General features: G+C 70.5%; 49 protein-coding genes and 1 pseudogene (2 of these 50 only partly in view). 24 read left to right on the top strand and 26 right to left on the bottom strand.

Going from position 1 to position 56,051, the window contains the following annotated elements; translation table 11 throughout:
- On the top strand, window positions 1-870 hold the 3' portion of the coding sequence (locus ACIBJB_RS23205) for a helix-turn-helix transcriptional regulator (protein WP_398932999.1). Its footprint begins 171 nt before the window's first position; only the last 870 of its 1,041 coding nucleotides appear in the window; the start codon falls outside the window, past its left edge; its stop codon occupies window positions 868-870.
- Window positions 871-913: 43 nt separating this feature from the next.
- Here ACIBJB_RS23205 and ctaD read toward each other — a convergent pair.
- Window positions 914-2,440 (bottom strand): annotated as a pseudogene (ctaD, locus tag ACIBJB_RS23200) (cytochrome c oxidase subunit I); the annotation flags it as partial.
- A 366-nt stretch (window positions 2,441-2,806) separates the two neighbouring features.
- Here ctaD and ACIBJB_RS23195 point away from each other — a divergent pair.
- Window positions 2,807-3,022: an I78 family peptidase inhibitor gene (locus tag ACIBJB_RS23195; RefSeq protein WP_311718522.1), complete on the top strand. Its 216-nt coding sequence runs from the start codon at window positions 2,807-2,809 to the stop codon at window positions 3,020-3,022.
- Between the two features lie 98 nt (window positions 3,023-3,120).
- Here ACIBJB_RS23195 and ACIBJB_RS23190 read toward each other — a convergent pair whose 3' ends face one another.
- Both ACIBJB_RS23190 and ACIBJB_RS23185 read right to left on the bottom strand, forming a co-directional pair.
- A complete protein-coding gene (locus ACIBJB_RS23190; protein WP_398932998.1) occupies window positions 3,121-4,155 on the bottom strand; it encodes a phosphatase PAP2 family protein in 1,035 nt (344 codons plus the stop codon).
- Window positions 4,156-4,392: 237 nt separating this feature from the next.
- On the bottom strand, window positions 4,393-5,697 hold the full coding sequence (locus tag ACIBJB_RS23185; RefSeq protein ID WP_398932997.1) for a mannosyltransferase family protein: 1,305 nt from the start codon (window positions 5,695-5,697) through the stop codon (window positions 4,393-4,395).
- Window positions 5,698-5,958: 261 nt separating this feature from the next.
- Here ACIBJB_RS23185 and ACIBJB_RS23180 point away from each other — a divergent pair, with 261 nt between their 5' ends.
- Together ACIBJB_RS23180 and ACIBJB_RS23175 are read left to right on the top strand one after the other, a co-directional pair.
- Window positions 5,959-7,560 (top strand): MFS transporter, encoded by a 1,602-nt coding sequence (locus tag ACIBJB_RS23180; RefSeq protein WP_398932996.1) that lies wholly within the window; start codon window positions 5,959-5,961, stop codon window positions 7,558-7,560.
- 99 nt (window positions 7,561-7,659) lie between these two features.
- Window positions 7,660-8,832 (top strand): acyl-CoA dehydrogenase family protein, encoded by a 1,173-nt coding sequence (locus ACIBJB_RS23175; protein WP_398932995.1) that lies wholly within the window; start codon window positions 7,660-7,662, stop codon window positions 8,830-8,832.
- A gap of 52 nt (window positions 8,833-8,884) precedes the next feature.
- Here ACIBJB_RS23175 and ACIBJB_RS23170 read toward each other — a convergent pair whose 3' ends face one another.
- Together ACIBJB_RS23170 and ACIBJB_RS23165 are read right to left on the bottom strand one after the other, a co-directional pair.
- Window positions 8,885-9,325 (bottom strand): cell division protein SepF, encoded by a 441-nt coding sequence (locus ACIBJB_RS23170; protein ID WP_057614474.1) that lies wholly within the window; start codon window positions 9,323-9,325, stop codon window positions 8,885-8,887.
- Window positions 9,326-9,603: 278 nt separating this feature from the next.
- Window positions 9,604-10,530 carry an ABC transporter substrate-binding protein gene (locus ACIBJB_RS23165; protein WP_398932994.1) on the bottom strand — a complete coding sequence of 309 codons (927 nt, stop codon included), beginning with the start codon at window positions 10,528-10,530 and terminating at the stop codon, window positions 9,604-9,606.
- Between the two features lie 395 nt (window positions 10,531-10,925).
- Between ACIBJB_RS23165 and ACIBJB_RS23160 the strand changes: the two genes are divergently transcribed.
- The 9 genes from ACIBJB_RS23160 (at window position 10,926) to ACIBJB_RS23120 (ending at window position 21,161) form a co-directional block, all read left to right on the top strand.
- Complete coding sequence (locus ACIBJB_RS23160) at window positions 10,926-11,783, top strand: amino acid ABC transporter permease (RefSeq protein WP_398932993.1); 858 nt, start codon at window positions 10,926-10,928, stop codon at window positions 11,781-11,783.
- Window positions 11,780-13,534: an FAD/NAD(P)-binding protein gene (locus ACIBJB_RS23155; RefSeq protein WP_398932992.1), complete on the top strand. Its 1,755-nt coding sequence runs from the start codon at window positions 11,780-11,782 to the stop codon at window positions 13,532-13,534. The genes ACIBJB_RS23160 and ACIBJB_RS23155 overlap by 4 nt, the downstream gene beginning before the upstream one ends.
- Window positions 13,535-13,562: 28 nt before the next feature.
- Window positions 13,563-14,324, top strand: coding sequence for an amino acid ABC transporter ATP-binding protein (locus tag ACIBJB_RS23150; RefSeq protein ID WP_398932991.1), 762 nt, complete (start codon window positions 13,563-13,565; stop codon window positions 14,322-14,324).
- Window positions 14,324-15,385, top strand: a complete 1,062-nt coding sequence (locus tag ACIBJB_RS23145; RefSeq protein WP_398932990.1) for an LLM class flavin-dependent oxidoreductase — start codon at window positions 14,324-14,326, stop codon at window positions 15,383-15,385. Before ACIBJB_RS23150 ends, ACIBJB_RS23145 begins: the two co-directional genes overlap by 1 nt.
- Window positions 15,375-16,670 carry an NtaA/DmoA family FMN-dependent monooxygenase gene (locus tag ACIBJB_RS23140; RefSeq protein ID WP_398932989.1) on the top strand — a complete coding sequence of 432 codons (1,296 nt, stop codon included), beginning with the start codon at window positions 15,375-15,377 and terminating at the stop codon, window positions 16,668-16,670. The genes ACIBJB_RS23145 and ACIBJB_RS23140 overlap by 11 nt, the downstream gene beginning before the upstream one ends.
- Window positions 16,671-16,674: 4 nt before the next feature.
- Window positions 16,675-17,460, top strand: a complete 786-nt coding sequence (locus tag ACIBJB_RS23135) for a DUF1684 domain-containing protein (RefSeq protein WP_398932988.1) — start codon at window positions 16,675-16,677, stop codon at window positions 17,458-17,460.
- 207 nt (window positions 17,461-17,667) lie between these two features.
- A complete protein-coding gene (locus tag ACIBJB_RS23130) occupies window positions 17,668-18,576 on the top strand; it encodes a S1 family peptidase (protein ID WP_398932987.1) in 909 nt (302 codons plus the stop codon).
- A 420-nt stretch (window positions 18,577-18,996) separates the two neighbouring features.
- Window positions 18,997-19,845: a slipin family protein gene (locus ACIBJB_RS23125; protein WP_398932985.1), complete on the top strand. Its 849-nt coding sequence runs from the start codon at window positions 18,997-18,999 to the stop codon at window positions 19,843-19,845.
- A gap of 233 nt (window positions 19,846-20,078) precedes the next feature.
- Window positions 20,079-21,161 carry a S1 family peptidase gene (locus ACIBJB_RS23120; RefSeq protein WP_398932984.1) on the top strand — a complete coding sequence of 361 codons (1,083 nt, stop codon included), beginning with the start codon at window positions 20,079-20,081 and terminating at the stop codon, window positions 21,159-21,161.
- Between the two features lie 187 nt (window positions 21,162-21,348).
- Here the strand turns inward: ACIBJB_RS23120 and ACIBJB_RS23115 are convergent, their stop codons facing one another.
- Together ACIBJB_RS23115 and ACIBJB_RS23110 are read right to left on the bottom strand one after the other, a co-directional pair.
- The gene (locus tag ACIBJB_RS23115) at window positions 21,349-22,152 is read right to left on the bottom strand and encodes a maleylpyruvate isomerase family mycothiol-dependent enzyme (RefSeq protein ID WP_398932983.1); all 804 of its coding nucleotides are present in this window, start codon (window positions 22,150-22,152) and stop codon (window positions 21,349-21,351) included.
- Complete coding sequence (locus ACIBJB_RS23110; RefSeq protein WP_398932982.1) at window positions 22,149-22,763, bottom strand: TetR/AcrR family transcriptional regulator; 615 nt, start codon at window positions 22,761-22,763, stop codon at window positions 22,149-22,151. Before ACIBJB_RS23110 ends, ACIBJB_RS23115 begins: the two co-directional genes overlap by 4 nt.
- 81 nt (window positions 22,764-22,844) lie before the next feature.
- Here ACIBJB_RS23110 and ACIBJB_RS23105 point away from each other — a divergent pair, with 81 nt between their 5' ends.
- On the top strand, window positions 22,845-23,624 hold the full coding sequence (locus tag ACIBJB_RS23105) for an SDR family NAD(P)-dependent oxidoreductase (protein WP_398933046.1): 780 nt from the start codon (window positions 22,845-22,847) through the stop codon (window positions 23,622-23,624).
- A gap of 85 nt (window positions 23,625-23,709) precedes the next feature.
- Here ACIBJB_RS23105 and ACIBJB_RS23100 read toward each other — a convergent pair whose 3' ends face one another.
- Both ACIBJB_RS23100 and ACIBJB_RS23095 read right to left on the bottom strand, forming a co-directional pair.
- Window positions 23,710-24,690 carry a DNA polymerase thumb domain-containing protein gene (locus ACIBJB_RS23100; protein ID WP_398932981.1) on the bottom strand — a complete coding sequence of 327 codons (981 nt, stop codon included), beginning with the start codon at window positions 24,688-24,690 and terminating at the stop codon, window positions 23,710-23,712.
- Window positions 24,687-28,142, bottom strand: a complete 3,456-nt coding sequence (locus tag ACIBJB_RS23095) for a DNA polymerase III subunit alpha (RefSeq protein ID WP_398932980.1) — start codon at window positions 28,140-28,142, stop codon at window positions 24,687-24,689. The genes ACIBJB_RS23100 and ACIBJB_RS23095 overlap by 4 nt, the downstream gene beginning before the upstream one ends.
- 324 nt (window positions 28,143-28,466) lie before the next feature.
- Between ACIBJB_RS23095 and ACIBJB_RS23090 the strand changes: the two genes are divergently transcribed.
- Entirely contained in the window at window positions 28,467-29,471 is a 1,005-nt protein-coding gene (locus ACIBJB_RS23090) for a DNA polymerase thumb domain-containing protein (protein ID WP_398932979.1), read from the top strand.
- Between the two features lie 3 nt (window positions 29,472-29,474).
- On the opposite strand, the gene ACIBJB_RS23085 is transcribed toward ACIBJB_RS23090, so the two are convergent.
- Window positions 29,475-29,849 carry a cupin domain-containing protein gene (locus ACIBJB_RS23085; RefSeq protein WP_398932978.1) on the bottom strand — a complete coding sequence of 125 codons (375 nt, stop codon included), beginning with the start codon at window positions 29,847-29,849 and terminating at the stop codon, window positions 29,475-29,477.
- 97 nt (window positions 29,850-29,946) lie between these two features.
- On the opposite strand from ACIBJB_RS23085, the gene ACIBJB_RS23080 reads away from it, so the two are divergent.
- Entirely contained in the window at window positions 29,947-30,390 is a 444-nt protein-coding gene (locus ACIBJB_RS23080; RefSeq protein WP_398932977.1) for a MarR family winged helix-turn-helix transcriptional regulator, read from the top strand.
- A 172-nt stretch (window positions 30,391-30,562) separates the two neighbouring features.
- The gene (locus ACIBJB_RS23075; RefSeq protein ID WP_398932976.1) at window positions 30,563-31,426 is read left to right on the top strand and encodes an esterase/lipase family protein; all 864 of its coding nucleotides are present in this window, start codon (window positions 30,563-30,565) and stop codon (window positions 31,424-31,426) included.
- Window positions 31,427-31,482: 56 nt separating this feature from the next.
- Here ACIBJB_RS23075 and ACIBJB_RS23070 read toward each other — a convergent pair whose 3' ends face one another.
- Window positions 31,483-32,460, bottom strand: a complete 978-nt coding sequence (locus ACIBJB_RS23070; RefSeq protein WP_398932975.1) for a lytic polysaccharide monooxygenase — start codon at window positions 32,458-32,460, stop codon at window positions 31,483-31,485.
- Between the two features lie 141 nt (window positions 32,461-32,601).
- On the opposite strand from ACIBJB_RS23070, the gene ACIBJB_RS23065 reads away from it, so the two are divergent.
- On the top strand, window positions 32,602-33,051 hold the full coding sequence (locus ACIBJB_RS23065; RefSeq protein WP_398932974.1) for a GNAT family N-acetyltransferase: 450 nt from the start codon (window positions 32,602-32,604) through the stop codon (window positions 33,049-33,051).
- Window positions 33,052-33,072: 21 nt separating this feature from the next.
- Here ACIBJB_RS23065 and ACIBJB_RS23060 read toward each other — a convergent pair whose 3' ends face one another.
- Window positions 33,073-33,207 carry a hypothetical protein gene (locus ACIBJB_RS23060; RefSeq protein WP_020117828.1) on the bottom strand — a complete coding sequence of 45 codons (135 nt, stop codon included), beginning with the start codon at window positions 33,205-33,207 and terminating at the stop codon, window positions 33,073-33,075.
- 140 nt (window positions 33,208-33,347) lie between these two features.
- Here ACIBJB_RS23060 and ACIBJB_RS23055 point away from each other — a divergent pair, with 140 nt between their 5' ends.
- Window positions 33,348-33,959, top strand: coding sequence for a class I SAM-dependent methyltransferase (locus ACIBJB_RS23055; RefSeq protein WP_398932972.1), 612 nt, complete (start codon window positions 33,348-33,350; stop codon window positions 33,957-33,959).
- Here ACIBJB_RS23055 and ACIBJB_RS23050 read toward each other — a convergent pair.
- Together ACIBJB_RS23050 and ACIBJB_RS23045 are read right to left on the bottom strand one after the other, a co-directional pair.
- Window positions 33,956-34,456: a DUF402 domain-containing protein gene (locus ACIBJB_RS23050; RefSeq protein ID WP_398932971.1), complete on the bottom strand. Its 501-nt coding sequence runs from the start codon at window positions 34,454-34,456 to the stop codon at window positions 33,956-33,958. The two genes, ACIBJB_RS23055 and ACIBJB_RS23050, sit on opposite strands and share 4 nt — an antisense overlap.
- Window positions 34,437-35,366, bottom strand: a complete 930-nt coding sequence (locus ACIBJB_RS23045) for a GNAT family N-acetyltransferase (RefSeq protein WP_398932970.1) — start codon at window positions 35,364-35,366, stop codon at window positions 34,437-34,439. Before ACIBJB_RS23045 ends, ACIBJB_RS23050 begins: the two co-directional genes overlap by 20 nt.
- Before the next feature lie 71 nt (window positions 35,367-35,437).
- On the opposite strand from ACIBJB_RS23045, the gene ACIBJB_RS23040 reads away from it, so the two are divergent.
- Window positions 35,438-35,809: a GntR family transcriptional regulator gene (locus tag ACIBJB_RS23040; protein WP_398932969.1), complete on the top strand. Its 372-nt coding sequence runs from the start codon at window positions 35,438-35,440 to the stop codon at window positions 35,807-35,809.
- Between the two features lie 2 nt (window positions 35,810-35,811).
- On the opposite strand, the gene ACIBJB_RS23035 is transcribed toward ACIBJB_RS23040, so the two are convergent.
- The gene (locus ACIBJB_RS23035) at window positions 35,812-36,585 is read right to left on the bottom strand and encodes a DUF72 domain-containing protein (protein ID WP_398932968.1); all 774 of its coding nucleotides are present in this window, start codon (window positions 36,583-36,585) and stop codon (window positions 35,812-35,814) included.
- 15 nt (window positions 36,586-36,600) lie between these two features.
- A complete protein-coding gene (locus tag ACIBJB_RS23030) occupies window positions 36,601-37,695 on the bottom strand; it encodes a DUF5925 domain-containing protein (protein ID WP_398932967.1) in 1,095 nt (364 codons plus the stop codon).
- 167 nt (window positions 37,696-37,862) lie between these two features.
- Between ACIBJB_RS23030 and ACIBJB_RS23025 the strand changes: the two genes are divergently transcribed.
- Entirely contained in the window at window positions 37,863-39,284 is a 1,422-nt protein-coding gene (locus ACIBJB_RS23025; protein ID WP_398932966.1) for a xylan 1,4-beta-xylosidase, read from the top strand.
- A 33-nt stretch (window positions 39,285-39,317) separates the two neighbouring features.
- Here the strand turns inward: ACIBJB_RS23025 and ACIBJB_RS23020 are convergent, their stop codons facing one another.
- The 6 genes from ACIBJB_RS23020 to ACIBJB_RS22995 all read right to left on the bottom strand — a co-directional run bounded on the left by ACIBJB_RS23020 (window position 39,318) and on the right by ACIBJB_RS22995 (window position 47,623).
- Window positions 39,318-43,130, bottom strand: a complete 3,813-nt coding sequence (locus ACIBJB_RS23020; RefSeq protein ID WP_398932965.1) for a lipopolysaccharide biosynthesis protein — start codon at window positions 43,128-43,130, stop codon at window positions 39,318-39,320.
- Window positions 43,123-43,923 carry a polysaccharide deacetylase family protein gene (locus tag ACIBJB_RS23015; RefSeq protein WP_398932964.1) on the bottom strand — a complete coding sequence of 267 codons (801 nt, stop codon included), beginning with the start codon at window positions 43,921-43,923 and terminating at the stop codon, window positions 43,123-43,125. The genes ACIBJB_RS23020 and ACIBJB_RS23015 overlap by 8 nt, the downstream gene beginning before the upstream one ends.
- Window positions 43,916-44,917, bottom strand: a complete 1,002-nt coding sequence (locus ACIBJB_RS23010) for a glycosyltransferase (RefSeq protein ID WP_398932963.1) — start codon at window positions 44,915-44,917, stop codon at window positions 43,916-43,918. The genes ACIBJB_RS23015 and ACIBJB_RS23010 overlap by 8 nt, the downstream gene beginning before the upstream one ends.
- Complete coding sequence (locus ACIBJB_RS23005) at window positions 44,914-45,735, bottom strand: glycosyltransferase family 2 protein (RefSeq protein WP_398932962.1); 822 nt, start codon at window positions 45,733-45,735, stop codon at window positions 44,914-44,916. The genes ACIBJB_RS23010 and ACIBJB_RS23005 overlap by 4 nt, the downstream gene beginning before the upstream one ends.
- 369 nt (window positions 45,736-46,104) lie before the next feature.
- Complete coding sequence (locus ACIBJB_RS23000) at window positions 46,105-47,226, bottom strand: GNAT family N-acetyltransferase (protein WP_398932961.1); 1,122 nt, start codon at window positions 47,224-47,226, stop codon at window positions 46,105-46,107.
- Between the two features lies 1 nt (window position 47,227).
- Window positions 47,228-47,623 carry a hypothetical protein gene (locus ACIBJB_RS22995; protein ID WP_398932960.1) on the bottom strand — a complete coding sequence of 132 codons (396 nt, stop codon included), beginning with the start codon at window positions 47,621-47,623 and terminating at the stop codon, window positions 47,228-47,230.
- A 243-nt stretch (window positions 47,624-47,866) separates the two neighbouring features.
- Between ACIBJB_RS22995 and ACIBJB_RS22990 the strand changes: the two genes are divergently transcribed.
- A complete protein-coding gene (locus ACIBJB_RS22990) occupies window positions 47,867-48,661 on the top strand; it encodes an SGNH/GDSL hydrolase family protein (protein WP_398932959.1) in 795 nt (264 codons plus the stop codon).
- Between the two features lie 7 nt (window positions 48,662-48,668).
- Here the strand turns inward: ACIBJB_RS22990 and ACIBJB_RS22985 are convergent, their stop codons facing one another.
- From ACIBJB_RS22985 to ACIBJB_RS22970, 4 genes are all read right to left on the bottom strand, one after another.
- A complete protein-coding gene (locus ACIBJB_RS22985) occupies window positions 48,669-50,246 on the bottom strand; it encodes a protein kinase (protein WP_398932958.1) in 1,578 nt (525 codons plus the stop codon).
- Window positions 50,247-50,336: 90 nt separating this feature from the next.
- Window positions 50,337-51,992: a sulfite exporter TauE/SafE family protein gene (locus ACIBJB_RS22980; RefSeq protein ID WP_398932957.1), complete on the bottom strand. Its 1,656-nt coding sequence runs from the start codon at window positions 51,990-51,992 to the stop codon at window positions 50,337-50,339.
- Window positions 51,989-53,443, bottom strand: coding sequence for a tetratricopeptide repeat protein (locus tag ACIBJB_RS22975; RefSeq protein WP_398932956.1), 1,455 nt, complete (start codon window positions 53,441-53,443; stop codon window positions 51,989-51,991). Before ACIBJB_RS22975 ends, ACIBJB_RS22980 begins: the two co-directional genes overlap by 4 nt.
- A 99-nt stretch (window positions 53,444-53,542) precedes the next feature.
- Window positions 53,543-55,078, bottom strand: a complete 1,536-nt coding sequence (locus ACIBJB_RS22970) for a DUF4331 domain-containing protein (protein WP_398932955.1) — start codon at window positions 55,076-55,078, stop codon at window positions 53,543-53,545.
- A 207-nt stretch (window positions 55,079-55,285) separates the two neighbouring features.
- On the opposite strand from ACIBJB_RS22970, the gene ACIBJB_RS22965 reads away from it, so the two are divergent.
- On the top strand, window positions 55,286-55,828 hold the full coding sequence (locus tag ACIBJB_RS22965) for a sigma-70 family RNA polymerase sigma factor (protein WP_365647275.1): 543 nt from the start codon (window positions 55,286-55,288) through the stop codon (window positions 55,826-55,828).
- Window positions 55,825-56,051 carry the 5' end (the start) of an anti-sigma factor domain-containing protein gene (locus ACIBJB_RS22960; protein WP_398932954.1) on the top strand. It continues 619 nt past the right edge of the window, so only the first 227 of its 846 coding nucleotides appear in the window; its start codon is at window positions 55,825-55,827; its stop codon lies beyond the right edge, outside the window. The genes ACIBJB_RS22965 and ACIBJB_RS22960 overlap by 4 nt, the downstream gene beginning before the upstream one ends.

Below are 56,051 nucleotides of genomic sequence, written 5' to 3'. Positions count from 1 at the left end.
GGCGGCGGCTACCAGCTGGGCGCGGGCGCCGAGCTGCCGCCGCTGCTCCTGGACGACGACGAGGCGGTCGCGGTCGCCGTCGGCCTGCGCACGGCCGCGGGGCAGGGCATCGAGGGGATCGGCGAGACCTCGGTACGGGCCCTCGCCAAGCTGGAGCAGGTCCTGCCGAGCCGGCTGCGCCGCCGGGTGGGCGCCCTGAACGCCTTCACCGTGCCGATGCTGCGCGGTCCCCAGCCCTCCGCCGTCGACCCGGGCGTCCTCACCGAGCTCGCCAACCTCTGCCGCGACGCCGAGCGGCTGCGCTTCGAGTACAGCGCCCACGGCGGCGCCTCCAGCCGCCGTACCGTCGAACCGCACCGCCTGGTGTGCAGCGAGCGGCGCTGGTACCTGGTCGCCTGGGACGTGGACCGTGACGACTGGCGGACCTTCCGGGTCGACAAAATCACCCCCAGGCCGCCGCACGGTCCCCGGTTCGCTCCGCGCACCCCGCCCGCCGAGGATCTCGCCGCGTACGTCTCGCGAGGCGTCTCCACGCGCGTGTACGCCTCACAGGCGGTCGTGCGGCTGCTGGTGCCCAAGGAACGGGCCGCCGAGCGGATCTCGCCGAGTGCCGGGGTGCTGGAGGCCGAGGGCCCCGACAGCTGCCTCCTGCACACCGGGGCCTCGAGCCTCGACGTGATGGTGATCCACGTGATGATGACCGGCTTCGAGTTCGAGGTGCTGGAGCCGGCCGAGCTGACCGAGGCGATCAGGACGGCTCACGACCGGCTTGCTCGCTCTTTGGCTCGGGCTGCGAAGCCTGGGCCGCGTACTGCGGATGGTGCAGGTCGAACGCCGGGGACTCGGAGCGGATCCGGGGCAGTGCCGTGAAGTTGTGCCGCGGCGGCGGGCAGGAGGTGGCCCACTCCAGGGAGCGGCCGTAGCCCCAGGGGTCGTCGGTGTCCACCTTGACGCCGTACTTGGCGGTCTTCCAGACGTTGTAGAGGAACGGCAGCGTCGAGGCGCCCAGCAGGAACGCCCCGATCGTCGAGATGGTGTTGAGCGCGGTGAAGCCGTCCGCGGCGAGATAGTCCGCGTACCGGCGGGGCATGCCTTCCGCGCCCAGCCAGTGCTGCACCAGGAACGTGGTGTGGAAGCCGACGAACAGCGTCCAGAACTGGATCTTGCCGAGTCGCTCGTCGAGCATCTTCCCGGTGAACTTCGGCCACCAGAAGTACAGCCCGCCGAAGATCGCGAAGACGACCGTGCCGAACACGACGTAGTGGAAGTGCGCCACGACGAAGTAGGTGTCCGAGACATGGAAGTCCAGCGGTGGCGAGGCCAGCAGCACCCCGGTCAGGCCGCCGAACAGGAACGTCATCAGGAAGCCCGTCGCCCACAGCATCGGTGTCTCGAAGGACAGCGAGCCCTTGATCATCGTCCCGGTCCAGTTGAAGAACTTCACGCCCGTCGGGACGGCGATCAGAAAGCTCATGAAGGAGAAGAACGGCAGCAGTACCGCGCCGGTGACGAACATGTGGTGCGCCCACACCACGATCGACAGACCGGTGATCGACATCGTGGCCGCGACCAGCGTCAGATAGCCGAACATCGGCTTGCGGCTGAAGACCGGGATGATCTCCGTGATGATGCCGAAGAACGGCAGCGCGATGATGTACACCTCGGGATGCCCGAAGAACCAGAACAGGTGCTGCCACAGCAGTGCTCCGCCGTTGTCCGCCTCGAAGACCTGCGAGCCGAAGCGCCGGTCCGCCTCCAGGACCAGCAGCGCGGCCGCCAGCACCGGGAACGCGAGCAGGATCAGGATCGACGTGAACAGCGTGTTCCAGGTGAAGATCGGCATCCGGAACATGGTCATGCCGGGCGCGCGCATCCCGATGATCGTGGTGATGAAGTTGACCGCGCCGAGGATCGTGCCGAAGCCGGCCAGCGCGAGGCCCATGATCCACAGGTCGGGGCCGACGCCGGGGGAGTGCGCGGAGTTGTTCAGCGGCGCGTAGGCGAACCAGCCGAAGGCGGCCGGACCCGACGGCACGAGCAGCGAACCCAGCACGATCAGGCCACCGAACAGGAAGAACCAGTAGGACAGCATGTTCAGCCGAGGGAAGGCCACGTCCGGGGCGCCGATCTGCAGCGGCATCAGCTCGTTGGCGAAGCCCGCGAAGCTCGGGGTGGCGAACAGCAGCAGCATGATCGTGCCGTGCATAGTGAACAACTGGTTGTACTGCTGGTTGTCCATGATCTGCAGACCCGGCCGGGCGAGCTCGGCCCGCATCAGCAGGGCCATGACGCCGCCGACCAGGAAGAACACGAACGACGTGATCAGATAGAGGTGACCGATCTTCTTGTGGTCGGTGGTGGTCAACCAGTCGACGACCACCCGCCCGTGCCCCTTGGTCCGCCCGGGTCGTGCCGTCGCGTGCACGGTCTGCGTCCCCATCGCTCGCCCCTTCGCTCGGCTCACGCCATGATGCTCGCGCGGTCGTGCGCGGCGACAGAGGGCGTAAGGGGGTTCTGTGCCGGAACCGTGTATTTCCTATGCGGAGTCAGCTTCCGTGGCCCTGTCCGGAAAGAGTGGGCAAAGGGGCCCGGGCCGGTTCTCGGACAAGCCTTCTCACGGCTCATTCGGTGAAGTCGTACGACACGCGGGAATTGCGTTCGAATACCTGCGGAAGGGTGAGGGAAACGCCCGTCCGTGTGACGCAGCGCGAGGGAAACGCATGTCGTGATCCTGTGACAGAAGCGTGACAGGAGGCGTGCGGGATCCGGACTTCCGCGGCCGCCGGGCAGGGCCTAGCGTGGCGGTATGGCACCCATTCCGACACCGCCCGCCGAACCCCAGGACAGCCCGGACACCTACGTCGGCCTCGACTCCGCCTCCGCCGAGCGCACCGCGCGTGAGCGGGGCTGGTCGACGGTCAGGTCACTGCCGCCGGGGGCGATCATCACGATGGAGTACCGCGCGGGCCGGCTGAACTTCGAGGTGAAGGACGGCCGCGTGGCGCGGGCCTGGAAGGGCTGAACCGCAGGACGCAGGCCCCGGTTCCGTTGGGTGGAACCGGGGCCTGCGTCCTGCGCGGGGTGGTGGTGCGTACCGGCCCCGCCGGGTCCGGGGCGGGATCAGCCGCCGGTCACCGGCCGGGTGGCCGGCGCGTGGGGCGTGCCGCGCACGATCCGGTCCGACTGCGGCGGGCGGCGGCTGCCGACCGGGGTGACCGGGGTGCGCTCCGAGCGGGTGGTGTGCGGGCCCGGGGCCAGGTAGACGGGTGCCCTGGGGCCACGCGCCGGGGTGGTGGCCTCGCGGGCCGCCGTCTCGTTCTGTGGGGCCGTGAGCGGCTTGAGGCGGGCGGGCGCGGGCGCGGTGACGGGGGTGACCGGGGCCGGGGTCCTCGCGCCGCCGCGGGCCCGCCAGCGGTCGCGCAGGTCGAAGGCGTAGGTCTCGGCGCGGGCGATCAGCGGCTCGAACCAGGGCAGCGCGAGCAGGATCAGCAGACCGGCGACCCAGCCCAGTACGACATCGCTCAGCCAGTGCGTACCGAGGTAGACGGTGGCCATGCCGACGCCCAGCGAGGTCACCGCGGAGATGGCCGAAAGCCAGCGGCGGGCCCTCGGGGTGGAGGCCAGATACGCCAGGATCCCCCAGGTCACCACGGCGTTGGCGGTGTGGCCACTGGGAAATATATCGCCGCCCAGGCCCATCTCGTTCGAGCCGATGACGGTCGCGTAGTGCGGTCCGAGTCGTCCCATGCCGTACTTGGCGGCGCCGACCGTGATGTTCAGCAGCAGCAGCGAGGCACCCAGGGTCAGCAGCGGGCGCAGGGTGTGCTGCCGCCAGGAACGCCAGCCCAGCCAGGCCGCGACCATCACCGCGGTCGGGCCGCGCTGGCCCAGCACCACGTAGTAGTCGACGAACCAGTGGATGGACGCCCACTGCTGGTACGGCCGGAAGAACATGACCTGCCAGTCGAGGCGGACCAGCCACGAGGTGGTCACCACGAGCCACACGATCGCCAGGTAGAAGGCCAGGGCGGCGATCACCAGGACGGTCCGGTGCCGGCTCGCCCTGGGCACGCTGAGGTGAGCCGGTCGTTCCGGCTCACGGTCCAGCCTGGCGAACACCCGGTCCAGACGGGTGAGGTTTCGTTCGGTACGCACCCAATCGACGTTACAGCGAGTGAGCTCTGTTCCCTGTCGAATCAGCTGCTTTGTGATGACGATGTGATGTGGGATTCCTCTCAGCCGGGGGTTTATTTCCAGCGATTCCGCAAAAGCGGGTGACCGCGTCCTTCAATTCCTTTGATCATTCCGGGGTCGGGTTTATTGGCCCTTATGAATTCGTTCACCGAATCATGGGGCGGAATTCTCCGGGTGCTCATCGACACCCGGAGTCGATCATGGCGGACCGGAGCCGTTCAGCCAGAAGGCGCCGTACAGGGCGGACGCGGTGGCGATCACGGCGATGACCCAGGCTGACCTGCGGGTCCTTGAGCGCGCGAGGGCCAGGGCGAGGGGGAGCAACAGGGGGAAGGCGGGCATCAGCAGGCGCGGTTTCGAGCCGAAGTAGCTCGACGCGCACAGGGCGAGCGCCGTGACGACCCCGGCGTACACCAGCAGGGGCAGCGGCTGGCCCTGCCGCACGCAGGTGACGTACAGCCACCCGACCAGTCCGACCCCGACGACCAGCCCCACGCCGGCGAGGGCCGACGGGAACGACGTGAACTTGTCGGCAACGAAGCGGGCGAAGGCGTATCCGCCGTCGAATCCGTTGCGCCACCCCGCCTGCACGTCGAGATAGCCGAGCGGCCCTTTGCCGGTGCGGTGACCGACCCACAGGACGTAGGCGGCCGCACCGAGGGGGGCGAGGGCCATGCCCGCGGCCTGCGCGGCGGTCGACCCGGTCGGTGTGACCCGCTGCGATCCGGACCGGGCCCGGTGGCGTCGGTCGCGCACGGAGGCGGCGATCCCGGCTGCCCGCACCGTCGGGGTGAGGATCACGCCTGCGGCCCGTGGGGGTGTCGTCGACCCGGTCGGTGTGACCCGCTCCGACCCGGACGTGGCGCGGTCCCGTCGGTCCCGCAGGAAGGCGGCGATCCCCGCCGCCCACACCGCCGCGACCACGGCGAGGCCCACCGGACGGGTGAGGCCGGCCAGCGAGGCCAGCAGGCCCGCGGTCAGCCAGCGGCCGGTCAGGAGGGCGTAGAGCGACCAGGCGGCGAGCGCGGTGAACAGGGATTCGCTGTACGCCATCGACTGGACGATCCCGACGGGCAGGACCGCCCACAGCAGGACCGCGCAGACGCCGGCCCGGCGGCCGTACACGTGATCCGTCACCGCGAAGACGCCCCAGGCCGCGAACAAGGAGGCGAGCAAGGAGACCGCGAAGCCCGCGTCGGCGTACGAGAGCGGCGTCACCGCGGACAGCAGCCGCTCCAGCCAGGGCAGGAGCGGGAAGAACGCCAGGTTCGAGTGCACGTCGCCGTTGGGCAGCCGCACCTCGTAGCCGTAACCGAGGTCGGCGACCCTCGTGTACCAGAGGGCGTCCCAGCGGGCCGTCAGCAGCGTGTACGCGCTCTTGTCGCGCGCCGCGCTCCACAGGGCCAGGGTGATGAGGCCCAGGGCGCGTACCGCCGCATAGCCGAGCAGCGCCGGGGCGGCTCGGCGCAGGGCCGGTTCGGTGCGCGTTCCAAGATCGGTCACGGGCCCGATTATCGACCGCGCGCCGGACCGGCCCGCCCGCCGGGGCGGGGGACCGGGCGAGAACGTGGTGTACACCACACGTGTTCCGCGTGAAGTCTGAGAGGTCCGCCACTGGGCCGACGCGCGAACTCGCGTACTCTGACGAGTCACCCGCCGTTCGCTGCGCGGGCCGGAGACACCGCTCCTCTCCGGCCGAGATCATGGGGAGTCCCCACCCCGTGTGCCCGCCGAACGCACAGGGAACATCTGGGAGGTACGTACATGTCCGGGACGACCACGGCCGCCGCAGCGCTGCGCCGTCGGGCGGCCGGGGCCGGTGCAAACCGCTGGGTCGTCCTCGTGGTCCTCTGCACGAGCCTGCTTCTGGTCGCCCTCGACGCGACCGTGCTGCACGTGGCGGTACCCGCCGTCACCGAGGACCTCAAGCCCGGCGCGATACAACTGCTCTGGATCGTCGACGTCTATCCCCTCGTCTGCGCCTCGCTGCTGATCCTCTTCGGCACGCTCGGCGACCGCGTGGGCCGCAGGAGAGTCCTCCTCCTCGGCTACGCCCTCTTCGGCGTCGCCTCCGGTGTCGCCGCCCTCGCGGACACCGCCCAGGTGCTGATCCTCGCGCGGGCGCTGCTCGGCGTCGGCGGCGCGATGATCATGCCCGCCACCCTCTCGATCCTTCGCCAGGTCTTCCCCGACCGGCGTGAGCGGGCGCTCGCGATCGGCATCTGGAGCGCGGTCGCCGCCGTCGGCGCGGCTGTCGGCCCCCTGCTCGGCGGCTTCCTCCTCGAGCACTTCTGGTGGGGGTCGGTCTTCCTCGTCAACATTCCGCTGATGCTGGTCAGCCTGCCGGTGGGCCGCCTGCTGCTGCCCGAGTCGAAGGGCAGCGCACACGGTCCCTGGGATGTCGTCGGCGCGCTGATGGCCGCCGCCGGTCTGTTCGGCCTCGTCCTCGGCGTGAAGCAGCTCGGCGCCGGCGAGCTCGACGCGTTCACCGCGGTACCGCTGGTCGTGGGCGCGGTCCTGCTCGTCGCGTTCGTACGGCGGCAGAAGCGGCTCACCCATCCCCTGGTGGACCTGCGGATGTTCGCGCGTCCGGCGTTCAGCACCTCGGTCGGCTGCATCGTCCTGGCGATGCTCGCCCTCGTCGGGCTCGAACTGATCGCGGCGCAGTATCTCCAACTGGTCCTGGACCTGTCCCCGCTGGAGACCGGTCTGCGGCTGCTGCCGCTGACGATCGCCGCGATGGCGGCGGGGCTGGCCGGAGCGCGTCTGCTGCGGAGATTCGGGCCGCGCCGGATGGTCAGTGCCGGGTTCTGCCTCACGGCCGTGGCCGTGCTGCTGCTGACCGCGATGGGCGACGCGGACAACACGGGCCTGCTGCTGTCCGGGTTCGTCCTGCTCGGGTTCGGTCTGGAGACGACGCTTTTCGGGGCGTACGAGTCGATGCTCAGCGAGGCGCCCCCGGAGCAGGCGGGCGGGGCGGCGGCGATCGGCGAGACCTCGTACCAACTCGGTGCGGGCATCGGCATAGCGCTGCTCGGCAGTGTGATGAACGCGGCGTACACGCCCGGCCTCTCCGGCGTGCCGGGTGTCCCGGAGGCGGCGTCCAAGTCGGCCGGGCACTCCCTGGGCGAGGCCTACGAGGTCGCCGGACACCTCGGTGGACCCGCGGGCGTGGCCCTGCGCCGGGCCGCCCAGGACTCCTTCGTGCACGGGCTGCACGTGACCTTGCTGGTGAGTGCGGGGTTGTTGGTCCTGGGCGCGGTGATGGCCCTGCGGTTGCCGCGTGCGATGCAGTGCGGCGAGACCCCGACGGCGGTGGAGCTTCCGTCGCCGCGGGAGGTCGCGGAGTCGCGCGTCTCGGCCTGACCGCCGGTCTGGATGTGCGGGACACCGCGCTGTACCGTCGGCCACGAGGTTTAATTAGCGCTGCTAGTTTCGAGTCGTCCGTCTGCCGGAGGATGTGCCATGCCCCCGTTCGACCCCGCCGACCCTCTTGGTATCGACGACCTGCTGGAGCCGGAGGACCTGGCGATCCGCGCGACCGTGCGGACCTGGGCCGCCGACCGCGTCCTGCCGTATGTCGCGGACTGGTACGAGCGGGGCGAGTTGCCGGAGATCAGGGAACTCGCCCGTGAGCTCGGGGAGATCGGTGCCCTCGGGATGTCCCTGAGCGGCTACGGATGCGCGGGCGCCTCCGCCGTGCAGTACGGGCTCGCCTGTCTGGAGCTGGAGGCCGCCGACTCCGGGATCCGGTCCCTCGTCTCGGTGCAGGGCTCTCTCGCCATGTACGCCATCCACCGCTTCGGCAGCGAGGAGCAGAAGCAGACCTGGCTGCCGCGCATGGCCGCCGGTGAGGTCATCGGCTGCTTCGGGCTCACCGAACCCGATCACGGGTCCGACCCCGGAGCCATGCGGACGTCCGCCAAGCGCGACGGTACGGACTGGGTGCTCAGCGGTCGGAAGATGTGGATCACCAACGGGTCCGTCGCCGGGGTCGCCGTGGTGTGGGCGCAGACCGAGGAGGGGATCCGCGGCTTTGTGGTGCCCACCGACAGCGCCGGATTCTCCGCGCCCGAGATCAAGCACAAGTGGTCACTGCGGGCGAGCGTGACGAGCGAGCTCGTGCTCGACGACGTGCGGCTGCCCGGCGATGCCGTCCTGCCGGAGGTCGCCGGGCTCAAGGGGCCGCTCAGCTGTCTGTCGCACGCCCGGTACGGGATCGTGTGGGGGGCCATGGGGGCGGCGCGGTCGTGTTTCGAGACCGCCGTCGACTACGCGAAGACACGGGAGCAGTTCGGGCGGCCGATCGGGGGCTTCCAGCTCACTCAGGCCAAACTCGCCGACATGGCGGTCGAACTGCACAAGGGGATTCTGCTCGCCCACCATCTGGGGCGGCGCATGGACGCCGGCCGCCTGCGTCCCGAGCAGGTCAGCTTCGGCAAGCTCAACAACGTCCGCGAGGCGATCGAGATCTGCCGTACGGCGCGGACGATCCTCGGTGCCAACGGGATCTCCCTCGAGTACCCCGTCATGCGGCACGCGACGAACCTCGAGTCGGTGCTGACGTACGAGGGCACCGTGGAGATGCATCAGCTGGTGCTGGGCAAGGCGCTCACCGGACTGGACGCCTTCCGGTAGAGCCTCCGGTCGACCCCGCCGCGCGGGGGCAGGGCCGGCGAGCGACCCTGCCTCAGCTCTGGTTGAAGAAGCCGTCCGTGCGGTGCGCGGCCGGGTCGCCGTTCACGATCTCCGTGTTGGCGGGGGACAGCAGGAACACCCGGGTGGACACGCGCTCGATGGAACCGCGCAGTCCGAAGATCAGCCCGGCCGCGAAGTCCACGACGCGCTTGGCGTCGGAGGCCTCCATCGCGGTGAGGTTCATGATGACGGGCACGCCTTCCCGGAACAGTTCGCCGATGGCGCGGGCGTCCCGGAAGCTGTCCGGGGTCACCGTGCCGATCCGGCGGCCTTTCTCCTCGGCGACGTCCGAAGCCACCTTGACCCGCGGGTCGGTGACCCAGGCATCCCCGGGCTCGGTCCCTTCGGAGTATCCGTCGTCGTCGTAGTAACGCTCGTCATCGTTGTCGTCAACGAGGCCCAGCCAGGCACTCGCTTTGCGCACCGATCCCATGGACGCCTCCTCTCACAGCGGTCTCTCTTGCTTCTGTATCCCTATGGTCATCCATGATGCGGATCGCGCGCCAAGTGGATAGCCGCCGCGCGGGGGGTTTGTGACGGTACTGGTGCACAGCGAATACGTCGAGAGGCCAGGTACCCCAAGGGTCGTGTCCCATACGGCTGCTGACTGTGAGTGAAATATGATTCTTCACGGCGTACGGGTGAGAGGTGGGGCGTACGGGTGAACCGGTTCAGCAGCCCTTGGCTTTGACGAAGCCTCAGGTCAGAGCGTTACTTCAGTTCGGGTGGGGAGATGCGGGAGACGGTCGTCGCCGAGCCTGTGGTGCCCCATTTCTTGAGGATCCTGGCGTAGGTGCCGTTTTTGATGAGCTCATTCACCGCCGCCTGGAACGCCTTGGCGAGGGGCGTGCCCTTCTTGAAGGCGAAACCGACGTCCAGGCGGTGGTACTCGTTGAGGAACTTGACGCCCTGCTGGTGGGCCACCGCGTAACGCAGGCCGTTGATCGTGGACATCACGACGTCGCTGCGGCCCTGTTGGAGTGAGGACCAGATCGCGCCCTGCTCGTTGTAGGTCTGCACCTTGTAGGGCTTTGTGCAGAGGTGCTTGTTGTCCTCCAGCGTGGCTTCGAACGTCGTGCCCGCGCCGGTCGCCACGTTCAGACCGCACAGCTGTGTCAGGTCGGTGACCTTGGTGAGCTTGCTGTCGCTGCGGGTGGCGAAGCCCTGGCCGTCGTTGATGTAGGTGACGAAGTCGATCGTCCTGCGGCGCTCGTCGGTCACGCCGAAGTTGCCGACGCCGAGGTCGTACTTGCCGCTGTCGAGGGCCGGCAGGATCGCCTCGAAGCTCGCCTGCTCGGTCTTCAGCCTGATGCCGAGGACCTTGGCGACCGCGTGGGCGAAGTCGACGTCCTGGCCGGCCAGGGTCTTGCCGTCGTCGAGGATCGAGGTGCCCGGCGGCTGGCCGGAGACGCTGACGGCGAGGGTCAGGCTCGTGGTGCCGGACGGCAGCAGCCTGGCCGCCGCGTCGTCCTTCTTGACCGCGGAGACGACGTCGGTGGTGGGGATCGCGTCGGCCCGGGCCGAGGCCGTGGCGGTGTCGTCCGCGCCCGAGCCGCATGCGGTCAGGAGCAGGGTGCCCGCGGTGATGAGGGCGAAGGGGACGATCAGTCCATTTCGGGCATGGGTGAGTGAGCGCACAGTGGGGCGGTCTCCTGGAAGCGAGGAACGCTGAGTGAGGGGAGGGCGCGTGTGAAGGCGGGAAGGATGCGCGAAGGCGAGGAAGGAGAACGCGAAAGGCGCCCTGAACAATCAGGGCGCGCAGTGGGTCAGCTCAACAGGAAGAGGACCACACGCGACCGAAGTCGATGTGGGAGCGCTTGACCAGCCACTGCTGTGGATGCATGGGCCAAGTGGAACAGGCATCCGGTTTGCCGTCAACCGACTTGAGACGTACGGCTCACAGTGTGGACAGCCTTGACAACGAGGGGAAACGCACCCGTAGTCTCGAAGGGCGGCCCTGCTGAGGGGCTCGGCCGCACCCGTGTGAAGGCACCCGTCCGAGTTCTCCCAACTCGATGCCACGGAGCCCTCGCATGTCCTCCGACACCCTCGCCAAAGCCTCCTCCGCGCCCGGCATACCGGAGTACGCGGATTCCCTGCGGATCGTCCCGCGTCGCCGACTCGGCCAGTGGGCGGCCGCCGTCGCCGTTCTCGTACTGCTCGGGCTCGCCGTCAACTCCGTTCTGCGCAACGACGCCTTCCAGTGGGGCGTCGTCGTGGACTACTTCACCACCGACGCGGTGCTGCGCGGGCTGTGGCTCACGCTCTGGCTGACCGCGGTGGTGATGACGCTCGGCTTCGTGCTGGGAGCGCTGCTGGCGGCGGCCCGGCTGTCCGCCAACCCGGTGCTCAGAAGCGTGAGTTGGGGATACGTCTGGCTGTTCCGGTCGATCCCGATCCTGGTGCAGCTGCTGCTGTGGTTCAACATCGGGGCGCTATATCCGCAGATCCTCGGCGTGAAGACGGTCGACCTGCTCGGCCCGGTCACCGTCGCGGTCATCGGCCTGACCCTGCACGAGGCCGCCTACGCCGCCGAGGTCGTGCGCGGCGGGATCCTCTCCGTCGACCGCGGACAGATCGAGGCCGCGCAGGCGCTCGGGCTCAGTCGATGGCGGCGCTGGTGGCGGATCGTGCTGCCGCAGGCGATGCGCTCCATCGTGCCCCCGGCCGGGAACATGCTGATCGGCACGCTCAAGGGCACCTCCATCGTCAGCGTGATCGCCGTGCAGGACCTGCTCTACTCCGTGCAGCTCGTCTACCACCGCACCTACCAGGTCATCCCCCTGCTGATGGTCGCCACCGTCTGGTACACCGTCGTCACCTCGGTGCTCGGCGTCGGCCAGCACCACCTGGAGAAGCACTACGCCCGAGGCTCGGAGCGCACCCGATGAGGCGCTCGCTGGTGATCGTCGGAGCCGGGCCGCGGGGCACCGGTCTGATCGAGCGGATCGCCGCCAACGCCCCCGAGCTGTACGACGGTCAGGGCCTCGACCTGCACCTCGTGGATCCGCACCCGCCCGGCGCCGGACGCATCTGGCGCGATGCGCAGTCGCCGCTGCTGTGGATGAACTCGCACGCCGAGGACGTCACCATGTTCACCGACGAGACCGTGGACATGGCCGGACCCGTGCGCCCCGGCCCCACGCTGCACGAGTGGGCCGGCATCGACGGCCGCGTCTTCGCCGACCGGCCGCTCCAGGGCGCCTATCTGCGCTGGGTGCACGAGCAGGCGGTGGCCGCGCTGCCGGAGGGCGTCGTCGTCCACCACCACCCGTGGCGTGCCGTGCGGGTCAGTGGCCCGCGCGAGGGCCGGCAGGAGGTGTGGCTGGAGGGCCGGCCGCGTCCGCTCCTCGCCGACCTCGTCGTCCTGGCCCTCGGTCACCTGGACGCCGAACTGGACGACGAACAGAGCGCGTTGGCCGCGTATGCCGGGGAGCACGGCCTCGTCCACCTTCCGCCCGACTTCACCGCCGACAGCGACCTGTCCGCGCTCGCGCCCGGCGAACCGGTCCTGGTCCGCGGATTCGGGCTCGCCTTCGTCGACCTGATGGTGCTGCTCACCGAGGGCCGGGGCGGACGGTACGACGGGGACACCTACGTCCCGTCCGGGCGCGAGCCGGTCCTCTACGTCGGATCGCGGCGCGGAGTGCCGTACCACTCGAAGATCGGCTACGACTGGACCGGTGAGCGGCCGCCGCTGCCCCGCTTCCTGGGGCCCGCCGAGATCGACGGGCTGCTGGCCCGGCCGGAGGGCTTCGACTTCAGAGGGGACGTGTGGCCGCTGGTGGTGAAGGAGCTCGGATTCGCGCACTATCACCGGCTGTTCACCGTGCATCCGGAGCGGACCGCGATGTCCTGGACCGACTTCGAGGAGAAGTACGCGGCCGGGAGCGAGACGGACATCCGGGCTCTGGTCGCCTCCGCCGTGCCCGACCCCCGTGACCGGCTCGACCTCGCCGCGCTCGACCGGCCGCTGGAGGGGGTGCGGTACGCGACGCACGAGGAGTTCCAGGAGGGGCTGCGGGAGTATGTCGAGGCCGACCTGGGCCGACGTCATGACCCTTCGTGCAGCCCTGACCTGGCCGTGTTCCTCGGGCTGCTCTCCGTCTACGGGCAGCTGGTCCGGCTCGGGGACATCGGCGGATGGTGGCACGGGTTCTTCAGCTATCTGGCCTCCGGGCCGCCCGGGCCCCGGCTGCGTCAGCTGCTCGCGCTGTCCCGGGCCGGAGTGCTCAGGTTCGTCGGGGCGGACATGGAAGTCCGCGCCGAGGACGGGGTGTTCCGGGCGTCGAGCCCCACCGTGCCGGACTTCTCGGTCGTGGCGCGGGCGCTGGTCGAGGCGCGGCTGCCCGAGCCGACGGTCCGGCGGGCCCTCGATCCGCTGCTGCGCGAGCTGCACGCCGAGGGGGCCGCCGAGACCCCGGACGGGCTGCTGCGCGTGGACCGTGCCGACGGACGGGTCCTTGACCGGTCCGGACGGCCCCACCCGCGGCTCTTCGCGCTCGGGCCGCACACCGACGGCCGTACCCCTGGCGCCTTCACCCGGCCGCGCACCGGCGGACCCGCGTTCCGGCAGAACGACGCGACCGCGCGGGCCGCGCTGCTGTTCCTCGGCGAGCTCGCCGGTCGTGCGGCCGCCTAAGTCACCTGGAAAGCAGGGAAGTTCAGCGATGAGTGTCATGGTCGACATCAGGTCCGTCCACAAGAGCTTCGGGTCACTGGAGGTGCTCAAGGGCATCGACCTCTCCGTGCACACCGGCGAGGTCACCGTGATCCTCGGCCCGTCCGGCTCCGGCAAGTCGACGCTGCTGCGCACCGTCAACCACCTGGAGAAGGTGGACCGGGGCACGATCAGCGTGGACGGGGCCCTGGTCGGATACCGGCGCTCCGGCGACAGGCTGTACGAGCTGCCCGAGCGCGAGGTGCTCAGACAGCGCACGCGGATCGGGTTCGTCTTCCAGAACTTCAACCTGTTCCCGCATCTGACCGTGCTGGACAACGTCGTCGAGGCCCCGGTCTCCGCGCTGAAGCGGCCGCGCAAGGAGGCCGTGGAGGCGGCACGGCGGCTGCTCGACCGGGTGGGGCTCGCCGACAAGGCCGACGCACATCCCCGGCAGCTCTCCGGGGGACAGCAGCAACGGGTCGCGATCGCACGGGCGTTGGCGCTGGAACCACGGCTGCTGCTGTTCGACGAACCGACCTCCGCGCTCGACCCCGAACTGGTCGGGGAAGTCCTCGACGTGATCAAGGACCTGGCCCGCCAGGGCACCACGATGATCGTCGTCACCCACGAGATCGGCTTCGCCCGCGAGGTCGCCGACACCGTGGTGTTCATGGACGACGGACGCATCGTCGAACAGGGCCCGCCGGCCGACGTGTTGGACACGCCGCAGCACGACCGCACGCGGTCCTTTCTCTCGAAGGTGCTGTGATGCTGCATCTGTCCGCCGCCGTCGACCAGCCGTCCGCCTACGACGCCGCCTCCTACCTCACCCTCGCCCGGCTCGCCGAGCGCGGCGGGCTCGACTTCGTGACGCTCGGGGACAGCTTCGCCCGGCCGGGTCCCGACGCGCTCGCCGTGCTGGCCCGCCTCGCGCCCGCCACAAGCCGGATCGGCCTGGTGCCCACCGTCACGACCACGCACACCGAGCCCTTTCACATCCAGGCCGCCGTCGCCACCCTCGACTGGGTCAGCCGGGGCCGGGCGGGCTGGCGGATCGACGTGTCGACCACCGAGGGCGAGGCCCGCCTCTTCGGCCGCCGACAGGCGGCGTCCGCCGACGAGGTGTGGCAGGAGGCGGGTGAAGTCGCCGACGTGGCGGCGAGGTTGTGGGACAGCTGGGAGGACGACGCCGAGATACGGGACGTGGCGACCGGCCGTTTCGTCGACCGGGACAAGCTGCACCACGTCGACTTCCACGGCACGTCCTTCTCCGTCAAGGGCCCCTCGATCGTGCCGCGGCCCCCGCAGGGCCACCCGGTCCGCGTGGTCGACACCACCGACGGTCCCGCCCGCAGGACCGCCGCCCGGTACGCCGACGTGGCCCTCGTCCGCGCCGCGAGTGCCCCGCAGGCCGCCGCCGTACGGGAGCAACTGCGTTCCATGGCCGCGGCTTTCGGGCGTCACCCCGACCAGCTGCGGGTCCTCGCCGGTCTCCTCGTCGACCTCGGCGACGGCGAGCACGCGGCCGATCCGGGGCACGGCGGGGGCGGCCCCCGGCAGACCCCGCAGGGGCCGCTCTACCGCGGCGGCCCCGTGGACCTCGCGGAACTGATCGCCACCTGGCACGGCGAGGGCATCGTCGACGGCTTCCACCTCACGCCCGTCGAACCCCTGCGCGACCTGGAACGGCTCGTCAACGGCACGGTGGCACTGCTCCAGCACCGCGGACTGTTCCGCACCTTCTACCCGGGCAGCTCCCTCAGGGAGCATCTGGGCCTCGCCAGACCCGCCAACCAGTACGCCACCACGGGAGCGCGTCATGAGCCGTAGGCGGATGCATCTGGCCGCGCACTTCCCGGGCGTCAACAACACCACCGTCTGGGCCGATCCGGAGTCGAGGTCCCAGATCGCGTTCTCCTCCTTCGAGCACCTGGCGCGCACCGCCGAACGCGGACTGTTCGACTTCTTCTTCCTCGCCGAGGGTCTGCGGCTGCGCGAACACAAGGGCCGTATCCATGACCTGGACGTCGTCGGACGCCCCGAGTCGATCACCGTGCTCAGCGCGCTCGCCGGTGTCACCGAACACCTGGGGCTCGCCGCCACGGTCAACACGACCTTCAACGAGCCGTTCGAACTCGCCCGCAGGTTCGCGACCTTGGACCACCTGAGCGGAGGCCGGGCCGCCTGGAACGTGGTGACCTCCTCCGACGCCTTCACCGGGGAGAACTTCCGGCGCGGCGGCTTCCTCGACCGCTCCGACCGCTATGCGCGCGCCGCCGAATTCCTGGAGACGGCCAGGGAGTTGTGGGACTCCTGGACACCGGACGGGGTCCCGCGGCCGTTCGCGCACCGCGGGCGGCAGTTCGACATCGCGGGCGAGTTCACCGTGCCGCGCTCGCCGCAGGGGAACCCGGTCGTCATCCAGGCCGGGGACTCCGACGAGGGACGCGAGTTCGCCGCCTCCGCCGCCGACGTGGTCTTCGCACGGCACGGTTCGCTGGAGGAGGGCCGGGTCTTCTACGCCGATGTGAAGCGCCGCCTCGCCAAGTACGGCCGTACGCCAGATGACCTGAAGATCATGCCCGGGATCGGCGTCGTGCTCGGCGACACCGCCGCCGAGGCCCAGGAGAAGGCCGCCGAGATCCGACGGCAGCAGACCTCCCCGCAGACCGCGCTCCGCACGCTGGAGCAGCTCTGGGGCGTCGACCTGTCCTCCTACGACCCGGACGGCCCGCTGCCCGACATCGATCCGGTGGCCGATCCGGCCCTCACCCAGGGGCGCACCCGGCGCGGTGACACGGTCGCGATCGCCGAGAAGTGGGCGGCCCTGTCCCGCGAGAAGGGCCTGTCGATCCGGCAGACCGTGATCGAGGCGGGCGGCCGGCAGCTCCTCATCGGCACCCCGGACGCGGTGGCCACCGAGCTCGACGAGTTCGTGCAGCGCGAGGCCGCCGACGGCTTCGTCCTCGTCCCCCATCTCACCCCGGGCGGCCTCGACGACTTCGTCGACGACGTGGTCCCGCTGCTCCAGGAGCGCGGCGCGTTCCGCACGGAATACCGGGGCACCACCCTGCGCTCCCACCTCGGGCTCCCCGCGCCCGTACGGAAAGGCTGATCACATGACCACCGACGCGTCCGATGCCTGGAAGCTGTGGCACGAGCACCGCGTCGAAGCGGTGTCCGCGCCCTACGGGCCGCTCGCGCTCACCGGCACCCACTGGTTGGACGACCATCCGGGCGGCCGACTCCCGGGCCTCCCCGGCACCTGGGCGCTCGCGGACGACGCCGTGGTGCTGACCGCGACCGGGGCGGACGGCCTGACCGTCGACGGGCGACCCTTCGACGGCGAGATACGGCTGAGCGCCGACGTCGGTCCGGCCGAGGCCGCCCGGGTGGCGTACGGCGAGCGCAGGCTGGTCGTGCTGGTGCGCGAAGGCGTGTGGGGCGTACGGGACTTCGACCCCGCCGCCCCGTCCCGGCGGGCGTTCCGCGGCATCGAGGCCACACCGTACGATCCGCGCTGGGCGGTGCCGGGGCGCTTCACGCCGTACGACGCGCGGCGGACCGTGCGCGTGCCGAACGCGGACGGCGTCGAGCGCGGGCTCGGCCTCGGCGGCGAAGTGACGTTCGTGCTCGACGGACAGGAACTGACGCTGAAGGCCGAGGTCCGGGACGACGGCTCGCTGTGGGCGGTTTTCGGCGATACGACGAGCGGGGACGGCAGCTACCGGTTCCGGTTCCTGTACCCCTCCGCGCCGGACGCCGAAGGCCGTACGACGGTCGACTTCAACCGGGCGCTGCTGCCGCCCTGCGCCTTCGCCGACCACTTCATCTGCCCGTTCCCGCCGCCGGGGAACACCCTGGCCGTCGCCGTCGCCGCGGGGGAGCGCAACTCGGTCCGATGAGCGGCCGGTTCACCCGGACGGCAAAGGTGTTTCAAAGCTTGACGGCCGAAAGGCGCCCTTGCGCCTACCGGCCGTTCGGCCGAATACTCCCCCTCAGCGCTTGTCAGGGGCACGGCGTGTTCGAAATCCGGACGCCGGACCGCTGACTGCGCCTCACGGGCCCCGACCCCACGCGGGCCCCCGACTTCCCCTGGGAGGGAACGAAACGTGAGGATCAAGCGCACCACCCCCCGCAGTGGCATTGCGAGACGGACCCGGCTGATCGCCGGTACCACCGGCCTCGTGGCCGCGGCCGCCATCGCGGTCCCCAGCGCGAACGCGACCGCTGCGACCCCGTTCAGCACCGCCGAACTCAAGAGCGCCAGCAGCTCGGTGCTCAAGGCCGACATCCCCGGTACCGCCTGGGCCGTCGACAGCAAGACCAACCGTGTGGTCGTCACCGTGGACAGCACGGTCTCGCAGGCCGAGATCTCCAAGATCAAGGAGCAGGCGGGCAGCAACGCCGACGCGCTCACGATCAAGCGGACCCCGGGCAAGTTCAACAAGCTGATCTCCGGCGGCGACGCCATCTATGCGAGTAGCTGGCGCTGCTCCCTCGGCTTCAACGTCCGCAGCGGCAGCACCTACTACTTCCTGACCGCCGGTCACTGCACCGACGGTGCGGGCACCTGGTGGTCGAACTCCGGGCACACCACCACGCTCGGTTCGACGGCCGGGTCCAGCTTCCCGACCAACGACTACGGCATCGTCAAGTACTCCAGCAGCTACCCGACCTCGTCGATCTCCGGCACGGTCGGCAGCGTCGACATCACCAGCGCCGCCACCCCGAGCGTGGGCACCACGGTCAACCGCCGCGGCTCCACCACCGGCATCCACAGCGGGCGGGTCACCGCGCTCAACGCGACCGTCAACTACGGCGGCGGTGACGTCGTCTACGGCATGATCCAGACCACGGTCTGCGCCGAGCCCGGCGACTCCGGCGGCCCGCTGTACGGCAGCAACGGCGTCGCCTACGGTCTGACCTCCGGCGGCAGCGGCAACTGCTCCTCCGGCGGCACGACCTTCTTCCAGCCGGTCACCGAGGCCCTGAGCGCTTACGGCGTCAGCGTCTTCTAGGCCCGTAACGGCCCGCATCGCAGCCGGCAGCTGGTGGACCCCCGTATGCATCTGGCGTACGGGGGTTCGCTGTGAGCACGGCGTGGTCTGCTTCGACGTGGTCTGCTTCGGTGGTGCGCAGAGCCGGTCCAGTCGCTGAGCGGGGCGAGGTCGTCGTCGAGCCGGCCGTACGGCGAAGTGCGCAGTGCCTCCCGGGTCCCGCGCGGACGGCAGCAGCGCGGCGCAGGCCAGGGGGTGCGGGGCACCGCGGGGGTGACGCCTTGCCGTCCGGGTCGCCGTACTCCTCGGCCGTCAGCCGGCGGCCGTCCCGTGTCCTGATGCCGTGGACCGCCTGCGTCCTCCGTCTCCCCTTCGTGTACACGGCGGAGTTACCGTCGAAGTGCATACCTTGAGCGCCTGGTTCGGACCCTGGGGGTCGCGATGGTCGAGGAGCTGGTGGCGGCGGGCGTGACGCTCGTGTCCGCCGGAGCGGTGTACGTGATGGCGGCCGCGCGGGTCGTCAAGCAGTACGAACGGGGCGTGGTCTTCCGCCTCGGAAAGCTCCGGCCGGATGTGCGCGGGCCGGGGTTCACGATGATCGTTCCGGGCGTGGACAAGCTCCGGAAGGTCAACATGCAGATCGTGACCATGCCGGTGCCCGGGCAGGAGGGCATCACCCGGGACAACGTCACGGTGCGGGTGGACGCCGTCGTCTACTTCAAGGTGACCTCGCCGGCCGAGGCGGTCGTCCGGGTCGAGGACTACCGGTTCGCGGTCGCGCAGATGGCGCAGACCTCGCTGCGGTCGATCATCGGCAAGAGCGAGCTGGACGATCTGCTGTCCAACCGCGAAAAGCTCAACCAGGGGCTGGAGTTGATGATCGACAGCCCCGCGGTGGAGTGGGGCGTCACGATCGACCGGGTCGAGATCAAGGACGTCTCGCTGCCCGAGACCATGAAGCGGTCCATGGCCCGGCAGGCGGAGGCGGACCGGGAGCGGCGGGCACGGGTCATCAACGCGGACGCGGAGCTCCAGGCGTCGAAGAAGCTGGCCGAGGCGGCCAAGGAGATGTCCGAGCAGCCTGCCGCGCTGCAACTGCGGTTGCTGCAGACGGTGGTGGCGGTGGCGGCGGAGAAGAACTCGACGCTGGTGCTGCCGTTTCCCGTCGAGCTGCTGCGGTTCCTTGAGCGGGCGGCGCCGACGCCGCAGCAACCGGTGCAGGAGCAACGTCCGTCCCTGGAACCCCGGCCGGATCCGGATGCTGAAGGGGCGAATTCAGGACAGGACTAGACCTCACGGGCTGATGGGGTGTTACTCGCTCGTAGTGTTTGCAGCGTGAATGGCCTGGGGTGACCGTGGACTGTCAAAAATGGCGGGGGCGCGCAACCGCGTTCTACGCGCGTCCGGAAGTCACCCTTGTGCGCTCCCTGCGGGGTTCGGAAGAGTAAGGGCTCGTCAACCAGCCTTCCGGCCCATGAGGTCCCCACCATCTCCCGGGCCGACCCCCCACAGGAGGACGCGAGTTGAAGCATCGACGCATACCCAGGCGCCGGATCGTCGTGGCAGGTGCGGGCATCACCGCGCTGGTCGCTGCGGGTGTCACCTTGCAGACTGCGAACGCCAGCGAGACGCCGGCCGCGCCGGACGTCAAGACCCTCTCGGCCCTCGCGGCCGGAAAGCTCGCCTCGACGCTCGGGGCGGATCTCGGCGCGGACGCGGCCGGGACGTTCTACGACGCGAAGACCAAGAGTCTCGTGGTGAACGTGCTCGACGAGGACGCGGCACGGACCGTGTCGGCGGCCGGGGCCTCGGCGAGAATCGTCTCGAACTCCCTCGCCGAGCTGAAGAGCGCGCGCACGACGCTGTCGAGCGACGCGACCATCCCCGGGACGTCCTGGGTGACCGACCCCACCACCAACAAGGTCGTCGTCACCGCCGACCGCACGGTCTCCGCCGCCGAGTGGGCCAAGCTCACGAAGGTGGTCGACGGGCTGGGCTCGGTGGCCGAACTCCAGCGTACGAAGGGGGAGTTCAAGCCCTTCATCGCGGGTGGTGACGCGATCAGCGGATCCGGTGGGCGGTGCTCGCTGGGGTTCAACGTGGTCAAGGGCGGGGAGCCGTACTTCCTCACCGCCGGGCACTGCACCGAGGCGATCTCGACGTGGTCGGACTCGAGCGGGAACCAGATCGGCACCAACTCGCTGTCCAGCTTCCCGGACAACGACTACGGGCTGGTGAAGTACACGTCGGAGGTCGATCACCCCAGTGAGGTGGACCTCTACAACGGGTCCGCGCAGGCGATCACGGGGGCGGCGACCGCGACGGTCGGTCAGTCCGTCACGCGCAGCGGGTCCACGACCCAGGTGCACTCCGGGAAGGTCACCGGGCTGGACGCGACGGTGAACTACGGCAACGGCGACATCGTGAACGGCCTGATCCAGACCGATGTGTGCGCGGAGCCGGGGGACAGCGGCGGGTCGCTGTTCTCGGGGAGCAGCGCGATCGGGCTGACGTCCGGTGGCAGTGGTGACTGCACCTCCGGCGGGGAGACGTTCTTCCAGCCGGTGACGGAGGCGTTGTCGGCGACCGGGGCGTCGATCGGCTGACGGTTCGGTGGTGCGTGGAGTCCCGTCCCCTGTATGGGGGGCGGGACTTTCTCGTGCCCGCCAGCCCGCCAGCCCGCCAACCCGCCGATCTGCCAATCCGCCAACCCGCCGATCTGCCTCAACACCACGTGACTGGTGGGTTGGTGACCGGCCGCCCGACCCGCTACCGGGGCTTACCCTGACCCGGTCAGATGACGTTGACGATGTCGAGGAAGCGGGCGGCGAGTTCGGTGTCGCCGGTGACCGTCACGTCGCTGTCGCGCCAGGACGAGCGCTGCGTGCCCCAGTCGGGGAAGGTCGGCGCGGGGGCGGTGACGTGCGAGGCGACCTTGCCGTCGGAGGGAGCCAGGGCGCCTGCTTCGTCGAACCACCAGGTGCCGCCGCCGGGGCCGGTGAGGGTCAGTGCGACGCGGGCGTCGAGCCCGGTGACCGGGGCCTGCGCGACCTGATTGCTCAGTACGGCGATCATCCACGTCAGGACCGCGCGCATGCGGTCCGCGTCGGTGGGCGGTGCGGGCCGGCCGAGGGCGGGGGCGATGTCGTGGCGCAGGTGGGTGTGGTGGTCGAAGACGAGTGCGCCGCCGATCAACAGGCCCAGGGGGTAGCGTCCGAGTTCGACGAGCGGTATGCGCAGCCGGGTGGCGGGGGTGCGGCGGACGAGGTCGAGGAGCGTCGTCGCTCGGCGGGAGGCGCGGGTGTACTCGGCCATGACCTGTGCCCGGCTCCAGCCGCGGCGCCGGTCGACAGGGCCTTCGTTGAGTCGTTCGAGGCTGGTGGCCCGCAGCGCCTCCCGAGAGGGGGGTGTGTAGAAGTTCCGCGCCGTCGCACCGATGTGGGCGACGACGTCGGCGATGCGCCATCCGGCCGCGGCGCTGGGCGCGGTCCATTCGTCGCCGGTGAGGCTGCTGGTGAAGTTCAGCATCTCGGCGCGCTCGGCGCGCAGGGCGGCGGCCATGTTCGGCAGGTCGGCGGTGGGCAGGCGCTTGCTCATGTCGTTGGCGTCTCTGGTGGTGAGGCGGGGCGGCGGATGGCCTGTACGGCCGTGTCGTAGAGGACGAACTGGTCGATCTCTCCGCCCAGGCGCATCCACTCCTCTGTCGCCGCCTGGAGGCAGGTGATCGCCGAGGCCGCGATCGCGCGGGCCTGCAGAGGGCGATGGTCGGAGTCGGGCAGCCGCGGCTCGATCAGCGGGGCGAACAGGTCCTGCCAGCGGGCCTGCTTCTCGGCGTGGCCGGCGCGCAGGGATTCGTTGCCGAACAGCAGCGTGGTCATCTCGAGCCGGCGCTCGGCGGTGATGTCGATCTCCTGAAGAACCTGGAACGCCGCACGCAGCGATGTCCACGGGTCTTCGTCGGCCGGGCGCTCGGCGAGCCGCGCGGCGATCAGTTCCCCTTGCTCGGACAGGCCGTTGAGGGCGAGGTCTTCCTTGCTGCGGAAGTAGTTGAACAGGGTCCGCTTGGAGACACCGGCCGCGGCGGCGATCTCGTCGAGGGTCGTGTCGTCGTACCCCTTGGCCGCGAACAGCTCGAGGGCGGTTTTGGCGAGGAGCGCGCGAACCACCGAGCGGGTCTGTTCCCGAAGAGGTGTCGGTTTCTGGGCCATGCACCGATGGTATATGTCCTCTCGAGATGCATCTACTTGCACTCAGTGCAACAGCGTGCGTAGAGTGCAGTCGGGAGCAAAATCGACTATCGCCGCCAGACCGTCATCGTCACCGGAGCCAGCTCGGGGCTCGGCGCGGAATTCGCCCGCCAGTTGGCCCGTCGCGGCGCGGATCTCGTACTCGTCGCGCGCCGGGCGGACCGGCTCAAGGACCTGGCCGACGACCTCACCCGCGCCCACCGGGTCACGGTGACCGTCGTCGCCCGTGACCTCGGCCGGCCCGACGCCGGCCGCACGCTGCGCGCCGAACTCGAATCCCGCGGCATCCACGCCACCGGGCTGGTCAACAACGCCAGCTTCGGCACCCACAACGCCCTCGCCGACGAGGACCCGGACCGCCTGCAGAGCATGATCGCGCTGAACGTCAGCGCCCTGGTCGACCTCAGCCGCGCCTACATCGACCCTCTGAACGCCGCCGACACCGGCATCCTGATCAACGTCGCCAGCCTGCTGGGCTTCCAGCCGACCCCGTACCTGAGCGTCTACGGCGCCACCAAGGCCTTCGTCCTCAGCTTCACCGAATCGCTGTGGGAGGAAAACCGTGGCACCGGCCTCCGTGTCCTCGCCGTGTGCCCCGGCGCCACGAAGACCGAGTTCTACGACGCCGCCGGCAGCGAGACGGCCGACTACGGCGCGAAGCGCGTCACCCCCGACTACGTCGTCAAGATGGCCCTGGACACGCTCGACCGCCGCTCCGTGCCCCCGTCGGTGATCACCAACGGCCGCCCGATCGCCCTCGCCGGCAAGATCCTGCCGCGCCGCCAGACCGTCCGGATCATGGGCCGCATGGCCCGCCCCTGACCGGCGCCGCCCCTCCCGACAGCCGCCTCCACCTGTGAGTACATCGAGGTGCGCCGGCTGTACCGGTCGTTCTCGGTACAAGCGGTCAGTTCGCCAGAGCGGCTGGACCTACAGCCCTCGGTCCGAAGCGCCGACGGGCGCGGTCTGCGGCGGCTTCAGCCGCGCGGGCGCGGGCATCGCCGGGGTCCAGAGAGAGCTGGCGATAGGCCCTGCCAGTTGGCAGCAGGTTGTCTGCTCGGATCGCGAAGGCGCGTACTCTCGCTCGCTGCAGTCCGAGACCGGTCAGCAGGCTCAGCGCGTCCGCAGCGAGGGCGGGCGAGTGGTTGGTGGGCTCTGGCAGGGTGCGGGTACGTGTGGTGGAGCTGCGGTCGGCGTACCGGACCGTGAGGGTGAGTCGGCTCGCGATCTGGCTTTCGCCGCGCAGGCGTTGGCCGATCCGGTCGGCCAGTCCCAGAACTGCGCGGTGGTGCTGTGCCGGGTCGAGGCAGTCCCGCTCCAGCACGAGATCGGCGACCAAGTGCCCCGCCGGTTCGGAGGGGGTGACCGGGCGGGGATCATGACCGCGGGCGCGCTCGGCCAACAACCGCGCCTGACCGACGCCGAGGAGCCGTTGCAGGGTCACCGAAGGCAGGTCGGTGATCTGGCCGATGGTGTGCAGGCCGTATCGGTGAAGCGTTTCCGCCGTGGTGCGCCCGACCCCGGGCAGCGCGGTGACGGGCCGCGGGTACAGCCAGTCGGCCACGTCATCAGCGGGGACCCAGGTGGTCTCTCCCGGCGCGGACGCGTCGGCCGCCATGGCCGCCAGCATGCGGTTGCCGGCGAGCCCGGCGCTGCTGTCGATGCCGTAGAGCCCCTTCAGCCTCATCTTCGCCAGCTGAACGACGTCATAGGGGGACAGGTCGAAGTATCTGAGCGCCGAAGTCAGGTCAAGCTGGACTGCGTCGGGCGGGACGGCCTGGACATGGGGCGTGATACCAGACACCAGTTCGATTATGTCGGCGTACTGAGCCTCGGTCAGTGCGGCGTGCAGATGGAGGTGGGCGATGTGCCGCTGACGCGTGGTCATCCCGCACTCCCCGGGCTGCGGTGGCCGAACTTCTTCAGGTCGGCCGAGCGGGTGCCGGCGGGCTGGAGGTCGGCGTACGGGTGGAGGCGGGCGCCGGTGGTGCCGTTGGCCAGGGTTCGCTGCGGTTGGGCCGGGGTCGGGTGCGGGCGGCTCTCGCCGAGCAGGGCGAGTGCGGCCTCGGGGCCGTTGTCGCGGCGGGCGGTGGCGATCTCGTCCAGGTCCCAGGCCATGGTGCCGACGACGGTGCGGCGGGTGCCGCGCACCTGGACCGTGCCGCGCACCAGCAGCAGTCCGCTGTGGAAGACGGTGTGCGCGCAGGCCGGGTGGGAGTCCTCGAAGAAGGCCAGGTCGACCAGGCCGGAGCCGTCCTCCAGGGTGACGAAGATGATGCGCTTGCCGCTGGCGATGGGCGGGGTCTGGGTGGAGGCACGTACGCCGGCGACCAGGACCTGCCGGCCGGCGCGCAGTCCGGCCAGATGTGCGGCGTCGGTCGCGCCGATCTCGCGCAGGAGGCGGTGGTGGTGCTCCATCAGGTGCCTGGAGACGTCGATGCCGAGCGTGCTCAACTCGGCGCTCAGCGCTTCACGTCCGGTCATCTCCGGCAGTCCGCTCGGCTCCGCTCCCCCGACTGCGCCCGCTTCGATGGGAAGTTGGCCCTTGCCCGCGGTCCGGGTGCGGGAGGCCCGGTGGAGTTCGGCGATCTGCAGGAGCAGGTCGCGGCGGGTGAGGCGACCGTCGTGGAGACAGTTCAACGCGCCGATCTCCGCGAGGCGTTCGGCGACCGGCCTGCTGGGGTGGGCCCGCTGCCAGAAGTCGGACAGCGATCCGTACGGCTGGCCATGTTCGATTCGTGCGCACTCCTCCTCGCTGATGCCGTGCACCGCGGACAGCGCGAGCCGCACACCCCACTCCTCCTTCTCGGTCATCTCCACGGTGTGCTTCACCCCGGAGCGGTTGACGTCGACGGGCAGGACCTGGACCCCACGCCGACGGGCGTCGGAGACCAGGACGCGCTTGGGCCACATCCCGGGGTCGTGTTCGAGCAGGCCGGCCAGCAGGTATGCCGGGTGGTGTGCCTTGAGCCAGGCGCTCTGGAGGGCGGGTACGGCGAACGCGACCGCGTGGGCGCGGCAGAAGCCGTAGGCGCCGAAGGCCTCGACGGTCTTCCAGACCTCGTCCCGGACGGCCGCGCTGTAGCCACGCGCGCGTGCCAGGCCGTGGAACCAGTCCCTGAGCTTCGGCAGCCGGTCCTTCTCGCCGAGCGCCCGCCGGGCGACCTCGGCCAGCGCGTAGTCGCAGCCGGTCATGACCGACAGGGTCTCGATGATCTGCTCGTGCCAGATGGTCACGCCGTAGGTGTCGGCTAGCACCGGTTCCAGGTCCGGATGGGCGTACGACGGGGTGCCGCCATGGCGGGCGGCGATGTACCGCTCGGGCATGCCCCCGGCGACCGGTCCGGGACGGAAGAGACTGATGTCGGCGATGACGTCCTGCGGGTCGCGGGGCTGCAGCCGGGACAGCAGGTCCTGCTGGCCGGGCGACTCCAGCTGGAAGAGCCCCAGGGTCTGGCTCTCCTGGATGAGCTTGAACGCGAGGACGTCGTCGAGCGGTACCTGCTTGGGGTCGTCCAGGTCGATGTGGTTGCCGGTCGTCCGTTCGATCTCGGCGACGGCGTGGGCCATCGCGGACTGCATGCGTACGCCCAGCACGTCCAGCTTGATGTTGCCCAGGTCCTCGATCTCCTCCTTCGCCGCCATGGCCATGGGGTAGTCGCCCTGCGGGGTGGGCTGCACCGGCAGCCGGTCCAGGAGGGTCGCGTCGCTGATGACCACGCCGCAGGGGTGCATGGCCATGCCGTGGACCAGGGAGTCGAGGCCTTCGGCGAGCTCCCACAGCGGTCCGTAGCGGTGCGCCTCGGCCGCCAGCTGCCGCAGTTCGGGCAGTTCGGCGAGCGCGCCCGTGATGTCGGAGGCTCTCAGGTGCGGGAAGCTCTTGGCGATCCGGTCGACGTCCGCGGGCGCGATGCCGAGGGCCAGGCCGGTGTCGCGCAGGGCGCGGCGGGCCCGGTAGGTCTCGGGCATGGCGGTGACGGCGACCCGTTCCTTGCCGAACCGGTCGAAGATCGTGTCGTAGCACTCCAGCCGCCTGGCGGACTCCACGTCGATGTCGATGTCGGGCAGTGATCTCCGGCGCACGCTCAGGAAGCGTTCGAACAGCAGACGGTGATCGAGCGGGTTCGCGGTGGCGATGCCCAGCGCGTGGCAGACCATCGAACCGGCGCCCGAGCCGCGGGCCGCGACCCGGATGCCCTTGGCCCGGATGTCGGCCACGACCTGGCCGACGGCAAGGAAGTACGAGTCGTAGTCCAGCGCGGAAATCACCTTGAGTTCCTCGTCCAGCCGGTCGAGGGCCACCCGGTCGCGGTCCAGGCCCCGCCGGGCCATGCCGGCCTCGCACTGCCGGCGCAGCAACTGTGCGGCTCCGCCCGGTCCGGGCTCGGCGCCGAAGAGCGATGCTTCCGGGAAGTGCCGGGTGCCGAGCCCGAGGTCCGCTCCGGGGTCGAGGGCGCACTCGGCCGCGGTGGCAGCGGTGTCCGCCACCAGGCGGCGGGCCCGCCGGGCATCGGCTCCGGCGCATTCGGCGACCAGGTGCGCGACGGCCGTCATCGCCTTCTCGTCCTTGAGCCAGCGCTGTCCGCTGTCCAGGCGGCGCCGGTCGATGGGCCGCAGCAGCCGGGCGGCGTCCAGGACGTCGGCGAGGCGGTGCTGGTCCGGGTCGGCGTAGCGGACGGCGTTGGAGAGCACCGCGGTGGTGTGGGTGCGGTCGGCCAGCGCCAGGGTGCGGGCGGCCAGCCGGAGCGATCCAGGGCCGGTGGAGAAACGTTTATGCACTACGGCTTCCAGCCTGACCCCACTCCCGAAGATCTCCTTCCACGGCGCCAGCAGCTTCATCGCGACGTCCTCCCGGCCCACCGACAGCACCCGCACCGGCTCCGAGAGCGGTCCGAGCAGCACGGTCAGACCGGGACCGCCGTACTCGCGCAGGGCCTCCCACGGCACCACCACCGGTGCCGCGCCGGACGCGGTGCCGACGTGGGCGGCCGACGTGATGCGGCACAGCCGCGCCCATCCTTCCCGGTTCTGCGCGAGCAGCACGAACCGCAGTGGCGGCTCGACGACGTGCGCGCCACCGCGCGCCGGGGTGCGGCGCCGCTGGGTGGGCGGCGGGGGTGCGAGGGCCTCCACTGCCAGGTCGACACCGAAGACCGGCCGGACCCCGGCTCCGGCGCACGCCTGCGCGAACCGGACGGCTCCGGTGACCGTGTCCCGGTCGGTGAGCGCGAGCGCCGTCACACCCCGCTCGGCCGCCCGCAGCACGAGATGCTCGGGATGGGCCGCGCCGTAGCGCTCGGAGTAACCGGACGCGACGTGCAGATGGGCGAAGCCCGCCATGCCGCACCTCCATCACTCCACCCCATTTCGACCCTTTTAGGCCGTATACCCGATATCTCCATCGTACTCTCGTTCGATTACTCTAGCCTCATCGGCCCCGGTCAGTGACATAATTCGAACGCGTCATCGATTTAGTAGCACGGGTGCCCAGTGGTGCGCACCGCGCCTCGGGCTGGGCCGGTGACTGGCCGGGGATCCGACCGGCGGGAGGCGAATCCAAATGCCGACGGGATACGAACTGCATCCATGGGCCGATCTGCGATCGGCGGGTCAAGAGCCTTCGCGGATACGGAAGTTGTGGCACCAGAGCCCGGGGAGTGCGGGATGACCATCCTCTGTGTACGTTTCCAGCTGCCGCCGAGGCGGGAGGCGGCCCTGCCCGAACTGCTCGGCCTCCTCGAGGAGTTCACGCCGGTCGTCGAAGCGCTGCCGCCGGACCGGGCACTGGCCGATCTGCGGGGCGCCGAACGGTACTTCAGGCGGGACGCCGTCGAACTGGCCTCGGTGATCCGGGTCCGCGCCCTCGCCCTGCACGGCGTCGACTGCGCGATCGGCGCCGGGCCCGGGCCGATGCTGGCCCGCATGGCACTGCAGGACGCCCGGCCCGGGGTGACCTGTGCGGTCCCCGGGGAGGCGGTGGCGGACTTCCTCGCCGGCCGGCCCGTCGCCGCGCTCCCCGGCCTCGGCGGCGCGACCGCCCGCGTCCTGTGCGAGTACGGCCTCGACACCCTGGGCCGGGTCGCCGCCGCACCCCTGTCCACGCTCGAGCGCCTGGTCGGCGCCAAGGCCGGCCGCGAACTGCACGAGAAGGCGAACGGCGTGGACCGCGGCCGGGTGGTGCCGAACGGCGTCTCCCTCGCCCACTCTCGGCTTCACTCGAGCGGAGGGACCCCCGTCCTCGCCACCGAACGCCCCTTCACCCGCGACGAGTCGGACCCCGACCGGCACCGCCGCGCCCTGCTCTCCGCCGCCGAGGAACTGGGCGCCCGGCTGCGCGCCCTCGACAAGGTCTGCCGCACCCTGACCCTCACCGTGCGCTACGCCGACCGCACCGCGACCACCCGCAGCCGCACCCTCGGGGAACCCACCGCCCACTCGGCGGCCCTGACCAGGGCGGCGTACGACATGTACGAGGCCCTCCGTCTCCAGCGTGCCCGAGTCCGCTCCATCTCCTTGCGCGCCGAGGGCCTCGACCCCGCCGAACAGGCCTCCCACCAGCTCACCTTCGACCCCACCGACGACAAGCTCCGCCGCATCGAGGAGGCCGCGGACCGCGCCCGGGCGAGGTTCGGGCTGCTCGCGGTGCTGCCGGGGGCGCTGGCGGCGTAGGGCTCAGTTGGCCCACGGTGGAGTGATACGGGTGCCGTCGGCCAGTTCCGCCTCCAGGCCGATGGAGGTCGTGACCCAGGTGAGGGCGGTGTGGTCGGTGGGGTTCTCGACGGCGAAGGTCACCCCGGGGTTGACGATCACCGTGTCGCCCGCGGTGATCCGATGGGCGGTGTCGTCGAGAGTGATCAGGAGTTCGCCGATGAGTAGATGGAAGATCTCCTCGCGGCTGACGGTGTGAGCCGGCGCCTTCGTCCCCGCGGGGATCTCGCCGCGCCAGGCGCAGAGCTCCTTGGCGCCGCTGAGGGGAGTGGCGTACGAGACGAAACGGGCGCCGTGGATCTCGTGGGTGACGGCATCGGACGAGCGGACTACGGGCATGCGGGATCTCCGGATCGTAGATGGTCAAGCAGGTTGACTATATGCAGCCCATGGTCAAGCTGCTTGACCAATTCGTCAAGGGTGTTTCAATGCCTGGGTGCAGAACTCCGAAGCCCTCGCCCTCGCCGCCACCCTGCTCGCCGCCGCCGGTGACCTGACCCAGCGCATCAATGACGGGGTTGTCGCCCGGGGGTTCGAGGCGAGGCCCGCCTGGGGCTTCGCGTTCGCGCGGCTCGCTCCGGACGGGGCCACGGTCACGGAGCTGGCCGGTCATCTCGGCGTGACCAAGCAGGCCGCGAGCCAGTTGGTCGACGAGATCGTGCGCCAGGGGTACGCCGAGCGGCGGCCGCATCCCGTGGACGCGCGGGCCCGGCTGGTCGTGCTGACGGAGCGGGGGTGGGCCTGCACGCGTGCGGCGGAGGAGGCCGCAGCGGAGGCCGTGCGGTCGTGGACCGATGTGCTCGGCGAGAGTGGTGTGCGCGCGTTGGGTGACCGGTTGGGGCGCATTGCTCCCCATGGTCCCATCAGGCCCACCTGGTGACGGTTCATCAGTAGATGCAGGGCGGCGCGGTTAACACTGCAAGTTTTTACTGACGCGTAACTTCACAAGTGCACTACTCGTCCGTAACTTTCGAATTGAACAGCATCCTCGTGATCCGGGTCACAGGGCGTACAGCCATCGCAACTCCCTTGAGCCGCAAGGAGATCACCCGATGCTGCCCTGGAAACGACTGCTCAGACCCCTCGCCGCCCTGCTCCTGACCGCCGCGGTCGCCCTCGTCCCCGCCGCCGGAGTCGCCCAAGCCGCCCAGGCTCCGAGCAGCGGCTGGAACGATTACACGTGCAAGCCCTCCGCCGCGCACCCCCGCCCCATCGTCCTCGTCCACGGCACCTTCGCCAACTCCGTGGACAACTGGCTGGCCCTCGCCCCCTACCTGGAGAACCGCGACTACTGCGTCTTCTCCTTCGACTACGGCCAACTCTCCGGAGTACCCCTCTTCCACGGCCTCGGCCCCATCGACAAGTCGGCGGAGCAGCTGAAGACCTTCGTCGACAAGGTGCTCGCCGCCACCGGCGCCACCGAGACCGACCTCGTCGGTCACTCGCAGGGCGGCCTGATGCCCCGCTACTACCTCAAGTTCCTCGGCGGAGCCGCCAAGGTGAACGCCCTCGTCGGGATCGCCCCCGACAACCACGGCACCACCCTGTCCGGCATCACCAACCTGCTGCCGTACTTCCCGGGCATCCAGGACCTGCTCACCACCCACACCCCGGCCCTCGCCGACCAGGTCGTCGGCTCCCCCTTCCTCACCAGGCTGAACGAGGGCGGTGACACCGTCCCCGGCGTCAAATACACCGTCCTCGCCACCAAGTACGACGAGGTCGTCACGCCGTACCGGAGCCAGTTCCTCAGCGGATCCGGCGTCCACAACGTCCTGCTGCAGGACCTGTGTGCGCTCGATCTCTCCGAGCACGTGGCCATCGGGCTGTTCGACCGGATCGCCTTCCACGAGGTGGCCAACGCCCTCGACCCCACCCACGCCACCCCCACCACCTGCGCGTCGGCGTTCAGTTGACCGACGCCGGGGCCTGTCCGGCCTGAGCCGCCGGTCAGGCCCCGGAGCTCATGCGGTCAACGGCCCTGCCGTCCACCGCCGTTCACCGCGCGCCGGCGCACCGAACCGAACAGGATCGCCGCGCCGGCCGCGAGCGTGGCAGCACCGCCCATCGCGAGATACGACGTGCTGCCGTCCCCACCCGTCTCGGCGAGGTTCTGCGAAGTGCCCGCCGCCTTCACGTCGTTGGCCGGAACGCTCGCCGTCCCGGCCACCGGCTCCGCCGACGTACTGGCGTCGTCGTCACCGTGCCCGTCGTGCTCCACCGTCGACTTGCCGGTGCCGTCCTCGATCTGCTCCTCGGAGGGAACGGAGGCGCTCGGGGCCGGGGCCGGACTGCTCGCCGTACCACCCAAGTCGCCGCCGAACGTCACGTCCGAGCAGGAGTAGAACGCCTCCGGGCTGTCCGAGCGCTGCCAGACCGTATACAGGAGCTGCTTCCCGGAGCGCTCCGGGAGCGTGCCGGAGAACGTGTAGAAGCCGCCCGAGGCGACCGGGTCGGTGGCCGTCGCGACCGGGGCCGACAGATCCAGGTCGTCCCAGCCCAGCGGCTGCGCCGGGTCGTAGCCCGGCTTGGTGAGGTACACCGTGAAGGTGCCCTTGTGCGGAGCCGTCACGCGGTACTTGAAGGTGTACGACCCACTGCTCACGCTCGTCGCCGGCCAGTCCGCGCGGGCCAGGTCGAGCCCCTTGAACTCGTCGTTGTTCGCGCTGCACAGCCGGCCGTCCGGGATCAGCTCCTGGTGCCGTCCGTTCGCGTCGCCGATGCGGACGCCGTTCCAGTCGTAGAGCGCCTGGGTGCCGCCCGCCGCGACCGCCGCCCTGCACGCGGTCGACTTCGGGCTCTCGGGACCCTCCGCGTAGCACTGCGAGACCCGGCTGACCGGGCCGCCCATCGAGCCGTGCGCGGACGCGGGCCCGGCGGCCAGTCCGGTCAGGGCGAGCGGGGTCAGGCCGACGGTGACGACGGCTGCGGCCTTGCGGCGTGCGGGCATGGGGGATCTCCTCGGAACCGGTACTGATGGGTGCCGGATCAAAGAAACCGTGAAATCCCCAGCTTGTGAGGGGCGGTGGCGATCTTTATGGCCCTCTTAAGGGAGTGCTGAGACGGAGATCAGATAGGTAGCGTCTCGTTCATGACGAACGAGGAGATCCGACCCGCCGTCGCGGCCGACGTACCGACCGTGAAAGCCCTGACCGACGCGGCGTACGAGCACTACATCGAGCGCATCGGACGCGTACCGCAGCCCATGGAGCGGGACCACGCGGCGAACGTGGCCGCGGGGCAGGTGTTCGTCACCGGTGACCCGGTGGTCGGGCTCGTGGTCGTCGAGGAGCACCCCGACCACCTCTACCTCGACAACATCGCCGTCCGCCCCGACGCCCAGGGGCAGGGCGTGGGGGGACGGCTGCTGCGGTTCGTCGAGGCACACGCGCGTGCGCTGCGGCTGCCCGAGGTCAGGCTCTACACGAACGCGATGATGTGGGAGAACCAGGAGATATATCCGAAGTTCGGTTATGAGGTCGTGGGACGACGAGTGGACGGGCCGTATGACCGCGTCCACTACCGCAAGCGACTGGTCTGATACGGGGCGCGCCTGCCACCGTCAGCCGTCGGGCCACCAGGTCCGCGCGATGTCCTTGCGGACCTCGGGTCGTCCCGCGGGGCGCTCGTCGGCCTCCTCGGGGAGTCGCCGGGCATCCGTCCTCTTCAGGGGCTTCTGCACGGTGGTACGGCGCATGGCTGCCTCCTTCAGTGCCTACCGAGTTCCGCGTTCTCACGGAGGTAGACCCTTTCGGGGAGAGTTCCTCATCGGTCACCGGTCTGTCAGTGGCGGCTGTCACGATTCGACTGTCAGTGGCGGGTGTCACTCTTGGGCGCATGACGGAGAACAGTGACGGCAGGGGTGACGCGGCGGACGTGGACTGGGACGCCGAAGCGGGGTCCTTCGACGAGGAGCCGGATCATGGGTTGCGGGACCCCGAGGTAAGGGGCGCCTGGGCCGAGCGCCTGCGGGGGTGGCTGCCGGGCAGGGCGTCCGACGTCCTCGATCTCGGGTGCGGGACCGGGAGCCTGTCACTCCTCGCGGCCGAGCAGGGGCATCGGGTGACCGGAGTGGATCTTTCACCGGCCATGGTGGAGCTGGCGCGCGCCAAGCTCGCCGGGCGTGACGCGGTGTTCCTGGTCGGCGACGCCGCGCATCCTCCGGTGGGGGAGCAGCGGTTCGATGTGGTCCTTGGCCGACATGTGCTGTGGGCTCTGCCGGATCCGGGGCGGGTGCTGCGGCGCTGGTGGGGGCTGTTGCGGCCGGGTGGGCGATTGGTGCTGGTGGAGGGGGTCTGGGGGGAGGTCGGGATATCGGCCGAGGTGGTGAGCGGGTTGGTGGCGCCGCTGGGCGGTCATGTGCTCGTGGAGCGGTTGTCGGGGGACTCTCTGCTATGGGGGAGGGACGTGGACGACGAGCGGTATGCGGTGGTGGTGAGGGGCGACTAAAGGGGCGGGAAGGCGCCCCTGGTGGGGTGGGCCATGGCCTCCAGGTCGTCCAGAGCTGCCAGTGCCGCTGACGCCGCTCCTGGGTCCCTCTCCCTCAGACCGCTCTCCTCGAACTCGTCCTCGTCCAGGCGCAGCACCTCCGTGCCGTCGGCCGAGACCCACAGGTCCAGGTCCAGGTCCTCCACGACCAACTCGGCGCCGTTCAGAGCCGCCGGGCGGGTGATGTCGCAGTACCAGCCCTTCAGGGTGCCGTCCGGGGAGCGGACCTCCTTGACGGCGTACCAGCGGTCCCGCCAGTAGTGCTCGGTGAAGACGTCGCCGGGCTCGAAGCGGACGAAGCCGAAGTCGCGGACGCCCTCGCCCGCCCAGGGGGCCCGGACGGTGATGCGTGTGCCGTCGTCGGTGAGGAGCTCGGCCTCGTAACGGATCTTCGTGCGGCCCGCCTTGAGCAGGACGACGTCCACACGCGGCAGTGGTTCAGGTGAGTTCGCGGACATGACGTACCTCCGTGGCGCAGATCTCGTATCCGAACCACTTGTTGATCGCGAGCATGGGTGCGTTGCCGGCGTCGTTGCCGGTGAGGGCCTCCGTGCAGCCGGCGGCGCGGGCGCGGTGCAGGGAGGCGTTCTTGGCGAGCTTGGCGAGACCCCGGCCGCGGAAGGCGCGGGCGGTTCCCGTCATGGCGGTGGCATAGCGGCCGGCGCCGTCGGTGTGGGCGACGCTGAAGGCGGCGGGGCGGCCGTCGACCAGGGCGATCGTGGTCAGGGCATGGTCGAGGAGCGGGTGTTTCCAGTTCTCCTCGATCCACATGTCGTAGTCCGTGAACTCGGTGTCCACATCGCTCGGTTCGTCTCCCACCGTCTCCGCGTCCAGCTCGAAGACGGGGCGCGGGTCGTCGGCGAAGTCGGCGGCGGTGCGCAGTTCCACGCCCGGGGGAGGAGTCCCCAGCGGGGGCAGCGTGCCCTTCGTCAGGTCCCGGCGCAGGAAGTGCGCGGAGCGGCTGGCCCGGTAGCCGTGCCGCTCGGCGAACGTGCGGTTCCGCGGCTCGTCCAGCACCCAGGAGTACAACCTGGTCGCGCCGTGTGCCGCGAGATGCTCCTCGGCGCTGCGGACGAGGAGGGCGCCCGCGCCGCGCCGCGTGCGGTCCGGGCGTACGTAGATGTTGACGTACCCGTGGCCCGGCTCCGGACTGTCGTGGGCGAGGCCGATCTGGGCCGTGCCGATCACCTCACCGTCCTCCTCGGCGACGAGGGAGCGGTAGTGGGCGTCCGGGTGGGTGTGGACCGTACGGTGCACGACGCCGGCCGGGGTCCACAGCACGTGGGGAAGGGCCAGATGGCGGGCGTGCGTGAAGTTCTCGACATCGGCCGGGTCCTGGGGGCGCAGATCGCGCACGATCACGGTCATGAAGGCGGACGTTACGTGGGGTCGTCGCGCGAGTGCCTCTTATTTTCCGGTGGGTGCGGGACAATCGGCTCGTGACCTTGAAGATCCACATCGACGACAGTGCGCCGCCGTACGAGCAGGTGCGGGTGCAGATCTCCGAGCAGGCGCGGGCGGGGGTGCTGCCGGTGGGGTACCGGCTGCCGACCGTGCGCGGGCTCGCCGAGTCGCTCGGGCTCGCCGCGAACACCGTCGCCAAGGCGTACCGGGCGCTGGAGGGTGACGGGGTGATCGAGACGCGGGGGCGCAACGGCACGTTCGTGGCCGCCGCCGGCTCGGCCGCCGAGCGGGAGCTGGCGTCGGCGGCCCAGGCGTACGTCGAGCGGGCCCGGCGACTCGGGCTCACGGAGAGCGACGCGCTGGCAGCCGTACGGGATGCGCTGCGGGCGGCTTACGGGGAGGGCTGAGACTAGGAGCGCTGTGACGGGGAGCGCTGTGACGGGGAGGTCTGTGACGGGGAGGTCTGTGACAGAGAGGCGAACAGCTGCGCGTTCCGTACGGCGGCCCCGTTCGGGTCGTTGTTGAAGTACGCGTACACGTCCTCGTCCCCGGCCCAGGTCCTCTCGATCCGCTCGGCCCAGGTCTCCAGGGACCGCCTGCCGTAGTGCGGCCATGCCCGCGCCCGTCCCTCGTGGAAGCGGACGTATCCCCAGTCGGCGGTGCGCCAGAGCGGGGTCACCGGGCGGGCGCGGACGTCGGCCCAGCACAGGGCCGCGCCGCGGGACTCCAGGACCTTTCGGATCTCCGGCGTCCACCAGGACTCGTGGCGGGGTTCCACCGCGACCCGGGCCGACGACGGAAAACAGGCCAGGCAGGCGTCCAGCAGCTGTGCGTCGGCCCGCAGGGTCGGGGGGAGCTGGAGGAGCACAGGGCCCAGACGCGGACCCAGCCCCTCCGCGTGGCTCATCAGGCGGTGCACCGGCTCCTGAGGGTCCTTCAGCCGCTTGATGTGGGTCAGGTACCGGCTCGCCTTCACCGCCACCACGAAGTCCTCCGGCACCCGCTCCCGCCACGCCTCGAAGGTCTCCCGGGCCGGCAGCCGGTAGAACGCGTTGTTGATCTCGACCGTCGGGAAGTGCTCCGTGTACTGCTCCAGCCAGAGCCGCACGGGGACGCCGTCGGGGTAGAGGACGCCCCGCCAGTCCTTGTACTGCCACCCCGACGTGCCCACGAACAGGGTCATACACCCATCAAAGCACTACAGGTACAGCCCCGCGTCCGCCCCCGGCCGCGGCTCCGGCACCGCCGTCGGTGACGTGCCCCGGCGCAGCGCGTACAACTCCGCCAGGGTCGCTCCCTCACGGCCCACGCCCTCCTCGGTGCCGAGCCAGCCCACCGCCTCCCGGCGGGTCAGCGGGCCCACCTCGATGCGGGCCAGACAGCGGCCGGGGCGGACCACGGCGGGGTGCAGGCGCTCCAGGTCCTCGTTGGTCGTGACGCCCACCAGGACGTTGCGGCCCTGGCCCAGCAGGCCGTCGGTGAGATTCAGCAGGCGCGACAGGGCCTGGCCCGCCGTGTGCTTCGCCTCGCCGCGGATCAGCTCGTCGCAGTCCTCCAGGAGCAGCAGCCGCCAGCGGCCCTTGCCCGTCGAGTCGTCCTCGCCGATCGCGATGTCCATCAGATAGCCGACGTCGCTGAACAGCCGCTCCGGGTCCAGGACGCAGTCCACCTGGCACCAGTCCCGCCAGGAGCGGGCCAGCGTCCGCAGGGCGGAGGTCTTGCCGGTGCCGGGCGGGCCGTGGAGCAGGAGCAGACGGCCCGCGATGTCCTCCGGGGTCGTCTTCATCAGGGTGTCCATCGCGTCCGCGACAGGTGCCGTGTAGTTCTCCCGGACCTCGTCCCAGGTGCCCGCGGAGATCTGGCGGGTCGTGCGGTGCGGGCCGCGCCTGGGGGAGACGTACCAGAAGCCCATTGTGACGTTCTCCGGCTGGGGCTCGGGCTCGTCCGCCGCGCCGTCGGTGGCCTGGTCGAGGACCTTCTTGGCCAGCTCGGGGTCGGTGGCGGTGACGGTGACGTCGGCGCCGCGGTTCCAGCGGGAGATCAGGAGGGTCCAGCCGTCGCCCTCGGCGAGCGTCGCGCTGCGGTCGTCGTCGCGGGCGACGCGCAGCACCCGGGCGCCCGCCGGCAGGAGCGTGGCCCCGGTGCGGACCCGGTCGATGTTGGCCGCGTGGGAGTACGGCTGCTCGCCCGTCGCGAAGCGGCCGAGGAACAGCGCGTCGACGACGTCGGACGGTGAGTCGCTGTCGTCGACGTTGAGCCGGATCGGCAGAGCGTCGTGTGGGTTGGCAGACATGCGGCCATGATCCGGCACAAGCCCCCCACATGCACCCGGTTTCCGTGGTGCGCCGGTTGTGTCGCGTGTGTCCGGTGCTCCCGCTGTGCCCCGCTACCTCCTGTTGCGAAGTTGTGCATCTACGACATCTGCCCGCACAGGCGGGTTCGCGGATACCGTTGCCCTCAATGGGACGTCATGGGTGGAATTCGGGGGCACTGCGGTGGCGGCTCACCGCTCTGCTCGGTGTGGGCGCGGTGGCTCTGGCGCTGGTGGTGACCCTCCTCAACACGCTTCCGGGCAGCGGCGCGGGCACCGACGGCACCTCGCGCAACGGTGACAAGGTCCACGGCACTCCGACGAGCACGCCGGACGCGGAGACCCCGGAGGTGGGCTGGGGGTTCACGCACACCCAGTTCAGCGCCGACGAGGGCAGCTCCGCCGCCACCGAGCGCGTCGAGGGGCTGCTGGCCGACGCCGGCGGAGTCCCGCAGAACCAGCACGTCATGGGCTGGGGCGCCGACAACCCCGAGCCGGTCAAGGGGCGTTACGACTTCGAGGACCTGGACCGGCGCATCGACTTCATCCGCGCCTCCGGCTCCACACCGATCGTGACCCTGTGCTGCGCTCCGGACTGGATGAAGGGCGGCGAGGCCGGCGTCGGCAACACCGACTGGAGCAAGGCGGCACTGGAGACCGCGCCCGATCCCGCGCACTTCAAGGACTACGCCGAGCTCGCCGCGACCGTCGCCAAGCGCTACCCGGACGTACGCCACTTCATCGTCTGGAACGAGTTCAAGGGCTTCTGGAACGACGCGAAGGCCCGCTGGGACTACGAGGGGTACACCCAGCTCTACAACCTGGTCTACAAGGCGCTGAAGAAGGTCAACCCCAAGATCATGGTGGGCGGGCCGTACCTCGTGATGGACAGCGTCGACCCCCGCTCCGAGGACGCCTCCACCGGCCTCAAGGGACCCTGGGGCGCCATGGACCAGCGGATCCTCGACGCCTTCGACTACTGGAACAGGAACAAGACGGGCGCCGACTTCGTGGTCGTGGACGGCTCCAGCTACACCAACGACGACGAGCTGCTGCCGAACGAGTTCGCGGCCACCGACAAGTTCACCGCGGTGAGCCGGTGGGTGCGGCAGCGGACCGGGAACCTGCCGCTGTGGTGGGCCGAGTACTACGTCGAGCCCGCCGACAGCCGGGACGAGCGCGAGGGCTGGTCCGAGAACCGCCGGGTCGCGGTGCAGGCCGCCGGAATGATCGCGCTGGCCAGGGGCGGCACCACCTCCGCCCTCTACTGGAACCCGGAGAACGAGAAGGGCACCGACTGCGCGGGCTGTCTCTGGACGCCGACCAGCGGCAGCGGCGGCGGCCGGAAGCTGCCGATGTTCGACCTCGTCAGCCGGTTCAGCAAGGCCTTCCCGCCGGGGAGCGCGTACGAGAACGTCCCCGTCGCCGCCGACGACGTGCCCAACGTCCGGGTCCTCGCCACCGACAAGACCGTTCTGGTGGTGAACACCCTGAACCGGCAGATCAGCGCCGAGATCGACGGGAAGAAGTTCGACATGCAGGCCTACGAGGTCAAGTGGCTCACCCGCTGAGCCACTTGACCTCCGAGTGACCTCCGAAGGGCGTCACTTCATCGTCAGGAACCGCTGCACCAGCGCCGCCAGGAACACCGCGAGCAGCGGCAGCGCGAACCAGAAGCTGCTCTGCAGCCACCGCAGCTGCCGCACACTCGGCCGCACCGCGACCCGCACCACCTCACGGGCCGACAGCAGCAGGATCAGCGCGAGCGCGGCCAGCGCCCCCACCACCGACCAGGGGGTCCAGGTCACCTGCGGTCCGATCGGCCCGGGATCGGCCTGCGGAACCTTCCCCGCCGGCTGGTCCCGCAGGGCGTACATGGTCACGTCGTCGTTGGTGAGGACCCGCTTGAGCTCCTTGCGGCTGTCGAGGTTGTCGAGCAGCCTCGGCTCCCACGTCCTCGAATAACCCACGTCCAGGCGCAGATACGTGACCTGACTGACGTTGACCATGAGATACGAGTTCGGGCCCGCGTCCTTCAGCGACTTCACCAGCCCGGACACCAGCACCGGGTCGGTCGGCGCGAGCGTCGGCACGTAGGACACCTTCTCCATGTCCTTCGCGCCCCACGGCATCGCCGGCGTCACATTGTTGAGCGTGTCGTTGGACAGCCACAGCACCCGGACCGTCGGATCGTCGTGCGCGTAGACGTAGTCCATGGCGGTGACCTCGCCGGGCTGGATCCGCTCGAACGGCTCGTTGCCCCACCGGGCGACCAGGAAGCCGCCGACGAGCAGCAGACCCGCCATGAGCGCCGCCACCGGAGCGAGACTGACCCGGTCCTTCTCGCGCTCCTTCGCGGTGACCCCGGTGCGCGGGAAGAGCGCGAGGGCGGCCAGCAGACCGGCGCCCGGCAGGGCGAACATGAAGACCCGCAGGGCCATCTCGCCGCCGTACGACTGCATGCCGAAGCCGAGGAACGGCACGAAGGTCAGGACCAGCAGCGCGGCTTCCCGGTACTTGTGGTCGCGCCGCCGCCACCAGCCGTAACAGGCCAGAGCCATGACCCCGCCCGCCAGCAGCACGCGCACGTACAGGACCAGCTTGTGGGTCGAACTGCCGCCCTCGATACGGCCCGAGACCGACGAGGACACATTGCCGCCGACCCCGCCCACCCCGCCGAACAAGTCGTCGAAGTGACCCGACCAGTACGGCTCGGCCATCCAGCCGATCCAGGCGGCCACCATGACGGCGAACAGGATGGGCAGACCGCGCAGTTCGCTGCGGCCGATCATCACGAGCGCCGCGAGCACCCCGAGCATCACGAACGGGGTGAGCTGGTGGGCGGGCACGCTCGCCGCGAACAGGCCGATCAACACCGTGAGCAGGACGGCCCGTTGGCGGCGGTTCGTGGGTTCGACCTCGGCCTCGCCTGGCCGCCGCTTCGTCCAGATCACGCGCGGGGCACGGAACCAGACGAGCAGCACCGCCACGAACACCAGGTACAGCAGATAGGTGAAGCCCTGCGGGGAGAAGTAGTCCTGGCCGACCCAGCCGCTGAGTACGAAGATCCAGATGCCGGTCCACTTGGCCCGCCAGCTCGCCCGCATGTGCCGTACGAGCAGGAACATCGGTACCAGGTAGGCCAGTTGGATCGCTGTCGGCCACCAGCGGATGATCTCGGTGAAGTCCGTGACCCCGCAGGCCTGCGCCACGAACGCGGCCGCCGCGAAGAAGCCCGGCCAGCTCCAGCGGGCGTCCAGGTCGGGCACCGCGGAGCCGGTCCGGTCGATGTAGTCGATGAACCCGAGGTGCTGCCAGGCCGTCGCGAACCGCGGCTCGGCCTCGATCACCGCGGGCAGCGCGTGCAGCGAGAACACGGTCGCCACCAGCGTGACCAGCAGCAGCGCCTTGTGCTCACGGCCCAGCCAGAGCAGCGAGGCGAAGACCACGACCAGGAGGGCCGCGCCGACCAGCGTGGGCAGCGGCAGGACCGAGATCAGCCCGAGCCCGCCCATCCGGTCCAGGTCGGCCTCGCCCAGGCCGAGGGCCGGCACCCAGTACAGGAGCAGCGCGACGGCCAGCAGACAGCCGAGGAACACACCGAGCCAGGTGGGCTGCAGCCGCTCCCGCCAGGACAGCGGCCGCGGCGGCTCCGCGGGCTGTGGCGTCTCCTCCGGTACGGCGGGCTCTTGCGGTACGTCGATCTCCTTGCCCGTGTCGAAGGCCACCTCGAACGGCGCGTCCACCTCCGCCTCGGACGGCCCGAGGGAGGACTCGGAGCCCGGCTCCCGCTCCTCCACCGGCAGCCCCAGATCGGACGGCTGCTGCAGCGCCCACGTCGGCCGGTCGCGCGTCACGCCCGGCACCGGTGTGCCCGTGGGCGGGGTGCCGGGACCCGGGCGTACGTCGGGGCGGCGTTCCTGGTGGTCGAAGTCGACGTGGATGCCCAGCGCGAGGGTGTCCTGGTCCAGCGCCCAGCCGGGGCGGCGGGTGCGGCCGACGGCCGGTGCCTCACGCGCCCCGAGGTCGGCGAGGTCGCCGTCGGGAGCCGCGCTCGCGGGGACCTCGGCGGCCGGTGCGTGCCGGATCGTCCGGTACAACTTGGGCGCGGCGAGCGCGACGATCAACGCCAGCGAGGAGATCTCGGCGACGCCCGCTCCGGTCAGCCCCATGCGGGGCAGGAGCAGCAGCGTCAGGCCGAGCACCAGCACACACAACAGGCCCTGCAGCCAGGCGAGTCCGGAGGTGCGGCTCTGCGCGCGCAGCACCGCGAAGTACGTCTCCATGACGACCCGGAGCACCGCGCCGACGGCGAACCAGCGCAGCAGCGGGGTGGCCGCGTCCGCGTAGCCCGATCCGAACACACCGAGGATCCAGGGCGCCCCGAAGAACAGGATGCCCGCCACCGGCAGCATGATCCGCGCCATCCGCTTCAGCGCGGCACGGGTGTTGGCGGCCAGGCGAGAGGGGTCGTGCGAGCCCTCGACGGTCAGGGAGGCGCCCATGTTGATGGCGAGCAGGTTGCAGGTGCCGCCGATCGTCGTGGTGATGTAGAAGTACGCGTTGTCCTGGGAGCTGACCTGGGACGCGACGATCACGGGGACCAGATAGACCACGGCGAGCGAGAACAGCGAGCCGGTGTAGTCGCCCGCGAGGAAACGCCCGATCTCCCGGACGGAAGGCGGCTTCGCGTGGTCCTCGGTGGCCTTCACATGGCGCGGTGCCAGACGCCGGAACACCATCCAACCCAGCGGCAGCACCGAGACGGCGATCGCCGCGACCCACGACACGAAGACACCGGCCGTCGGGATCGCCACCGCGAACGCGACCAGGAGTCCCAGCTTCACCGCGGAGAACACGGTGTTGCCGACCGGCACCCACAGCGCGCTGCGCAGCCCCGTCAGCACCCCGTCCTGGAGGGTGAGGACGTTCCAGGCGATGACGGCGGCGATGAAGCCGAGGCCGTTCACCGTCCCGTGCAGGAAGCGGTACGACGGCCCCCACATGTCCAGGGTGAGCAGGAAGACGGCCGCGGCGATCGCCACGACCACCGAACTGCCCGCGTACGTACGGGCGATGAGGCGGCCTGTGGCCCGGCCCGCGACCGGTATGAAGCGGGCCAGCGCCCCGGTCAGGGTCACCGCCGTCAGTCCCGCGAGGAGTTTCATCGCGGCGATCGCGGCGGAGCCCTGGCCGACCGCCGACTCGGAGTAGTAGCGGGCGGCCGCCAGCCAGAAGCCGAGGCCCAGCACCGCGGAGATACCGGTGTTGAGCATCAGGGCGTAGGCGTTGCGGAACAGCTGGTTGCCGCCCGCCGCGCCGCTGCCGAGGCCGGGCAGCCGAAGGCGGCGCCCCGACTGCTGGGGCGCCTTCGCCGCGGTCGACTCGGGCTCGGTCGTGGTCGTCGTGTCAGACACGGGAACGGGAGACCTTCCGGCGGACCTGTCGTGCTCTTCGGACCAACGCGTACCCCTTGGTGAGGGCACGGTCCCTGGCGAAGTCCCGGGCGATCGCACGGCCCTGGACGAGCCGCTCGAACTCCTCGGCCGTGGTGCCGCGGCGCACGGTGAGGCGGGTGAGCGCGTACGGCCCCTGGCTCCGGCGCGCCAGGCCGTTGTTCACGGCGAGCGCCTGGCCGTACCCCGTCTCGCGGACCGCCTCGCGCACCCGGCGGCTGGAGTAGCCGTACGGGTAGGCGAGCGAGGCCGGCGCGGTGCCGAGTTCGTCGGTGACGATCTCCCTGGAGTGGATCAGCTCGTGGCGCAGCGCGCTGTCCTCGAGCTGGTCGAGCTGCGGGTGCGTGTGGGTGTGGCCGCCGATCTCGACGTCCGCCGCGGCGAGTTCGCGGACCTGGTCCCAGTCCAGCATGGTGTCCAGGCCGTCGCCCGTGTCGTACGCACCCCGGATCCAGCCGGTGGAGACGAACACGGTGGCCGTGAAGCCGTGCTTGGCGAGCACGGGCAGGGCGTGGCGGTGGACGCCTTCGTAGCCGTCGTCGAAGGTGATCAGGACGGGCCGCTCGGGCAGCGGCCGGCCGTCGCGCCAGCGGGCGGCGAGGCCGGCGGTCGTGACCGGCGTGAGGCCCGACTCGGCGACGATCTCCATCTGCCGGGCGAAGCCCTCCGGGGACACCGACAGCACGCGGGTGGCGGCGTTCGGGTCGGTGGCGACCGAGTGGTACATGAGGATCGGTACGGGCGGCTCAGCCATCGCGCTCCCCCTGAGTCTCCCCCTGTATCTCCGCGACCGTGAACGTCGCCCCGCCCCGCCGCGCCCGGACGGTGCCGACCACGTACCCGCCGGCCGCGGTGAGCACCCCGGCGACGATCGCGCCCGCCCGTCCCGCGCCCCCCGGCCGGGACAGCGCGGCGTCCCGCAGCCCGCGCGCCACCCCGGCCGGCAGCACCCGGGTGGCGTACCGGCGCTCGGACTCAAGTCCCTTGTCCGCGCCGACACTTCGGGCCACGAGCGCCTTCGACAGGCCCTCCGCGTACGCGCGCGTGCGGAAGTACCCGAAGTGCTCGCGCGCCTCGGGCACCCGGTGGTGGATCACCGCCCGGTCGTCGATCAGCAGGACCGCGTCCGGTCTGGCCCGGCTCAGCCGGATGCACAGTTCCGTCTCCTCGCAGCCCAGCGGGCGTTTGTCGCCGTCCCGTCCGATGCCGGTGGCGAAGCCGCCCGCGGCGTCGAAGGCGCTGCGCCGGAAGGAGGCGTTGCCACCCAGGACGTTGCGTACCCGGACCAGGCCGGACGGGATGCCCTTGTAGGTGCAGCCGACCACCCAGTCGAATTCCTCGGGGAACCAGGCGGGCCGGCGCCCCGACGCCCAGATCGGCATCGTACGGCCGCCGACGGCCATGACCCGCGGGTCCGCGTATCCGGAGGCGAAGTGGCGCAGCCAGTCCCGCTCGGCGACGGCGTCGTCGTCCAGGAAGGCGATCACCTCGCCGCGCGCGGCGGCGATCCCCGTGTTGCGGCCCGCGGACAGGCCCCTGGGGCCCGCGTTGGCGAAGACGCGGACCTCCTCAACTTCCTTGTATTCCTTGGTCAGCCGGTCCAGAAGGACCGGATTGTGGTCGACGACCAGCAGTGTCTCCAGGGCCGGGTACGACTGCGTCCGTACCGAGGCGACCGCCGCGAGGATGTCCTCCCAGCGGTCCTCGGTGTACACGCAGATCACGACGGAGATGTCGGGATCGCTCAAGACACCTCTCCCCGGCGCGAGTCGAGCAGCGGCGAGTGGTGGGCGCGGCGGCGCAGCGCACGCCGGTTCGACCGCTCCCCGAGGATCACCTTGAGCACCCGGAACCCGTCCCGTACGGCCCGCAGATTGCTAGCGCCGTGGATGCGGAGGTACTCGTAGCTCGGTATCTCCTGCACCTTGAGCCCCGCCTTGACGACCCGGATGTTCATCAGGGTCTCCACCTCGAAGCCCGTGCAGTCGAGGTCGATCTTGTCGAGGCAGTGCCGCCAGAAGGCGTTGTACCCGTAGCAGAGATCCGTGTAGCGGGCGCCGAACTTGCGGTTGACGATGGTGCACAGCGCCCAGTTGCCGAGTTTGCGGATGAAGGTCATGTCGTCGGTGCCGCCGCCGTTGGCGAAGCGGGACCCCTTGGCGAAGTCCGCGCCCGAGACCAGGGCGGACACATAGGAGACGATCTCGTTGCCGTCGGCCGAGCCGTCCGCGTCGATCATGACGACGATGTCACCGGTGCAGGCCTCGAACCCGGTGATCAGGGCGTCCCCCTTGCCCTTGCCGTGCTGCTTCACCACCTTCACCTCGGGCCACAGCTCGCGGGCCACCGCGACGGTGTCGTCCGTGGAGTTGCCGTCCACCAGAACCACTTCGTGGATCCAGTCGGGCAGGGTCTTGAAGACGTACGGAAGGTTCTCCGCCTCGTTCATGGCGGGTATGACGACACTCACCGGTGGCGTGATGGCCAGGTGAGTGGAGATGGGCCGGTACTGGCTGGCTGTCGGCACATCCTGGCCCGCAGTCGCCGGGCGCAGAACTGAACTCATGAGTCTGGTTCCCTCTCGTCCGGTGGACCGCCCGCCCCTGGGCGGTCCGGCTTGTTGCTCCGGTTCGAAAGGGGGGTTCTGTTCTCACTCGCGGCATGCCGGAAGGAATCTCCGTACCTGCCGGGTGAGCTGGCAAAGCTGGCCGACCGCCGTCGTGCTGTGCCTGTTCCGAAGAGACGACAGCCGGTCGCGCGGCACGACTCGGTCACCTGTGCGGTCACCGAGCACGGCACCCCCCTACCGCGCCCCGCGCCCCCGTCGCGGTCCTTGAGCCCTCCCCTAGAGCCGCTCGATGACGGGACGGTGCGGGTGTGTGATGTATGACGGTATTGACGTTTGGACCCGTATGGCAAGACCTGGAACGAGGCCTCACGTTTTTGTTGGTTTGACCGTTACAGTCGCACCGGAGCGGATCTTTCCCGCTTTCTTCAACAGCCTGTCGGCGGGTTCGAACAGCTCCGGCCGCGCCACCACGGCGTTGCGCAGTGCCCGCGCCGGAACCCGGCGGACGCGGTGTCCGACCGCGACCGGGTGCCGACGGGTCACCCACCCCTCCGACACGGTCAGTTCCCGTGTCTTCAGGGAGTCCTTGTACTCCTTCTGACCCCGGCCCAGGTCGAGGTACGCGACACCGTCGGCGGCGGCCGCCTCGGCCATGCGCAGATGCAGGATCAGGCCCGGGGAGAACTTCGCGTACTGCGGGTCGTACGCCGGGAACCAGCACGCCAGGACGCGCTCGGTGCGCAGCCCGAAGTGGGCGGCGACCGGCTTCCCGTCGGCGTACAGCACCGACAGGATCCCCGCGAACGGCTCGGACCGGGTGTGGAACAACTGCTCCACCAGCCGGGCGATCCACTCGTGCGCGAAGCGGTCGCTGCGGCCGGTCCTGCGGTACTGGGCGGATTTCCAACCCATCAGGACGCGCAGGGCGGCCGGGTCGCGCTCGTCGTGGACGTAGCGCACCTCGCTCGCCGTGCGGGCCAGCCGGCGTTCCTTGGCGAGTGTGGTGCGGGTGAACTTCGGTGAGCGTTCCCGCAGCCCGGCCAGGTACGTCCCGTACCCCTGGTCGACGTCCATGACCGGAGAGGGGAACCTGCCGGAGGCTTCCGCCTCGAACGGCCCCTGGCCCTCCACCAGGTGGTCGAACTCCCAGACGGCGAGCCCGCAGGCACGCAGCAACTCCCGGGCGCCCCAGGTGAATCCGGGCCGGTGGACCAGTCCCTGGGCGTCCGAGATGCCGAGGCCGACGGCCCGGCCGACACCGGCGGCGGTCCTCTGGAACGGGAAGAACGCGGCGGGCTCGCCCTGCTCCCGTACGACGGCGATCCGCACGCCCCGCCTGCACCGGCCCACCGCGAGCGCGAACTCGGGGGACAGGAAGGGGTTGGCGAGCCCTGGCGAGCCCTGCAGATGGGCCTTGGACTGCATGGCGCTCCACGCCGCCCGGTCGGCGGCACTCAGCTCGCCGGGGCGGTACACGCTGATGTCCACGTCAGACGTCCTGACCCTTCGCCGTACGACGCCGCCGCATCAGCACCAGCAGCAGGATGAGGGCACTGATCACGGCCATCGCCATGACGCCGCCGCGTACCGACCAGCGGTGCGTGGCCAGCATGCCCTGGGCCACCAGCATGTTGAGGACGACCGAGCCGGCCAGCGAGGCGAGCACCCGGGCGAACGGATCGAAGCCGCGCAGTGCGGCGGCGAGGCCGGCGGCGGGTGCCGCGAGCAGGAAGAAGAGCGTGAGCGGGGCGCGCAGCGGCGAGTCGGAGCCGGAGAACGCGAGCAGCGCGCCGAATCCCCCCACGGCGGTCGCGGCACCCGCGAGCAACGGCGTCAGGTCTCTCCCCGACGCCTTCGAGGACGTTCCGATACGTGTCGTGTGCATGGGCGACGTTTCCCCCCAGAAAGCGCCGGATGCCGGGCTTCAATGTCGCGCAGTGCCGTGGGGGCCGTCAAGGCCGTCTGGTACGGACTTGGAGGAGCGTCGCGCTCTCCAAGGGAGTTGAGGATCAGTCAACCTGGCTGGCATGTCCACGAAATCATCCGCGATTTTTGGCATGGACACTTCCCGTTGATTCGTGTCGTTGCTACGACAGATGTGGCAGAGATCCTGCTAAAGGGAGGTTCCATGAGACGTTCCCGATTTGCCGCGTACGTCGGCTCGCTCCTCCTCGCCCTCGCCGCCGTCCTCACCGGGACAGGCACCGCCCACGCCGCCGAAGGCCCCTATGTGGCCCTGGGCGACTCGTATTCCTCGGGTGTCGGCGCAGGCAGCTACATCAGTTCAAGCGGCGACTGCAAGCGCAGCACGAAGGCCTACCCCTACCTCTGGGCGGCCGCCAACTCACCCTCGTCGTTCGCTTTCACGGCTTGCTCGGGCGCCCGAACGGGTGATGTTCTGGCAAGTCAGCTGACCCCGCTCACCTCCGCCACCGCCCTGGTCTCGATCACCATCGGCGGCAACGACGCCGGCTTCGCCGACGTCATGACGACCTGTGTGCTCCAGTCCGACAGCTCCTGCCTCACCCGGATCACCACTGCCAAGGCATACGTCGACTCGACGCTCCCGGGCCAACTCGACAGCGTCTACTCGGCGATCAGCGGCAGGGCCCCGAACGCCCGTGTGGTCGTCCTCGGCTACCCCCGCTTCTACCAGCTCGGCGCCACCTGCCTCGGCCTCTCCGAGACCAAGCGGAAGGCGATCAACGACGCCGCCGACTACCTCGACACCGCGATCGCCAAGCGGGCCGCGGACCACGGCTTCGCCTGGGGAGACGTCCGCCCCACCTTCACCGGCCACGAGCTCTGCTCCGGCAGCGCCTGGCTGCACAGCCTCAACCTGCTCAACATCGGCGAGTCCTACCACCCGACGGCGGCCGGCCAGTCCGGCGGCTACCTTCCGGTGCTGAACAGCACGGCCTGATCACCCCTCACGGGGACTCGGTGGGGGAGGCCTCGTCCGTGTCGGACGGGGTCTCCGTCACGCAGGTCAGCGAGAACGGGACCGAGTTGGACGTCTTCTCGACGGGGTCACGGACCTCCACGCTGATGGTGTCCTCGAACGTCCCGCTGTCGTCCTCGGTGGTGACGAACCGCCTGTCCTGCTGCGTCCTGCCGCCACCGGCCGGGAACGTGAGCGTCTTCCAACCGCCGTTCACCGAGCCGTTCTTCGACACCCAGCGGTAGGTCACCGTCGCCGGGAGCCGGCCGACCGACAAGGTGGCCGTGAAGCTGGGCGCCGCCGACTTGTCCGGCGGACAGCTGCCCGTGTAGTCGGTGTTCGAACCGGACAGGGAGACGTCCACCGACTGCGGCGGGGGCGCGCTCGTGGTGCTCTCGCTCTGACTCGGAGAGGGGGTGTCGCTGGGCTCGTCCGTCTTGGTCTGTGCGGGTGAACTCACCGCGGGATCGGTGTCCTTGGCGGTCGACCCGTCCTTGTCGCCGTTGTCACGGTTCAGCAGCCCGTACGTCAGCCCCGCGATCGCCAGGGCGAGGACCACCAACCCCACGACCAGGACGACGCCCGCGCGGCGGTTGCGTGGCGGGGGCCCGGAGGTCGTGACGGGGGTGGAGGCCGGCGTGGGCGCGGGACGGTAGGGGGCCGTCGGCGGCTCCTGCGGGAAGGGTGCCGCCACGGTCGGGGCGTACGGTCCCGCCTGCACGGCGTCCGCCCGAAGCGTGCCGCCCGCCCCGATGATCCGCAGCTCCTGCTCGGCCCGGTCGGCCGGCAGGCGCTCCGCCGGATCCTTGCGCAGCAGCCCCTCGATCACCGGGGTGAGCGGGCCGGCCCGGTACGGCGGCGGCAGCTCCTCGTCCACGATCGCGCGCAGGGTGCTGAGCGGGGTGTTCTGCCGGAAGGGGGAGTTGCCCTCCACGGCGGCGTACAGCAGCACGCCCAGCGACCACAGGTCGGACTCCGGACCCGGAGTGCGGCCCAGCGCCCGCTCCGGGGCGAGGAACTCGGGCGAGCCGATGACCTCGCCGGTCATCGTCAGCGCCGAACTGCCCTCGACCTGGGCGATGCCGAAGTCGGTGAGCACCACGCGGCCGTCGTTCGACAGCAGCACGTTGGCCGGCTTCACATCCCGGTGCAGCACCCCGGCCTCGTGCGCGGCGCGCAGCGCGGAGAGCACCTCGGCGCCGATGTGCGCCGTCCGCTGCGGGCTGAGGGGGCCCTCCGCGTCCAGGAGCTCGGCGAGCGAGATGCCGCGCACCAGCTCCATGACGATCCACGGGCGGCCGTCCTGGGTGGCCACGTCGTACACGGTCACCACGTTGCGGTTGGCGACCCGTGCCGCTGCCCACGCCTCGCGCTCGAGGCGGGCGTACAGCCGCTCGACCTCGGACGTCGCCAGTCCGTGCGGCGCGCGCACCTCCTTGACGGCGACCTCGCGGTGCAGCACCTCGTCGCGGGCGCGCCACACGGTTCCCATGCCGCCCTCGCCGAGCGGGGACAGGAGTCGGTAGCGGCCCGCGATCACTCGTTCACTGCCCGGTTCTTCGGACACGGGCGTCCCCCATTCGCATCCGGGCGAAATCTCCACTCCGCGTGATGGTGCGCGTGAATTCGGTGCCTGTCATTTCTGTACAAAAGTAGCTCAGCCGAGTGCGGATGCCGCCCCCTTGAGCACCAATCCTGCCCCGAGAGCCACCACGACGAACGCCGACATCAGGGGCGCGGTCCTGCGCACCAGGGCGGTCACCGGGCTGGCGGCCAGGCGGGGGCGCCTGTCCAGCAGCCGTGTGACCCCACTGCCCAGCCTGACGACGGCGAATCCGGCCGCGGTCAGGGTCAGGGCCAGTCCGACGCCGTACGCCACGACCAGCAGCAGACCGAACCAGGCCTGCCCGAGCGCGGCGGCACCGACGAGCACGACGACGGCGGAGGGGCTGGGCACGAGACCACCGGCGAAGCCGAGGAGGATCGTGCCGCGGAGGGTGGGGGCGACGGCGTGGGTGTGGCTGAAGCCGCCGTGCGTGTGTTCGACGGTGTGGGGGTGGGGATGGGGGGGGGGGTGCGGGTGGTCATGGTCGTGATCGTGGGTGTGGCCGTGCCCGTGCGGGTGGTCGTGGGTGTGGGCGGGCGCGGGCGCGTGTGTCCGGGTCTCGGTCCCTGCCGTCGCCGGGACGGTCTCCGTGTGGGCGGCGACCAGGACCAGGGAGCGCTCTTCGGGCTCCCCGGCGTCGTGCGAGTGGTCGTGAGTGTGTCCGTGCTGGTGGGCGCGGGTGCGCAGGGCCCGGCGCAGGAGGGTGACGCCCGCCGCGGTGACCAGCACCCCGCTCGCGATGCCGAGCCAGGCGATCACCGAGGGGGCCGCTGCCGAGCCGGCCGTGACGAGGAGACCCAGCGCGACCACGCCCAGGGTGTGGGTGACGGTCACGGAGGCGGCCAGCGGCAGGACGTCCTTCATCCGGGCCTTGCCACCGCGAGCCGCCGCCACCGCGGCCATCAGGGTCTTGCCGTGCCCCGGGGCCAGAGCGTGCATCGCGCCCAGGGCGACCGCGATGAGCAGGGCGAGCGCCGCGAAGCCGAGGGTGAGGTCGTGCCGGGCGACCAGGGAGTCCAGGGCGCGGGTCCAGCGGTCGGCGCCGCGAGGCAGTACGGAGGCGGCGGGGGCGTCCGACTGCTCTTCCGTGAGCGCGGGACCGCCGGGCCGCACGCGCAGCGAGGCGGTCACGGTGTCGGCGGGGGAGGAGAGCAACTCCTGCGGGTAGGTGGTCAGTTCGTCCGAGACCGACGTCGTGGGCACGTCCGACCTCGTGAGCGTCGTCCGGTCGCCGCGCGCGGTGATCTCACGCCAGCCGGGACCGGAGTCGGTGCCCGCGCTGTGGAAGCCGAGGGCGACGGTGGTGTCCTCGGGCAGCGGGGCGGTCAGCCGGCACTCCAGGCGGAGGGTGTCGAGCCCGGCCTGACCGGGACGCACGCGCGCGTGGCTGGTCTTCACGGTCAGGGCGACCGTACGGCCGTCGACGGTGACCTTGGCGCCCTCCGCCGCCTTCCGGCAGCGCTGAGCCGCCCACTGGGTCATGCCGAGCTTCTCGATGTCCGGCTTGGCCTGGGTGGCCGGGATCTCGGCGAGGTCCTCGACGTGGTCGACGCGGAGTGCGCCGGGGCCGGCGACGAGACCGTCGTACCGATTGACGGTGAAGTTGCCGAGGGGGTGGGCGCTCGCGCTGCTGGAAGGGAGCAGCGCGAGCGCACAAGCCGCCGTCAGGACGGCCGTGAGGGACGCGAACAGACGGCGGGGCCTCACTTGGACGCCTCCTTGAGAGCCTTGCGGGCCTCGCGGGCGCCGAGGGGGGAGAAACCGGGGTTGAGCTTCAGGGCGGCGCCGAGATGGCTCCTGGCTTCCTTCCGGTCGCCCGCGGCGAGTTCGATGATCCCGCGGTGGTAGAGGAAGGAGGCGTTGCGGTAGCCGGTGGCGGTGGCCTGCCGGGCGTACGGCAGGGCCTGCTTGTCACGCCCGTTCACGTGCAGGGCCCAGGCGAGGGCGTCCGCGGTGTGCACGGTGTGCCGGCGCGCCCACTCGGCGCGGGCGGCGCGCAGGGCGGAGGCCTTGTCGCCGTGGTCGGCGGCGGCGAGCGCGGTGTCGAGGTCGGCGTTGACGCCGTTGGCCCGGGCGAGGGCCGTCCAGGCGTCCACGAGCGCGTACTGGTCCTTGGCCTTCGCCTCGTCGCCGTCGGCGCCCCGGTCCTCGTACAGCTCCCCGAGCCCGACGAGCGGCCCGGGCAGCGGATACCGGGCCACGACGGCCTCCATGCCCTTGATCGCCGCCGCGCGGTCCCCGCTCGCGGCCTGGGCACGGGCCCGGCCCTCCAGAGCGGGAAGGTAGGCGTCGTCGGCGGCGAGGGCGCGGGCGTAGTCGGTCAGGGCCGTGTCGTAGTCGCCCTGGTTCCAGGCGAGCTGGCCCAGCGCGGTGGCCACGTAGGCGATGTCTCCCGGAGTGGTCGCGGTGGACAGGGCCCCCTCCAGGACCGTGCGGGCGGTACGGACGTCGCCGCGGAGCTCGTGGACGTAGGCGTAGCGGGTGAACACCGGGATGCCGGGCCGCCGTTCGTCCGCGAGGTCGGCCGCCTTCGACGCCTCGTCGTAGCGGCCGAGTTCGACGAGGGCGTCGATCCGGGAGGACAGGGCGCGCTCGCTGTAGGGGTTCTGCTTCAGCACCCGGTCGGCGTAGGCCAGGGCATCCTTGAAGTCGTGCCGGGCGGCGGCGAGCGCGGCGAGGCCGGCGAGGCCCTGCTCGTTGTCGGCCTTCAGCTCCAGCGACTTCTTGAGCGCCTGCTGGGCCTGCGGATACCGGGAGGGATCACCCTTGGTCCGCGCCTGCTCGACATAGGCGAGTCCGAGGGTGGCCCAGCCGCCGAAGTCCCGGGGCTGGCTGCGGAGATGGGACTGCAGCGTCTTGATGCCCGCGTCGAGGTCCCCGCCGGCCATGAGCCCGGGGGAGAGCGCCGCGGACGTACTGGCGACGGTGGTGGTCCCGCCGTCCCGCAGCGCCCCGAAGGCGATCGACCCACCGGTCAGCGCGACGGCCAACAGGGCCGCGCAACCGGTGAGTTGAGCGGCCCGCCAGCGCCGCCCGGCTTCCGAGACCCGCCGCACGGCGGCGACCCTGTGGTCCTCGGACTCGGCAGAGGGCTCCACGGTCTCCGGCGATCCGCTGTGCTCGTTCTCGGGTGCGCTGTCGGTCGTAGACCCGGACATTGCCCTCTCCTAGTCAGATCGTGATCGTGTGTGCGGCGCGGCCCGCACTGTGGGGGATGAGTACGTGCGGGCCGCGCCAGTAATAGGGAGCAGCAGGGCCTAGTAGGCCCGTCGCCGCATCCGGCGCCACCACATCAGCGCGGCCCCGATGAGCACGATCCCGGCCGCACCCGCTCCCGCGGAGCCGGCGATCAGGGACATGTTGTCGCCGGAACCGGAGGCACCCGCCGGGGACAGCGCGTCCCCGAGCTGGTTGCGGACGTCGTTGCCCGAGGTCGTCCCCTTGGCCAGCGGCCCCCGGGAGCCCTCGGTCGGCAGTGCCACGTACGGGAACGACTTCTCGAAGTCCTTGTCGTTCTTGTCGACCGCGTCACCGAGGTCGTTCTTGGACCCGACCAGCTCACCCTCGACGACCTGGAGCGACGCGTCGATCACGTCGTCCGTCAGCCGCCGTCCGTTCGGGAACCCGGCGTTGTCGCCATCAAGCACACCGAGCCGCTTCGGAGAATCGGTGGGCTTGATGGACGTGTTGAGGCGCAGCTCCTCCGCGGGGCGCACGTAGGGCGGCTGGTTCAGCCCCTTCACACCCTTGAGGAACACGTCCACGAGGTCGTTGCGGGGCTCCTTCGGGGCGGGGATCTTGTAGATCGCCTCGATGAGCTTCGGCAGTTCGGGGTTGGTCACGTTCTTCAGGAACTGCGCGTCGTCCCACGGCGAGGACGCGTTGAACTTGTCCTTGTCCTTCAGCGGGTTGACGACCTCGTTGACGAGCGGGTTGCCGAGGCGCGAGACCTGGGAGTAGTACCCCTGCGCGTTCTTGCGCTGGGTCGTCGACCAGATGCCCACGATCGGCTGGTGCGAGGACTCTGCGATCATGTCCGTCGGGACCTGCAGGGCGATCGAGTTGACGTTGTAGCCCTTGAGCGTGTCGTTGCCGACCTCGGTGAGGTTCCCGCCGTACAGCAGGTCGAAGACGCGCAGGTCGGCGAAGAACGGGTCGTCGGCCTGGCCTGCGAACGACGTCGAGTCGTTGGGAAGCTTGTAGACCGCCTGGTCGCGCAGCTTCTCGTAGTTCGGCATGGAGGCCTTGCCGACGTTCGACGGCGCCACCGGGATGTCGTCGGCGAGCTTCGTCTTGTACTTGACCTTCTGGTTCTTCAGCTGGAACAGCTCGATGTCGTACGTCTGCGTGACGTTCAGGTCGGGGTCGTCGAGGCTCTCGACCGCGCCCGTGTTGTACAGGAACGACTTCTTGTTCTTGACGTGGGTCTTGAAGGTGAAGCGGTACAGCAGATCGCCCTGACCGTCACCGTTGTTGTCGATGTGGAGGTCGTACTGCGCGTCCTCGGCGAACTGGTAGAAGTTCGGGCCGCCGCCGGGCTCCTCGAAGGGGATCCAGTTGGCGACGATCGTCGTCGAGTCGGGCTTGTCGGGGCTGACGAACGCGTACACGTCCGTGTTGTCGTACTGGGGGTCGCCCGAGATCAGCGGGGCCTCCCGGTGGCTGGAGGCGGAGGCCGCCCCCGGTACCAGCGTGGCCACACCGGCGGCTGCGAGCCCTCCGGCGGCCAGCGCACCACATACGAGGGTCGCGAGACTCCTGCGTCCCGAGCCGCTCCTGGAGATAGGTGTCATGCCGTCCGTCCTCAGTCCAACTTGCCTGACGCCCGGTGATTCGGAGTGGTGGGCGGGCCGGATTGGTCGAATCTCAAAACTTCTTTTCTGCTGCTCGACCCGCGTTTTCGACGTTCTGATCCGTAACCCCATCCGGAGGTGTGTTCGTTGCGAATACCTCGTGGGACGGGACGGCCCAGGTGCGGCTTTGCGGGAGGGGGCGACGAGTTGGAAGCGGACGAGCTTCTGATGCTCGTGGCGGGCGGGGACCAGAAGGCATTCGAGGAGCTCTACGGGCTCGTGGCGGGGCCGGTGTTCGGGCTCGTACGGCGTGTGGTGCGTGATCCGGCGCAGTCGGAGGAGGTGTCGCAGGAGGTGCTGCTCGAACTCTGGCGGTCCGCCGCGCGCTTCGACCCGCGCCGGGGCAGCGCGCTGTCCTGGGTCCTCACCCTCGCGCACCGCCGAGCCGTCGACCGGGTGCGCAGCGCCCGCGCGGCCGGTGAACGCGAGCAGCGCGAGGCACGCCGGGCCCACCACCCCGCCTTCGACCAGGTGACCGAGGAGGTCGAGGCGGGCCTCGAACGCGAGTGGGTGCGCCGGTGCCTGGAGCGGCTGACCGAACTCCAGCGCCAGTCCGTCACCCTCGCCTACTACGACGGCTACACGTACCGTGAAGTGGCCGAGCGGCTCTCTCTGCCGCTGGGAACGGTGAAGACGCGGATGCGTGACGGACTGACCCGCTTGCGGGAGTGCCTGGGAGGTGTGGCATGAGCCTCTTCCGCCGGGAAGACCTCCACTCCCTCGCGGCCCCGTACGCCCTCGACGCGCTGGAGCCCGCCGAACGGGCCCGCTTCGAGAGGCACCTCAGGGACTGCGACAGCTGTGCGGCGGAAGTGCGGGCGCTGTCCGAGGACGCGGTACGGCTCGCGTGGTCGGCCGCCGCTCCACCGCCGCTCGCGATGCGCGACCGGGTGCTGTCCGCCGTCCGCACCAT

Origin of the sequence: Streptomyces sp. NPDC050759, assembly GCF_044456945.1 — a bacterium.
GTDB lineage: Bacteria > Actinomycetota > Actinomycetes > Streptomycetales > Streptomycetaceae > Streptomyces.
This window is presented reverse-complemented; position numbering and strand designations above follow the sequence as displayed.

Excerpts from the sequence above, each read along its gene's own strand:
- ACIBJB_RS23195 (WP_311718522.1), top strand. The coding sequence starts at position 2,807 with ATGGCACCCATTCCGACACCGCCCGCCGAACCCCAGGACAGCCCGGAC.
- ACIBJB_RS23180 (WP_398932996.1), top strand. The coding sequence starts at position 5,959 with ATGTCCGGGACGACCACGGCCGCCGCAGCGCTGCGCCGTCGGGCGGCC.
- ACIBJB_RS23175 (WP_398932995.1), top strand. The coding sequence starts at position 7,660 with ATGCCCCCGTTCGACCCCGCCGACCCTCTTGGTATCGACGACCTGCTG.
- ACIBJB_RS23170 (WP_057614474.1), bottom strand. The coding sequence starts at position 9,325 with ATGGGATCGGTGCGCAAAGCGAGTGCCTGGCTGGGCCTCGTTGACGAC.
- ACIBJB_RS23160 (WP_398932993.1), top strand. The coding sequence starts at position 10,926 with ATGTCCTCCGACACCCTCGCCAAAGCCTCCTCCGCGCCCGGCATACCG.
- ACIBJB_RS23155 (WP_398932992.1), top strand. The coding sequence starts at position 11,780 with ATGAGGCGCTCGCTGGTGATCGTCGGAGCCGGGCCGCGGGGCACCGGT.
- ACIBJB_RS23150 (WP_398932991.1), top strand. The coding sequence starts at position 13,563 with ATGAGTGTCATGGTCGACATCAGGTCCGTCCACAAGAGCTTCGGGTCA.
- ACIBJB_RS23145 (WP_398932990.1), top strand. The coding sequence starts at position 14,324 with ATGCTGCATCTGTCCGCCGCCGTCGACCAGCCGTCCGCCTACGACGCC.
- ACIBJB_RS23140 (WP_398932989.1), top strand. The coding sequence starts at position 15,375 with ATGAGCCGTAGGCGGATGCATCTGGCCGCGCACTTCCCGGGCGTCAAC.
- ACIBJB_RS23135 (WP_398932988.1), top strand. The coding sequence starts at position 16,675 with ATGACCACCGACGCGTCCGATGCCTGGAAGCTGTGGCACGAGCACCGC.
- ACIBJB_RS23125 (WP_398932985.1), top strand. The coding sequence starts at position 18,997 with ATGGTCGAGGAGCTGGTGGCGGCGGGCGTGACGCTCGTGTCCGCCGGA.
- ACIBJB_RS23115 (WP_398932983.1), bottom strand. The coding sequence starts at position 22,152 with ATGAGCAAGCGCCTGCCCACCGCCGACCTGCCGAACATGGCCGCCGCC.
- ACIBJB_RS23110 (WP_398932982.1), bottom strand. The coding sequence starts at position 22,763 with ATGGCCCAGAAACCGACACCTCTTCGGGAACAGACCCGCTCGGTGGTT.
- ACIBJB_RS23100 (WP_398932981.1), bottom strand. The coding sequence starts at position 24,690 with ATGACCACGCGTCAGCGGCACATCGCCCACCTCCATCTGCACGCCGCA.
- ACIBJB_RS23095 (WP_398932980.1), bottom strand. The coding sequence starts at position 28,142 with ATGGCGGGCTTCGCCCATCTGCACGTCGCGTCCGGTTACTCCGAGCGC.
- ACIBJB_RS23090 (WP_398932979.1), top strand. The coding sequence starts at position 28,467 with ATGACCATCCTCTGTGTACGTTTCCAGCTGCCGCCGAGGCGGGAGGCG.
- ACIBJB_RS23085 (WP_398932978.1), bottom strand. The coding sequence starts at position 29,849 with ATGCCCGTAGTCCGCTCGTCCGATGCCGTCACCCACGAGATCCACGGC.
- ACIBJB_RS23075 (WP_398932976.1), top strand. The coding sequence starts at position 30,563 with ATGCTGCCCTGGAAACGACTGCTCAGACCCCTCGCCGCCCTGCTCCTG.
- ACIBJB_RS23070 (WP_398932975.1), bottom strand. The coding sequence starts at position 32,460 with ATGCCCGCACGCCGCAAGGCCGCAGCCGTCGTCACCGTCGGCCTGACC.
- ACIBJB_RS23065 (WP_398932974.1), top strand. The coding sequence starts at position 32,602 with ATGACGAACGAGGAGATCCGACCCGCCGTCGCGGCCGACGTACCGACC.
- ACIBJB_RS23060 (WP_020117828.1), bottom strand. The coding sequence starts at position 33,207 with ATGCGCCGTACCACCGTGCAGAAGCCCCTGAAGAGGACGGATGCCCGG.
- ACIBJB_RS23055 (WP_398932972.1), top strand. The coding sequence starts at position 33,348 with ATGACGGAGAACAGTGACGGCAGGGGTGACGCGGCGGACGTGGACTGG.
- ACIBJB_RS23050 (WP_398932971.1), bottom strand. The coding sequence starts at position 34,456 with ATGTCCGCGAACTCACCTGAACCACTGCCGCGTGTGGACGTCGTCCTG.
- ACIBJB_RS23045 (WP_398932970.1), bottom strand. The coding sequence starts at position 35,366 with ATGACCGTGATCGTGCGCGATCTGCGCCCCCAGGACCCGGCCGATGTC.
- ACIBJB_RS23035 (WP_398932968.1), bottom strand. The coding sequence starts at position 36,585 with ATGACCCTGTTCGTGGGCACGTCGGGGTGGCAGTACAAGGACTGGCGG.
- ACIBJB_RS23030 (WP_398932967.1), bottom strand. The coding sequence starts at position 37,695 with ATGTCTGCCAACCCACACGACGCTCTGCCGATCCGGCTCAACGTCGAC.
- ACIBJB_RS23025 (WP_398932966.1), top strand. The coding sequence starts at position 37,863 with ATGGGACGTCATGGGTGGAATTCGGGGGCACTGCGGTGGCGGCTCACC.
- ACIBJB_RS23015 (WP_398932964.1), bottom strand. The coding sequence starts at position 43,923 with ATGGCTGAGCCGCCCGTACCGATCCTCATGTACCACTCGGTCGCCACC.
- ACIBJB_RS23005 (WP_398932962.1), bottom strand. The coding sequence starts at position 45,735 with ATGAGTTCAGTTCTGCGCCCGGCGACTGCGGGCCAGGATGTGCCGACA.
- ACIBJB_RS22995 (WP_398932960.1), bottom strand. The coding sequence starts at position 47,623 with ATGCACACGACACGTATCGGAACGTCCTCGAAGGCGTCGGGGAGAGAC.
- ACIBJB_RS22990 (WP_398932959.1), top strand. The coding sequence starts at position 47,867 with ATGAGACGTTCCCGATTTGCCGCGTACGTCGGCTCGCTCCTCCTCGCC.
- ACIBJB_RS22975 (WP_398932956.1), bottom strand. The coding sequence starts at position 53,443 with ATGTCCGGGTCTACGACCGACAGCGCACCCGAGAACGAGCACAGCGGA.
- ACIBJB_RS22970 (WP_398932955.1), bottom strand. The coding sequence starts at position 55,078 with ATGACACCTATCTCCAGGAGCGGCTCGGGACGCAGGAGTCTCGCGACC.